Here is a 51445-nt window from a genome sequence, read left to right as displayed (position 1 = left end):
AATTACTGACAAAAATTTGCTCAAATAAACTTCGAGTAATTTCTACCATCAATCAATGAAAATAATTTCGATCGATCAATCAGTAAAAATCCACACAAGTTGTTCTTCATAATCTCTTAATGATCTTTCTAACATCTCGTCAATGCTAGAAGCTGGACTTCGATAAACTTAACAACTCAACGCTTCGCGTTTCGTTCGTTTTCGTCTATCTCGTCGGTATGGGGTGCATTCTAGAGCATTTCAGAATCATTGCAACCCCCAATTCACTATATTTTTCACGTATGTATTTTTTATAAGCGTTTTTGCTAAAAAAATTGCATTTATATCTATTTTTTTAAGCATTTTTTATAAATTTTTAGCAAATAGTCGATATTTAATTAAGTAAATTTCTTATATCTAGCAAATCTTTTTCAGCACTTTTAAGTCTAATAAAAGTAGCTTTGATTATTTATTAATCATTAGTCTACTTTTATTCTTCAAAGCACATCATTTTTTCTGTCATCACACCGATTCAAGCTTTATAGACATTTTTTAGCGTGCATTTTTATATTTCCAAGCATTTTTTTAACGTTCATATGCTAAATGTTGCATGACTTCCAAGATGACTTGTTGCTTTCCACTGAAATCCTCGGCAGAAAATAGCAGCTTTGCACGTCTAGGGAGTTGTTCTCTTACCAATGCGAATAGTTGGTACTGTGCTGCGATATCCAAATCATGTAATTGTTGCCGCGCCTCACAAAATAATGCTCGTTTATGCTGTGTGGTTTGGTAGTCAAATAAATATCTCAAGATTCGATCGATCTGTTCATCATGATTATCGGTATTGTAATACGCCATGTTGTTGCTCTTTTTTGATTTTTAACCATTGTTCCATAAGGCCTGTTTTTGCAAAAATCACTTTATTTTAATTACATGCTTAGTCATTTTTGCTGATAAAAATACTGCCTATTTTATTTGAATAATCACTATTAACGATCACAGTCATAAAAAGCCACTATTTTTGGGCTTTAGACGCATAGAGCGTAGACTGCGTTTAACGTACACTCTTTTTATTTTTTAGGTGCAGGATGCCAACACAGTTTTTCCCACGCTTACTCTTACTATTAAGCGGATTAGGACTATTGGCTTTTGGTGTCGTACTCTCTATACATTCAAATTTAGGGACATCCCCTATTTCTTCGATGCCTTACAGCTTTAGCTATATCTTTCCACTCACCGTCGGCACATTAACAGTATTAATGCACATCATCATGATACTGCTGCAAATGCTGATCTTAAAATCACACTTTCAGTGGATACAGTGGTTGCAATTACCCGTGGGAATTTTGTTTGGTGCATTTATTGACGGTTTAATGTGGCTGACCCAAGGCTGGAGCATAGAAAGTTACCCACTTCAACTCCTGGCTTGCTTGGCAAGTTGCCTGATTACCGCTTTAGGTGTGAGCTTAGTGGTCAAAGCCAGTCTAGTCCTCTTAGCCGCAGAAGGTCTCTATCAAGCCATTGCTGTTCGTTATCGCCTTGATTTTGGCAACTGTAAGACCTATGGCGACATTGTCTTGGTCAGTATTGCGGTTATCAGCAGTTGGTTGGTCTTACATCAAGTCATCGGGGTACGTGAAGGCACCATTATTACCGCACTTTTAGTCGGGACTTTAGTCAAACGGATCTTACCTAAATTAAGCTTCATTCAATGTGGCTCTAAACCCTAAAATAAAACTCAATGAACATCTGTCTAAGTAGAAACATTTTAAAGCTCGATTGAATCGGGCTTTTTTTGGCGCGGTTAAAGTCTTTAATACAGAAATAAATGTGACTTTTGAAAGGAATAGCTCAATTTTACAAATAAAAAAGGGAAAGATCTCTCCCAAAATCTTTCCCTTAGAATTGAATCTTTAGTCGATCCATCGTGTAATTATTATAGTTATCTGTTTACTTCACTAAAAAAAGAGTCCCTTGGGGAAGAGACTTATAAAAAGTGGAGTTATCATTATGTACCCTCTAGATGGTATATATCTCTAGATGAATAAATCTTATACATAAAATTCGAGAAATGCAACACATTTGGCAAAATTTAAGTGTTGTTTTTATAAGGTTTTTTTTGAATTTACTTATTTATATTATTAATATATTAATTGGTAAAAAAAAGCAGGCCGAAGCCTGCTTTTAATTCAATAACTTAACTAAAAATTCAATAATTTATTAGTCGGTAAAAGTTACTTTTGCGATCGCTTTTTTGCTCGCTTGGATGATCAAAGTTTTGTTTTCTGACACAGCATAACTTGCATCGACCACTTCCCAATCCACTTTCACTGCACCACGACCAATTGCATCTTTTGCTTGAGCTGCATTTTTAGTCAAACCCGCTTCACGCAAAATAGAAGTAATGAAAATCTCGCCACCAAATGCGCCACGAGAAATCGTTACTTCTGGTGTACCTTCTGGAAGTTCACCTTCAGTAATCAAGTTACCTGCGCCTTTGTGCGCATTTGCCGCAGCTTCTGCGCCATGGAAACGCTCAACCAATTCAAGTGCAAGAATTTTCTTCACTTCTTGTGGATTACGACCTTCAGCCACTTCTTTGAGCAACTGTTGAATCTCTTCAATCGATTTAAAGCTCAACAAGTCAAAGTAACGTTCGATCAAATCATCTGGCATTGAAAGCACTTTTTGGTACATCGCACCCGGTGCATCAAAGACTGCAATATAGTTACCCAAAGATTTAGACATTTTATTTACGCCGTCTAAACCTTCAAGAATCGGCACAGTAATGCACACTTGAGATTCTTGGTCATAACGGCTTTGTAATGTACGACCCATCAGCAAGTTAAAGGTTTGGTCTGTACCACCCAGCTCTACATCCGCTTCTAGCGCAACTGAGTCATAACCTTGCACCAATGGATATAAAAATTCGTGAATCGCAATCGGTTGATGGCTGTTATAACGTTTAGTGAAATCATCACGTTCCAACATACGTGCCACAGTTTGCTGTGAAGCCAACTGAATCAAGTCAGCAGCAGTTTTTTGACCAAACCACTCTGAGTTGAACACAACTTTAGTTTTCGCAGGGTCAAGAATCTTAAACACTTGTTCTTGATAAGTTTTCGCATTTTCTAAAACTTTTTCACGTGACAACGGTGGACGTGTAGCGCTCTTACCCGTTGGGTCACCGATCATGGCTGTATAGTCACCAATCAGGAAGTAAACTTCATGACCTAAATCTTGGAAAACTTTTAATTTATTAATCAGAACCGTATGACCTAAATGTAAATCAGGTGCAGTCGGGTCAAAACCCGCTTTAATTTTTAATGGGCGATTCTGCTTTAATTTCTTAAGAAGATCTTCTTCAGAAATAATCTCATGTGTGCCTCGTTGGATGAGGGCAAGTTGTTCTTCAGCCGGCAGGAAATTTGACATCACAAAATCCAAATAGATCAGTTATACAATTTGTGCGATATACTAACACTTTTTCAGCACATTGCAGGCTTAAGAATCATCATGACAGCGATCTACATTGGGGTAATGACCGGCACGAGCATGGATGGTGTCGATATTGTTGCTGCTTCTTTTGATCCTTTAGAGATTCATGCGACGCTCACACTTCCCTTTGACCCAGACCTTCGTGATGAACTGATGGCCCTCACCTTGCCTGATGATAACGAAATTGATCGCATGGGTAAGGCAGACGTTGCATTAGCTCAAATGATCGGTCATGGCATCAATGAATTGATCGAGAAGAATGAGCTAGATCGTAGTCAAATCAAGGCGATTGGCTCACATGGTCAAACCATCCGCCACCGTCCTGAACATGGTTTTACCCTGCAAATTGGCGACCCCAATATTATTACCGAACTCACTAAAATCCCTGTGATTTCAGACTTCCGCCGCCGTGATATGGCTGCAGGTGGTCAAGGCGCACCTTTAGTTCCTGCGTTTCATCAAGCGCTTTTCCAACATGACACCATTCACCGTGTGATTTTGAACTTGGGCGGAATTGCCAATGTCAGCATGTTACCTGCAGGCAAACCTGAAGCCGTGTATGGCTTTGATACAGGTCCAGCTAACATTTTAATGGATGCTTGGTGCGAACGTTATACTGGTCAGCCCTATGATGAAAATGGCAACTGGGCAGCTTATGGTCAACCTATTCGCAGTCTGCTCGACCGCTTACAAGCACATGAGTTTTTCTCTAAAGAACCTCCAAAAAGCACAGGTCGTGAAGACTTCAATCTAGAATGGTTAGATGAACAGATTCTCGATTGGCGTGGAGATCTCGAATATGACGAACTCGAAGATACACCAGAAAACATTCAAGCAACCTTAATGAAACTCACCACACGTGCTATTAAAAAAGCCATTTATCGTTCTGACATGGATACTGGTGAAGTCTATGTCTGTGGTGGTGGTGCATACAATTCGCACCTTTTAGAGCAACTGCGCTGGCGTCTACGTAAACATGAATGGACGGTGCAAAGTACCGCAGATTTAGGCTTAAGCCCGACATGGGTGGAAGCCACAGCCTTTGCTTGGCTGGCGATGCGCTTTGTCAATCAACTCAGTGCAAATTTACCAAGTGTGACTGGTGCTGCTGGCTATCGTATCTTAGGTACAATCACTGCGGTTTAAGAGTCAAAAACATATAAAAAAGGTCTGCAATTGCAGACCTTTTTATATTGACAAGCTCTGATATAGATTCACTACTATATAAAAGCATAGCTAAAACTTAATTCATCATTGCCTTGGCATGCTCATTACGAAATGCCCGTAAAATCTGCTGTCCCGCCCGACCTGTTGGACTTAAACCCAGTCGATTTTGCTCTTGTCGAATGGCTTGACGGGTTTTATCTCCAATTAATCCATCAACTTTACCGATGTCATAGCCGCGGTTAAGTAAAAATTGTTGAATCTCTCGTCGTTCCGCACGTGAAGTCCCAGGATCATCGGTTGGCCATGTCGTACTAAAGCCACCCTTGCCTTGCAAGCGATCGGATAAATGCGCAATCGCTAATGCATAACTCTCTGCCGCATTATAGCTGTAGATTGCATCGAAATTTTTAAACACCAAGAACACAGGCCCACTTGCCCCAGCCGGTGCCATTAAACCTGCTTGGCTCGATCCAGAAAGGTTACCTTGAATTAACGGCGTACCATCGGCACGCTCTAAACCACGATTCATCCAGCTGTCTAATGACTTTTTATTACGGCGACTTTCTCCACTGATCGACATGCCATCCGGAATTTTGACTTCAAAGCCCCACGGCTGACCAGTTTGCCAACCACGCTTTTTCAGGAAGTTGGCTGTAGATGCCAACGCATCCGTGGTGCTCGATACCAAATCACGGCGGCCATCACCATCAAAATCCACGGCCAGTTCTTCATAAGTACTCGGCATAAATTGGGTATGACCAAATGCACCTGCCCACGAACCTTTCAATTGTGATTCATTTAAATCACCACGCTGCAAAATCCGCATGGCTGCAAAAAACTCGCCACGGAAATAGCTTTGGCGGCGGCCTTCACAACTTAAAGTGCCCAATGACTGTAATAAAGGATAGCTACCCGCAATATCACCAAAATTACTCTCCACACCCCAAACCGCGACCACGGTTTCAGCAGGCACACCATAAGCCGCTGCGACACGGTTTAATACATCACGATGCTGCGCCAATTTCTGCTGACCCAGTTGTACACGCTCTTCATCTACCAGACCGGACAGATAGTCCCAAATCGGAGTTGAAAACTCAGGCTGATAGTTGAGCTTTTCAATCACAGAATAATCAGGTGTTAAATTTTGCGTATAGCGATCATAAGTGGATGCACTCACACCAGCATTCATTGCTTGCGAGCGCAAATTGGCTAAACAACCTTGAAAGTTATTTTGTGGTGAAATGCTGCTTGTTGTAGGCATGCTCGACGCATTGACAGACTGACCATTAATAATCAACTCGGCATTTGCCTGAGTTATTGCCAATAAAGCAGTCCCGAAAACAAATCCTAAGTGATGCTTCATACCCTAGATCTTTTTTGAATTTAAATTGTTGCTTTAACAATAGCAGCTCAAAGCAAAAGTTAAAGGCTCAAAACGTAAATTTAAATTCATATTTTCTACTTATTTAAATTCATTTTTAAAATTTGAATTCAAAAGCAGTTACCCACAACCCAACTTTAAATTCACTACAAACCAAACACTGGTTTAAATTTAAATTCAAAACTTTTAAATTTAAAAATAAATTAGGCGCATAAAAAATTATCCACAAATGCAAAATGGGGTAAAAATTCATTTTTATTATTAATAATCAAAATATTATAGGTTTTAAAATACACTCCCTATAGATCCAATAAGTCTGAGCAACTTTTAAATTCAAATTTTAAATTTAAACACAGAGAAATGAATTCATTTTTTCAAATTTGAATTCATAAACTTTGAATTCATTGTTTCGGTATAGGATTTTTTGAATTCAAATTCATAGTTTGAATTTAAAAACACAATTTGAATTCAAAACGCATTGGTTATTTTTGATTTTGATTCAAACAAATCGCAGACTATTGATACACAAAAAACCATACGAAGATTAGCGCAGAATATTTATAAACGAATGAACACTTTGTGATCAAAGGTTTCTTATCGTTTCACCGATAAGCGGTGTGATTTTGCAAAGAGGCGCAATGATGCCCGAACTATAGCGATAAAAAAAGCGGCCATGTGCATGACCGCTTTTTTATCATTCAAACTATGGTTTAAATGGTCATATCTTCGCTAAGTGCCAGTGGATTCGGCAAAATTTTCGCCAAAGCACGACATAAAGCTGTTAATTCTGCAGTATCGTTCGGCATTAATGTGATGTGACCGATTTTGCGACCTTCACGCTCTGTTTTGTTATACAGATGCAAATGTGCGCCATTCAGTGCCAATACATCTTCAGACTTCGGATGTTGACCAATGATGTTCACCATGACCGTTGGACGAACAACTTCAGTCGAACCTAAAGGTAGACCTGCTACAGCACGAATGTGGTTTTCAAACTGTGAACACACTGCACCTTCAATCGACCAATGCCCCGAGTTATGCACACGTGGCGCCATCTCATTGGCATATAAGCCTTTATCTGTCACAAACAGCTCTAGCGTCAAAACACCGACATAATTCAAATGATTGAGCAGGCGAGTAATGTAGTCTTGCGCAACTGGTTGTAAGTCTGCGCTGTTTGGCGCAGGCACAATCGAATGCGACAAAATGCCGTTGTGGTGGTGGTTTTCCGCCAATGGCCATGTTTTCACATCACCGTCTTGACCACGCACCGCAATGATTGAGACTTCACGTGAGAAGGTTACAAAGCTTTCCGCAATCAATTCACCAGCAGGGCCCAGTTCAGCCCATGCTTGATCCATTTGCTCAGCGCTACGTAGCACAAATTGACCTTTACCGTCATAACCGCCACGCGATGTTTTCAGTACGATGGGTAAACCCAAATCAGCAACAGCAGCTTGTAAACCCTCGAAAGATGTCACGGCCTTATAAGGTGCAACTGGGATAGCCAATTCATCAAACAAAGCCTTTTCGGACAAACGATGCTGTGCAATCGCTAAAGCTTGGCGCGGTGGGTGCAATGCTTTGTTCTTGGTCAACACATCAACATCTGCTAACGGAGTATTTTCAAACTCTAAGCTGAAAACATCTGCGCTCTGAATGAAATCTTGCAAACCATTTTCAGCTTGAGTCGAAATCACTGGACCCAGCGCTGCAGAAGGGCAGTCGGTACTCGCTTCAAAGAAGGTGCATTGAATGTTTAAAGGCAATGCCGCTTGCGCCATCATGCGACCAAGCTGGCCACCACCAAAAATACCAATGGTTTTATCCATGAGAAATGCCCCTTAATTAAGCTTGACCCGGAATATTTTTACTCGCCACTTTATCGGTTTGCGCAGCACGGAAATCTGCAACATTTTTTGCGATTTCAGGCCGTGTTAAACCTAAAATTTGTGCAGCCATGATCGCCGCATTGGTTGCACCCGCTGGGCCAATGGCCAAAGTACCGACAGCAATCCCTGCAGGCATTTGTACAATTGAAAGCAGTGAATCAACACCATTTAGAATCGATGATTTTACCGGTACGCCGAGTACAGGCAGGTCAGTCTTTGCTGCGCACATGCCTGGCAAATGTGCTGCACCGCCAGCACCGGCAATAATCACTTGAATACCACGATCACGTGCGGTTTCAGCATATTCGAATAATCGATCTGGAGTTCGGTGTGCAGATACTACTTCCGCTTCAAATGGGACGCCAAGCTGTTTGAGCATATTGGCAGTGTTTTCTAGCGTTGCCCAATCCGATTGAGAACCCATGATAATTCCAACGAGAGGAGTGTCTTGTGAAGCGGCCGCATTCATTGCAATGTTTCCAGAGATTAAAGTAAGAGAGAGTAAATCTCGACTAGAGCCAAGCTTTAATAAGAGCCCCATATTATAGACTGAAAATTCATCTCAATAAAATTTAACGGTTGCCTTTAAAGAGAAAACTCCATAATATTTTTATAAAATTATTTTTATTTTTTTCAATTTTATAAAAACTTTTATTAAATCAATATTTATAAGACACTTTAAAGATGAAACAGATCTTCATCCTGCTCACTTTAGCCTTAAGCTCTCAGAGTTTTGCCCAACTGGTTCAACTCAATACCAGCCAATTTGAAATAGAATTTAACCTCTTACAGAAACAAAAAGGCTATAACAGCCAGATTAAGAGTAATGGCTACATCCACGAAAAATTTTTAGTCACTGGCAAATCGATCATTGATGAACGTGAGTCGTTCAAGATGACAGGCTATTACAAAGCAGATGATGGCCGTGATAACATGTATTCAATTTCAGAATATCGTGTGTATTGTGATGACCAAAGCTTTGGTTTTGCACTCATGGACTTTGAAGCAGACGGTCAAAGACTGTACTAACCAATGAGAGTGATTATGCCTTTGACTATGAAGATCCCACTCCACGAGACCGTGAGTTTAGTAAAGTCCTCAAAAATGCCTGCAAACACGCCTCACTTAAATGATCAGAGCCATGCAGCATTGGATCAGTTAAGCACTGCGAAACACGAAATAGACACATCCCAAAAGGCATAAACCTGCCCACAAATAGTCCAACTTAAAGGGTTGTTTAAAAAGGAAAATCATAAATGGAACGAAGACCAATAGCGTCACGACTTCTTGTGTGATTTTCATTTGACCCAAAGACCACCCATGTTTGGCCAACAGTCGCGTTGCTGGGATCATAAAACTATATTCGAGTAATGCTATAGCCCATCCAAATAAAATCGCTTGCCAGAGCGGCGCATCATGTAGAAATTTCAGATGTCCATACCAGGCCAAAGTCATAAAACAGTTGGAGATAATCAATAAAAATAGGGCAAGTGACATAAGCAATCAAGATCGCAAAAAATTGCGCTTATTGTACGTTTTTCATCATGATTTCGCGCCTATTTTCCGTGTTTTTATCCTCAAGAAAATTGCGTACATTTGATCAGTTACGTGCTCAATCTTTTTGCACGATCTCATACAAAAAAATCTATCTTTTCGCTAAGACCCTTGCTATGGTTGCTCTCAAATGAAATTAACCTTTTCAACCAAATCTATAATGACAACACCACAATAACAAAGTGATGTGTCGATAAAAGCAGTGGAGTTAGAACGAATGCATCTGCATATCTTGGGTATTTGTGGCACCTTTATGGGTTCATTGGCGCTCTTGGCGCGTGATTTAGGACATAAGGTGACGGGTTCAGACCAAAACGTTTACCCACCAATGTCTACCCAATTGGAAAATGCAGGCATTACCTTAATGCAAGGCTATGACCGTAGCCACCTTCAACCACACCCAGATCTCGTGATTGTCGGCAATGCCATGAAACGTGGCATTGATGCAGTGGAATACATGCTGAACGAAGGCCTACCTTATATTTCTGGCCCACAGTTCCTTGCAGACCACGTCCTACAAGGCAAACATGTCTTAGGCGTTGCAGGCACGCATGGTAAAACCACAACAACGACCATGCTCGCTTGGGTGCTCGATCAAGCGGGTTTAAACCCAGGTTTCTTGATTGGCGGCGTACCCTTAGGCTTTAGTGAAAGCGCACGTTTAGGCGGTGGTGAATATTTCTGTGTAGAAGCCGATGAATACGATTCGGCATTTTTCGACAAACGTTCTAAGTTTGTGCATTACCATCCTAAAACAGCGATTTTAAATAACCTTGAATTTGATCATGCCGACATCTTCGATGACTTGGCTGCGATTCAAAAGCAATTCCATCATCTAGTGCGTACTATTCCAAGTGAAGGCCGTATCATTGCGCCCATCACTGAAACAAATATTGATGAAGTCTTGGAAATGGGCTGCTGGACACCTGTGGTGCGTACATCTTTAGATGCCAATGACAAATCTGAATTGTATGCAGAACAGTTATCTGCTGATGGCTCACATTTCAATGTTTTACAACACGGTGAAGTGAAGGGCACAGTCAAATGGAACATGACCGGCCAACACAGTGTAGCCAATGCTTTGGCAACCATTGCTGCGGCTGAACATGTCGGTGTTTCGATTGAAACGGCGTGCGAAGCACTTTCAAACTTTGGCGGTGTAAAACGTCGTATGGAGCTTTTGGGCACAATCCGTGGCATTGAAGTGTATGACGACTTTGCACATCACCCAACGGCGATTGATACCACATTAGAAGGTGCGCGTAAGCGTCTGGGTCAACGTAAGCTTTGGGCAGTAATCGAGCCACGTTCTAATACCATGCGCATGGGTAGCCATAAAGATGGGCTTGCACATTCTGCACGCTTAGCAGATGAAGTGATTTGGTATCAACCTGAAGGTTTGGATTGGGATCTACAGCCTGTGATTGAAGCTGCTGCGAATAAAGCTGTGGTGGCTCGTTCACTGGATGAGATCATTCAAACCATCGTAAGCGAGGCAGGCGAGGGCGATGCTGTGGTGATTATGTCGAATGGCGGTTTTGGTGGTTTACATCAGAAGTTGATCAGTGCATTAAAAGCCTAAACCCACTAGATAAAATAAAAAAAGCCCGCTGCGCGGGCTTTTTTTTTATTCACACTCAGCTTAAAAATAATGCTGATAGCCTCGGTTTTTATAGCCTAAATCCAGCTTAACGGGCTGTTCAACATTCTCTAATCTTAACAAGGTCGTTAAAAACGCCTGAATTTGTTCTAGATTGAGCACGTCGGGTTGAAAGCTTGAATGTCCAAAGCGCTGAAACAAACTAGCAATTTCACTATGTCGGTTGACATATTTCATCGACCATTTTGAAAAATCGATTTGATCAATAGTTTGATCAGGATAACGCACAATATCCCGATGCCGCGTATCTTGCATAATATGCTGAAAAAGCTGTTCGAGTGCCGCTTGCTCACCTTGCAGGCATTGGAAGAACCGGCCTTCGGCATAGTACAGCACGCCAAAAATATTCTTTTCAGTATTAAAGCTGCGGGCTCTCACCAAAATATCACTTAAATCTTGTATTAAATCAAATTGTTGTTCTACACGTGTACTGGCATAACAGAGTTGTATCATTGTGTTTATTCTTAAAGTATTAGTACGATTTTAACGTAGAAAGTTCTACAGGATGAGTAAATATTTGTATGTTTTTTAATCAAGTGTGCTTTTTAACTTACAACACAAAACCAAGATCACGTATACCGATATCACCTTCATTTTTTTAAACTCATACATATTCAAACAATGAAATTATTTCCATTTGAAGATGAATAAAGAGGCCTACCATGCTCAAGAATTTACTCATTTTTTTATCGATCACTTGTGTATATTTTGCTGCCTTGATCATACTGAATAATTTTGGCGTTTCAGATTTTTTTTAATGTCGTTATTTGCTCATTTATTTTAGGAATAACACTGCGTACTGCGATTCCTCACTATCTCATTTATTTACTAATGATGATGACTATTGGCAGTATTTATTTTGTACTGAATGACTTTGCATTATTAAATATCATGTGTTTAAGCTTATTTTTAGGGATATCAAGCTGCTCGATCTTATTGCAGTTTTGGCCAAATCTTTTCAAAGCACCTTCAACGCTGTTAAAATTAAAGCTCAATTAAATACAACTTAGCTTTTAAATTTTTTAAAAAATTCATAATGATAGAAAAGCCCGCATGGCGGGCTTTTTTAGGCTTGAACATCGGCAAGGGTTTTATCTCTACGAAACATCACATCAACATAAGAACAAGTAGGAATAATCTTTAAGTGTTTATCACGAGCGAATTCCACCAAATGATCCAATAACACTCGAGCCATCCCTTGCCCACGCAATGAGTCATCTACCCACGTGTGATTTGCCACAATGGTATGTTCATCACGCCATAGATAACTCATTTCTGTGAGCCGTTCACCCTCAGCATTTAACTGAAAAAATTCACCTTTTTGACCGTTATCTTGATGTTGTATAGTCACTGTTTTTTCTTCCTTTTTATGAAAAAATACACCGTGTAACAAACGAGAAAGTGATTGGTACAGAACTTAAACGACCTATATTCAACTGTAGGTGATAATAAACTTGTACACCTTTCACATTAATTAAAAAACAATTAAATCACAATTGCCGGATATTTTTATTATGGACCTTTATCTCGTCGCCATTTTTGTATTGCTGATTATTGCAACATGTTTGGTTGTATCGCTGTATAAATCACGATCTTAATTCAACTTCACAGCTAGATTTCAAATAAAAACAGCCTGATCGCTATACCATCAGGCTGTTTTTATTTATCCAAATGATTAATCTACATCACGCTATACAATTTAGCGTAGAACATCACGAATCGATTCATCTTTATCAAATACGGATTTTGCAAAAGGGCAGAGTGGAATAATTTTCACGTTCTTTTCCCGAGCAAAATTCACTGCTGCATCGAGGAGATGTCGTCCAACACCTTGGCCTCGCAAGCTATCACTGACATCGGTATGATCAATAATAAATTTATCATCGCCTGCCCATGAGTAAGTCATCTCTGCCAAACGTTCCCCATCTTGCTCAACAAAGAAAGCTCCTTTTTTTTGATCATCATCTTGTTGTACAAACATCTTAAATTTCCTCCATTTTTTTATAAATTGGCATGTAATGCAGGTCAACTCTGTTGTTTTTGTATTAATTTAAACCGCATGCACAGGGCTTAAATCGGTTCCTGCTTGTGTATAGAGCATAGTAAAATAAGCCACTTTATTTATTTGAAGACACTCATGTCTGCCTCTCCCTCCGAAACGGCTTCTTCTGGCTCTTGGACGGCTGTGATTGCTTTGGCTTTCGCAGCATTTATTTTTAATACCACTGAATTTGTACCTGTCGCGTTGCTCAGCGATATTGGCAAAACCTTTAGCTTAGCCGCGACCGATGTCGGCATCATGATTACGCTTTATGCATGGGTGGTTGCGCCGATTTCTTTGCCGATCATGTTATTGACCAAAAATATTGAACGTCGTTCACTCCTGATTTGCTTATTTATGGTGTTTATTGTCAGCCATATTCTGTCGTATTTCGCATGGAGCTTTAATACTTTATTGCTCAGTCGAATTGGCATTGCTTTCTCGCATGCACTTTTTTGGTCCATTACCGCATCACTGGCAGTTCGTGTTGCGCCGAAAAGCAAAGAATTTCAAGCCTTGGGACTTTTAGCCACAGGCACAGCTTTGGCAATGGTTCTCGGTATTCCGTTTGGGCGTATGGTCGGAGAAGCCTATGGTTGGCGAAATACCTTTGCTCTGATTGGCATTGGCGCAAGTATCGTTTGCCTAATTTTAGCCAAAACGCTGCCGATACTGCCGAGTTTGAACTCTGGCTCGCTGAGCAGCCTAAAACAGTTTATTCGCCGTCCAAGCTTAATGATGGTCTTTGCATTAACCATTATCGTCATTAGCGCGCAATTTACCGCATATAGCTATATCGAACCGTTCTCGCTCAACATTGCTGCATTCAGCTCCATGCAAACCACAGCCTTGTTATTAATCTTTGGTGCTGCAGGCTTTCTGGGATCTTATCTCTTTGGGAAATTTGGTGGGAAATATCCTAAAGTTGCGATTCCTTTGAGTACAGCCACACTGGCTTTATCCATGTTGCTGTTGCTTCCTGTTTCTTTAAGTTTTACAGGTGTAAGTGCAGTGTGCTTATTGTGGGGCATGAGTATCATTGGATTTAGTCTCGCATTACAGTCAAAGACGCTGCATCTCGCATCCGACGCCACCGATGTCGCCATGGCTATTTATTCAGGACTTTATAACGTCGGGATTGGCGGTGGTGCACTCTTGGGCGGCATGGTCAGTGTACATTTCGGTTTGAGTTATATTGGCGTGATCGGAGGAATCATCGCCGTGATCGGTACACTTTTAGCCTTAGCGTTGGTACACCGTGGTGATTTTAACCCTCCTGTGGCACATTAAATGAATTCGCAAATTGCTGATTGCACTTTGTACTAAAAACTGTCATGCTTTGCCGCATATTTGGACAGTGTCCAAAACAAAATTTGAACAAGGGGAGTAGCCTCCTCCAAACGTAAACCTTGTTTTACGTGTCAGAATATCGTCATTACACTTTGCAAAAAGTCGGTATCTGAGCATCGCTGCTGCAAATCATTACAGTACGATGTAGGCAAGACCTTGATCATGTTGTCTCAGGCGTTTTATTTCGTCTGGCAACTGGTCGAGGTTTTTTTATGGCTGGTTGTTAGATGTGGAGAATACACATGGAAACGATTGGCTCTTTATGGCTATATCTGGCATTTTTCGGTTTAGTCACCATCATGCTACTCATCGACTTTTTAGGCTTTAAAAATAACAAAGGCCAAGAAATCAAAGTCAAAACCGCTGCCTATTGGAGTATTGCATGGGTCTCTGTAGCTACCTTATTCGGTGGTGCATTGTGGCTCTACTTACAGCAAACCGCTGGTGTCGCTGTTGCAAACACCAAAGTCATGGAATATTTCGCTGGTTATCTGCTCGAAAAATCACTCGCAATTGATAACGTTTTTGTCTGGCTCATGATCTTTGCTGCCTTTGCCATTCCACCTGCTTTGCAGCGCAAACTGTTACTCTACGGTGTCCTTGGTGCAATTGTACTGCGTACCATCTTTATTTTTATTGGGGCATGGTTCGTTCAAGAATTCTCTTGGGTACTGTACATCTTCGGCGCATTCCTAGTGTATACCGGCTTTAAATTCCTTAAAGGCCAAGACGAAGAAGATAAAGATATCGAAGATATGGCGATTTTGAAGTGGCTACGTAAACACATGCGTATTACTCCTCAAATGCATGAAGATAAATTCTTCGTTCGTCAAAATGGTGTCTTATGGGCAACGCCGCTCTTTTTAGTGTTGATCTTGGTTGAAGCATCGGACGTCATTTTTGCGGTTGACTCAATCCCAGCGATCTTTGCGGTTACCTCTGACCCATTCATTGTACTGACGGCAAACTTAATGGCGATTTTAGGTCTACGTGCAATGTTCTTCCTCTTGTCAGGTGCTGCATCGAAAATGCATTACTTACCATATGGTCTAGGCATTATCCTGGTGTTTATTGGCGCTAAGATGCTATTGCTCGATGTTTTCCACATGCCAATTTGGATTTCACTCGGCTTTATTGTGGTGACCTTAACCATCACCGCGTGGTTATCGATCCGACACAGTAAGAAGTACCATCAAACCACGTTATAAAACGCTTAGATAAATAAAAGCCTTCTTTCGAGAAGGCTTTTTTTATTCTGTAACAAAGCCATCAGCTAAGCTTCAGGCGTCATCAAGAGTTTGAGTTTCGGCCAGCGTTGAAAAAATTTTTTCGCTTCTATACGTTGCAAAAAAGTCGCTCGACTAACTAAGGTTGAATTCCAACGCAGTTTTAACTCAAATAAATCATCTAAGCCCAAAGGGGCGATTAGCTGTATTTTTTGTTGATCATCCAATTTAACAGCGATAGCAGTGGCAGTTTCTGGCCACAACGATAGGGCATGCTCAATCGACTTGAGCGCCTGTATTTGCTCGCCATTTTCCAAGCGATACCACTGGTGTACTGTCGCTTGGTTGGTCACATCCCACTGTATCAATGGAAAGAAAGACTGCATTTCTTTTTGGATCTGATCACTATGAGCACCGTTATCCTCAGCATCATAAAATATGATATCCACCTCAGTATGGGACAGTGTATAGCTGTGTTGGTGTAGCACTGACCACAGCATATTTCGAATGACACCTGCGGCAATATACGCACTGGCATCCACCAAATAAAGCTGCTTTAAAATAGACATGATGCCGTCATGTTGCTGAATTAGTTGCTGCAAGCGCTCAACATAAGTGGCTTCAAGCTGTGATTGATTCACAGGATGCATTGGATGGGACATAGATACACGGTTGAATTCTATTCTTTGATTCGATTTAGCCTGACACAAGCGCATTGATTTAATCAATCGCTTTGAAAAAATGAGATGCTCTCGACATACATTAATGGCTGTTCGATGTTTTAGAACATAATCCTCTAATTACAGCAACGCCTTTTCTAGCCAAATTAAGCTACAATCAACCGAAAAAATTCTAAACTGCAGGTATGTCATGTCTTCTGTTATCGCATCTACAGCGATCCGTGGTCGCTTTCTAGATATTCAGAATACAGTTGCCCAAGCACGTGAAATTCACGACCAAGTGCGCTATTTCGAAGATGGTTTGCTAATTACGCAAGCCGGAAAAATTCAATGGTTCGGTCCATGGTCTGAGGGCCAACACCATCTCCCAGATCAGGTTGAAGTACAGCATTATCCAGATCAATTGATTGTTCCGGGTTTCATCGACACCCATATTCATTATCCACAAACGGAAATGATGGGGGCTTATGGTGAACAGCTACTGGAATGGCTTGATACTTATACCTTCCCAACCGAAATCCAATTTGAAGATCCGGCTTATGCAGAGCAAATTGCACAGTTCTTCGTAAACGAGTTACTCAAAAATGGAACCACAACAGCCTTGGTTTTTTGTACCGTTCATCCACAATCGGTCGATGCTTTATTTAAGGCTGCAGAACAGCATCAGATGCGCTTAATTGCTGGTAAAGTCATGATGGATCGACATGCCCCTGAAGCATTATGTGACACAGCTGAGAGTGGCTATAACGACTCCAAAGCTCTCATCGAAAAATGGCATGGTAATGGGCGTAACCTGTATGCCATCACGCCTCGTTTTGCCCCAACCTCAACGCCTGAACAATTGGCACGGGCAGGGGAGCTAAAAGCCGAGTATCCTGATGTTTATGTGCATACGCATTTGAGTGAAAATAAAAATGAAATTGCGTGGGTCAAATCATTATTCCCTGAGCAAAAAGGCTATTTAGACGTTTATCATCATTATGGTCTGACCGGATCACGTTCCGTGTTTGCGCACTGCGTGCATTTGGAAGATGCCGAATGGGACTGTATGCATCAGACCAACTCTACCATTGCGTTTTGTCCAACCTCGAACTTGTTCTTAGGCAGTGGTTTATTTCCATTAAAGAAAACATGGGAAAAACAGGTGAAAGTCGGCTTAGGCACAGACATTGGCGCAGGCACCTCATTTAACCAACTGCAAACCATCAATGAAGCCTACAAAGTTCAACAACTTCAAGGCGATAAACTATCCGCATTTGAAGCGCTGTACCATGCCACTTTAGGTGGAGCAAAAGCCTTAGATCTAGAGGACAAACTTGGAAACTTTGATTTGGGCAAAGAAGCAGATTTTGTGGTGCTCGATTTAAATGCCACGGCTTTACAAGCCTTACGTCAACAACGTGCCAAAAATCTGGAAGATGCTTTATTTGCTCTGATGCTGATGGGTGATGATCGTAATATCCATGCCACCTATGTGTTTGGACAATGTGCTTATGTCAAAGCATAAAACGGCTCGACCGAGACGAAAAACAGCGTTGAAAATTGGACTGATTGCCGTCGCTTGTTTGTGCTTACTCAAGCGTGACAGCACTTCCAAGAAAAACTGATTACATTTTCAACGGCAAAAAAGATGCATCTGCAAGCCAGATGTATTAAAATTGGTTCATCTTTAGAGGTGTTGCAAGTCAACACCTTTTTTATTTTTTGATTTGCTTTTTTAGGTATCTACCCATGTCTGTCCAAATGAGCGTACTGATTTCCACTGAAGAAATTCAAGCTAAAGTGAAAGAGCTTGGCGCAAAAATTGATGCACACTATGCTAACAGCGACAAAGAGTTGGTGTTAATCGGTCTTCTACGCGGTTCTGTTATTTTTATGGCTGACCTTTGCCGCGCAATTTCAAAACCGCATGAACTCGACTTCATGACCGTTTCAAGTTATGGCGCTGGGACCGTATCTACTCGTGATGTTAAAATCTTAAAAGATTTAGACGGCGACATTAAAGATAAAGATGTCTTGGTGGTTGAAGATATTATTGACTCAGGCAATACCTTAAGCAAAGTCTTAGAAATTTTACAGACGCGTAATCCAAACTCAATCGAGCTTTGTACTTTGGTTAGCAAGCCTTCACGTCGTGAGATTGAACTCGAAGTGAAATTTTTAGGTTTTGAAGTCGAAGATAAATTTATCGTGGGTTATGGTCTGGACTATGATCAAAAATATCGTCATATTCCATTTATTGGCGAAATTGGTCTCTAAGTAAGATCAGATACTTAAGAGTGGCCGAAGGCCACTTTTTTTTTATTTTTTGGTTTGTTTTGAACAAAAAAACAACAGTTTTTTGCATGTTTAGGCTATAGCTCAGCGCAGTTTTGATTAAAGATAAAGATTGAACATGTCGTAAAAAACAAATACATGATAACAAAAGGAGAGTTACTATGTGGTCACTCATTGTTGCGATTGTTGTTGGTTTTATTGCTGGTTTAATTGCACGTGCGATCCATCCTGGAGATGACAAAGCCGGTTTCATCATGACCACCATTCTCGGGATTGCAGGTTCTTTACTTGCGACCTATGGCGGACGTTTATTAGGTCTGTATGGAGAAAATTCTGCTGCAGGATTTATCGCTTCCGTCATTGGTGCAATCATCGTGTTGTTTATCTATAACCTTGTAACGAAAAAAACCCGCGTCTAATTTTTATAGCACCATTAAAATACCCGCCTATAGACGGGTATTTTTTTTATATTTTATTCATGCCGTACAGCTGAAATTATTTGATCTCTTTTAACATCGATTCTAATTCAGCAGCAGGGTAAGCACCGGTTAAGATCGAACCGTTGGCAAAAACGATTCCCGGTGTACCACCTAGTTTTAAGCTTTTAGCTAATATTAAATTTCGATCAATCGGGTTTGCACAACTTTTCGCTGACTTCGGTTGAATTCCCTTATTGATTAAATTATCCCAGGCCATAGCAGGGTTTGACTCACAAAAAATCTGCTTCGATGGCGCGAACGACTGCGGTTTTATCGCTGTGACAAAAGTATAAATGGTCACATCATTGAGTTTTGCCAGTTCTACTTCAAGCTTCTTACAATATGGGCAATTTGGGTCAGAAAAGATCGCGATTTGGCGCTTCCCATTCCCCCTGACTGTTTTAATCGCATCTTGTAATGGAAGTTTATTCCACTCAGTTTTTTGCTGACTGAGGATCAATTGTTTGGTCAGATTTTTTTGATCTTTTAAACGAATCATAGAACCTGCGATCACATAATCCGCATTTTCACTCAAATACAAAACTTGATCTTCAACAAAGCCACTATATATACCCGGCATTTCGGTACTTTGAATATTTTCAATTTTTAAACTAGGGTGCTTTTCTGCCAAGAGCTTTTGAACCTGTGCTACATCCGCCAAAGCAAAAGTCGAAAGGGTGGTACTCAACGCCAACGCACATATTTTTTTCAACATAGACCGAACAACTTCAACATTTAATTGATTCAGCATTCTAAGCCTTAACAGGTGAAAGTCTTGGGCTTTTTTCAGTTCATTACGCAATAGCTACATGCCGTTTCACGTGGAACATATTAAGCTGCATCAGGTGAATTAATTTCAACAGACACATGTACAATTTCTTCATGAATCGACAGCGCTTGACGCACTTCATCGGCGCTCAATGCCTGACTGGTTTCTAAAGCAACAATACATGAAAACTGACCTTTACCCACTTTCCACACATGTAAATCGGTCACATCGACGTCGACAGGCAATTGCATTAAAACCTCTCGAATCTCATCAACGACAGGGTGATCCATTTCCGCATCCAGTAATGTTTGTCCTGTTTCTTTCATCAAGCCAATAGCCCACTTACCGACCAGCACTGCACCAACAATCCCCAATAGCGCATCTAAAAATCCCCAGCCCATCCATTTTCCAGCAAATAAAGCCACAATGGCCAACACTGAAGTCACCGCATCAGCAACTACATGCATGAAGGCTGCTTTCTGATTGAGGTCGTGATGATGATCATGCTGCTCCTCATGGCTATGATGGTGATGGTGATGGTGATGGTGATGGTGATGGTGATGGTCATCATGCAATAACCAAGCACAGATCAAGTTCACCATTAGACCTAAAATCGCAATAGGGATTGCTTCGTTATAATGAATTTGGACCGGGTTGAATAAGCGTTCCACCGAATGAAAGGCCATAAATGCAGCAACGACCATCAATAATATCGCGCTGCTATAGCCCGCTAAAATTTCAATTTTCCAAGTCCCAAAGCTAAAACGAGCGTCTTGGGCATAGTGGCGTGCCGCACGATAGGCAAAATAGGCCAAGCCTAATGCCAACATATGTGAACTCATATGCCAACCATCAGCCAATAATGCCATCGAATTAAAAATCCATCCGCCAATGACTTCTAACAACATCATGACTGCCGTTAAAATAGTGGCAATTAAGATCCGTTTTTGTGCGAGTGGATTACCTTCATCAAATTGATGATGATGAATTCGGATGGATGGGGAAGTTTTCATTAGGTTCTATGCTTAAATATACTCCCCCATAGTATATTTATTTTCGGGAGAAAGTGTTGAGTCATTTACATCAGGACAAAAAGATTTTAAATCGGGTTAAACGCCTACAAGGTCAGGTCAATGCGGTTGAACTGGCTTTACAGCAACCCGAAGCAGGGTGTATCGAGGTTTTACAACAGGTTGCGGCCATCAAAGGTGCTGTAAATGGATTAATGAATGAATTAATCGAAGCACATTTACGCCATCATGTATTACCTCAAGATGCTGAAATCAATGAAGCAGAACTGGAAGAATTTGTAAAACTGCTTAAACGCTATGGATAAAGTTACAACTGTGATTTGACCATGGAAAAAAATCGGCATTAAACTGAGCCCATATTTCCGTCTTTCTCATACAGCACAATATTGACCCTATTGACTGTACCTCTGCGACTTTAAAATGACCACATCTCCCTCTTGGCGACCGTTTATCATGGTGAGCCTTGCACTCTGTATGGGCACTATTGGTACAGCGCTAGCTAGTCCTCTGTATCCCATTTATCAACAACTTTGGGGACTGCTGCCGAGTCATATCACCTATATCTTTGTTGCCTACATGTTTGGTTGCCTAGCGACCTTGCTGTTTTTAGGTCGTACCAGTAATAGTTTTGGTTTTTTAAGAACCCTGCAAATCGGTATGGCGTGCATCATCTTAGGTTTAAGCTTGTCGGTGTTTGCCAGTAATGCGCTGTGGTTATCTATCGGGCGCTTTATTATCGGGATTGCCTCGGGTTTAATCAGCACCTCAGCCATGCTTGGTTTGGTCTATACCATTCCTGAACCGCATAAAAATAATGCTCCACAGTTGAGTTCAATCATTACCGTGATTGGTTTTGGTCTTGGCCCATTTATTGGTGGAGTGATTGCCCAATTTTCGGAACAGCCTTTAGTCACCCCTTATATCCCTGTGATCTTTGGGGGGTTGGCGTGTTTAATAGGGTTATTATTTATTCGCACACCGAACTTTGAGCCACAGCCTTTTTCAGTGGCACCACATTTGGAATTGCCTGAAAAGCGTGATCATTCCCGATTTTATATCGCTGGACTGACTGCCTTTTGTGCCTTTGGCTCCTTCAGCTTATTTGCATCACTCGCCCCCTCTTTCGTCAAAGATGCAATCCCATGGCATGGGCCTTTGGTCAGTGGTAGTGCCATTGCAAGTATCTTGCTGGTTTCCGCTGTCGTGCAATTTATGGCGAAATCGATTCCTTCTGCAAAATGTGTCAATGCCGGCTTAATAGTGTTAATACTGAGCTATGCGCTCCTTGCGCTATGTATGACCCAACATTGGAGCGCATTGTTTTTTATTAGCGATGTTTTAGTCGGTGTAGGGCATGGTCTGGGGCTTTTAGGCGCATTTGGCTTAGTTCATCAAATGACCAACAATCAAAACCGTTCTGCGGTGATCTCGACCTATTTGTTTATCGGATATTTAGGAACCATTATTCCAATTATTGCGGCCGGTTATTTATCTGATCATTTTGGCTTGATGGTCGGTGTTTTAGGTTTTTGTATTGGCGTAGGCTTATTGTGTATCGGCTTATTGCTTTGGCACCGTAATCTGAACACCAATTAACCACTGAACTTATTCAAGAAGCATCTTGTATTGGGTGCTTCTTAAACCCAAAAAACAATTAAGAAACCCTATAAAAATCAATCAAATTAAATTAAGATCTTGTGTGATGTGATTCAAAAATTTAAAAAATGCTAAAAATTCAATGTCAAATTAACACTGCGGAAAATCAAATCATCGCCAGCAGCGAATACGGGAATATTCACTATATTTTACCGTTTGAATCCTTACCGCAATTAGAAACCTATGATTTTATCGTTTGGGGCTTTTTACCCATTGCCATGCGCCTTGGCATCCCGCTGCATATAGAAGGACCTATTTCAATACAAACCCTCCACTCCGCACGGGAGGTTTCAACTGTCTGGGCCGCTTGGTTACCTGATTTATATCAACCAGTCATGCTCAGTGCTGCATCGATTATCCAAACACCACCGGCAAACCAAACCACTGAAAATTTAAGCTTTTTTAGCGGTGGGATTGACTCCACATATAGTACATACAAAGCTTTTCTTGAAAATGGGCAAGACTCTGATTGTCTCACTGTGCATGGAATGGATTATAAATTTGATGACCATGAAAAATTTCAGGCCTTAATGGATCAGACCCATGACTTTAGAAGCCAAGTTTTTAAGCAAAGTCGTGTGGTAAAAACCGATGCTTACACGCTGTACAGTAAATATGGCTGTAACCCTAAAGGTTCGCATGTCACACATATCTTTTCGCTGTTTTCCTGCGCTTCGATTTTTGAACATTACCAGCAATATCGAATTTCAGCCGATTATCGTTTAGATCAACAATTATTCGTTCATCCCTATGGCTCAAATACGGCATCCAACCGATTGATGAAGAACCGATCTGGGGTCTTAATCACCCTCGACGATGATGTCACGCGATCACAAAAAACCGCATTTTTAAGCCAATCTGACTTAGATTTACAAACCCTGTCGATTTGTGTGGAATATAGGGCTCGACCAAAAAATTGTGGTCAATGCAGTAAATGTATGCGCACCAAAGCCATGTTTTATGCCACTAGCCCCGAAATTCCCGATATCTTTTTAGATCGTCGCTTTGAAAAACAGTGGTATCAATCCATTCCATTAAGTTCAAAAATCAATCGTGCTTTTTTAATTGATATTTTGTCAGCGGTCGAAAAATCCTCGCAACAGCAACAATTTCCAGATTATGCAACACTCAAAGTCAAAGTTGAAGCCGCATCAAAAAGAGCAGCAAACAATCCTTTTTATGGGATGAAAACGAAAGATGTGCTGAGAACAATCCTTAAAATCATTTTTGGCTCAAACCCACGCTAAACGATGTAAAAAAAGCACGATGATTTCCAACATCGTGCTTTGGGTGGATCTATCCATAGGTGAAACGAGCAGCTCAATCGTTTTATTACTTTCCGATACAGAACGATCCAAAAATCTTCCCAAGCAAATCATCCGCACTGAAATCGCCGGTAATTTCACCTAAGGCATTTTGAGCCAAACGTAGAGATTCAGCCACCAACTCACCCGCATGATAAACCACCAACTGCTCACGTGCTTCTGCAAGATAGCGCTGAGTGCGCTTCATTGCGTCTAAATGGCGTGTTCGAGCAATAAAGGTATCTTCCTCTGGTTGAAAGCCTGCATGCGCTGTAATCGCATCAATAAGCGCTTGAACGCCAGTTTCTTTTTTAGCCGAAACGCGAATATGTCGAAAACCGTTTAAATCGGTCATTTCCGCGGTAGATCCCGTCAAATCGCATTTATTACCAATCAACATCAAACGCTTCGGTTCAATATGATCGGCAAAGTACGCTTGAGCCAATTGTAGTGGATCTTCGCCCTGACTCAAGTCATAGACCAAAAGTAACAAGTCAGCTTGCTCAATTTCTTTAATTGCGCGGCGAATCCCTTCTTTTTCGACGATATCACCGGTTTCACGTAAACCTGCGGTATCGGTCAAAGTAATCGGCAAACCATTGAGGCTGATTTTTTCATGTAAAACATCACGTGTTGTACCCGCAATATCCGTCACAATCGCACGTTCAACACCAGCTAAAGCATTGAGTAGCGATGACTTACCTGCATTGGGTTTACCGGCAATCACCACTTGTAGACCTTCACGTAGTAGCTGACCTTGACGGGCAGATTGCTGCACAGCATGGACCGAGCTTGCCACTTCATCCAATAAGCCCAAAATCTTACCATCCGCCAAAAAGTCGATTTCTTCTTCAGGAAAATCAATCGCTGCTTCCACATGCAAACGCAAATGGATAAGTTTTTCTAACACCGTATTGACCTTGCTCGAAAAGGCACCTTGTAATGAACGTACCGCAGAACGCGCAGCAGCTTGTGAGGTGGCATCAATCAGGTCGGCAATCGCCTCGGCTTGCACCAAGTCCATTTTGCCATTTTCAAAGGCGCGCATTGAAAATTCGCCCGCTTTTGCAGCAATAGCACCCAATTCAAGTAAGCGTGCCAATAATGCATTTTGAATAACGGGGCCGCCATGACCTTGAAGCTCCACCACATCCTCACCCGTAAAGGAGTGCGGATTTGGAAAGCAAATCACTAAACCTTCATCCATGATTTCATTCGATGCATCAAAAAACTTACGGAAACCAGCAAAGCGTGCTTCAGGCAGGGATTGCTGCGTTAATGCTGCTGCAATGGCATAAGATTTGGGACCAGACAGGCGAATCACGCCGACACCACCACGACCCGGCGGTGTGGCAATTGCTGCGATGGTGGTTCGGTTTAACATAAAATTCACCTAAAAATTCTCAAACGACAGATAAAGAAAAATCCGCCTAAGATTACCATCTTAAGCGGATTTATTCAGCCCATCAGCAATGCTTAGTTTGCTGAGTCAGCTGCTTCACGTTTTAAACGTTCTTTTTCAACAGATTTGTTAATCAAACCTTGTTGAAGAATAGTAATACTGTTGTTACAGATCCAGTAAAGCACAAGGCCCGCAGGGAAGAACAACATAAATACCGTAAAGATCACTGGCATGATTTTGAAGACTTTCGCCTGCATTGGATCAGCCGGTTGTGGGTTCAAACTTTGCTGAATAAACATGGTTAAGCCCATTAATAGCGGCAAAATAAACCACGGATCCATCGCAGATAAATCTTGAATCCAACCTAACCACGGCGCATGACGTAGTTCAACGGACTCCATCAACACCCAGTACAAAGCAAGGAAGATCGGCATTTGGAGCAATAACGGCAAGCAACCCGACAGTGGATTCACTTGTTCACGTTTATACAATGCCATCATTTCTTGCGAGAAGCGCATACGGTCTTCACCGAACTCTTCTTTCATGCGTTGCATTTCAGGTGCAATCACACGCATTTTCGCCATAGAGCGGTAGCTCTTCGACGACAAAGGCCACAAGATCAGTTTCACCAGAATCGTCAATAGAATAATTGACCACCCCCAGTTACCCACTAAACCGTGGAAAAACTCAAGACCGACGAACAATAATTTCGCAATTGGCCATAACCAACCATAGTCTACTGTTTGGTTTAAACCAACTGCCAATTCTTTTAATTCAGATTGGATTTTTGGACCTGAATAGAACGTTGCATCTACTTCTGCCACAGTTCCTGCAGGAACATTAATTGCAGGTGAAGTGAACTGAATAATGTTCATATCATCAGTAGATTTACGTGACTCAAGTTTCGCAGCATACGGTTGACCATTGGCTTGCGTTAATTTGATCTGTCCAGGAATCCACGCGCTCACGAAGTAATGCTGAACCATTGCAACCCAACCGCCAGTTGCTTCAACATTCAATTTTTCTTCATTGAAGTTAGCAAATTTAAGCTTGTTGTAATGTTCTTCAGGCGAACCCCATGCACCACCAAGGAATGTACCTAAAGTGAAAATACCTTGATCAGATTTACCCGGATCTTCAGAGTTGTCGCGTTTAAGCTGACCAAACATCTGACCTTGCCAGTTCTGAGCACTGCGGTTCACGATTTTATGATTCACGACAACAGGGTATTCACCTTCAGTGAAGTTAAAGGTTTTAATAACCTCTACTCCATCTGCTGTTTTATAAACCATTGGTACTGACAAAACTTTTGCTGTTTGGCCATCTTTACCCTTCACAGCTTTTGCGTCATTTAACGTATATAAAGATTTTTCAATCTCATAGGTTGGACGTCCTTTCGGATTGCTGTCAGGGCCATTAAGACCAATTAAGCCAGACTGAGCAACATAAGTACGTTTTGCATCGCTTTCAAGCATTACAAATGGTTCGTCGCTGTCTTTATTTTTGTCATGATTGAGTAATTCAATACGAACAATATCGCCACCCTTTGGATTAATCCAAAGATGGTAAAGGTCAGTTTGTACTGAAATTAACTGTTGACTAACAGGTGCAGTGGCATCTGTTGTTTGTTGTGTAGCAGCATTATTTGCTTGCGGCACATCAGTAGCAGCCGTAGCTGTCTGGCCATTTGGCAAATCGGCAGATACTTCATGCGTTACCACCGCAGCATTTTGCTGAGGTTTTTGTTCCGCATGTCCATAATCTTTCTGCCAAGCCAAAATGAGCAAATATGCGACAACAAACATGGCCCCTAGAATTGCAATCCTGGCCCATTGTTGCATAGGTATTACCCCAAGTGGTTAGAGTGATTTTGGTTCAATAAACGTTCACGAAAGGGTACAGCAACGTGACGCGTTTGAGAATCTATTTGCTGAAATGAAATAAAACGAATTGCTTTTGATGGAACAGGATCATAGCCTGAACCGCCCCAAGGATGACAACGGCAAATACGCTGAACAGCTAGACACACTCCACGTACAGCACCATGTTGATGGACTGCTTCCAAAGAATATTGAGAACATGTTGGAATATAACGACAGCGTGGTCCCAATAAAGGACTAATCGCAATCTGATAGAAACGAATGAGCCAATGCAGTAAACGAACCATTGGTCATCTCTACGCTTGTGGGGAGGTAGCTATTTTTTTATGCTTATTTGCAAGGCGCTGCAATTTTTGCCAAGCAAATTGTAATTGCTGATGCAACTCTGCATTCGGTACCGCCTCTATGCCCATTTTTGGCATAACGACAATATCTAATACATTAGACTGCTGTTGATGCAGGCGAAAACTTTCGCGTGCAAGTCGTTTTACTCGATTTCTTTCATGTGCGCGGCGCACTTTTTTCTTAGCAACAACAATACCCAAACGGCTATTCGGCTGTTCGGAGATTTTTGCTAGAAATAAGAAATGGGGTTGATGCACTTTAAAAAGCGCACCATCGAACACACTTTTATAATCGGCAGCACAGTGTATTCGCACATCTGTGCTAAAGCCGTAAAGTGTTGTCATAACACCCAAGTCTTGACAGTCTTAACTGAAATTAAACAGTTAAGCTGTGACGACCTTTTGCACGACGACGCGCTAATACTTGACGGCCAGCTTTAGTAGCCATGCGAGCACGGAAACCATGAACGCGTTTACGTTTCAACTCAGAAGGTTGGAAAGTACGTTTCATATCGAAACTCCAAAAATGATCTTTCAGTAAAGGTTCGCGATTTTAGTGCTCATTGCTTGAGCTGTCAATGAAAAACACGCTTTCTTTCAAAATCTAGGCTGTGATATATCAAGATAGTATAAGGATTAGAAATCAGTCAGAAAGTTTTAAATTAAAATACCCACAAACTAAATCATTGTATATATTAATTATTTAAGTTATCTTCAAGTTTACTCACAGATTTATCCACAATCTCAAATTTGTCAATTGGTTTTTATGAATTTAAATTTGAATTTAAACTAACCATCAAGTTATCCCCAGAATGGGTCTATCCTATAAATAAATTCAAATTTTAAAATTTAAATTTATTACTATTAGTGTTGATATTTTCTGTGGAAAACGTATTTTTAGATTTAAAAAACAAATAATTATATTGTGGATAACGATGTTTTTATAATTTTGATAGTTTGTGGATAACTTTGTGCTATAATTTATCCACAGCTTGCGGATAAACTTATCCACACGTGATTTAAATTTAAATTTAAACTCAATTTGCGTTTTTTTGATCGATTTCGACTGATTTGTTCATGACAGATGTGGATAAGATGGTTAGAATGGCTGCCCGCTTAGGCGGGGTTAAATTATTTTTTTACGTACAATGGACTGAAATAGGGGTTTCACATGCTTTGGACAGACTGCTTAACTCGCTTGCGACAAGAGCTTTCAGGAAATGTCTATACAATGTGGATACGCCCACTAGTGGCAGAAGATGCAGGTGGTAGTCTAAAACTCTATGCACCGAATCCGTATTGGACACGCTATATTCAAGAGCATCATTTAGAACTGATTTCAATTTTAGCGGAACAGTTGTCTGAAGGTCGGGTACGTAAAGTCGAGATTTTGGTTGATTCACGGCCTGGTGCAATTTTATCTGCAGCTGAACAACCTGCAACAACCACCGCAGCATTAGAGTCAACGCCGCAAGTGTCTGCACCGAATCGTCCTAAAAAAGAAAAAGAAGAGACGTCTTCAAAAAATAACCGTAAGCGTCAGCTTAACCCATTATTTACCTTTTCCTTGTTTGTTGAAGGCCGTTCCAATCAGATGGCGGCAGAAACCTGTCGTAAAGTACTTACACAACCCGGTGCTTCACAACATAATCCCTTATTTTTGTATGGGCCGACAGGTTTAGGTAAAACCCACTTAATGCAAGCAGTGGGTAATGCATTATTGCAAGCGAAGCCGAATGCACGTGTGATGTACATGACGGCTGAAAGTTTTGTACAAGACTTTGTGAGCTCGTTACAGCAAGGTAAGGTCGAAGAATTTAAGAAAAACTGTCGTTCGTTAGATTTGTTATTGGTGGATGATATTCATTTGTTAGCGGGTAAAGAGGCCAGCTTGGTTGAGTTTTTCTATACCTTCAACGCGTTATTAGATGAATCTAAGCAAATCATTTTAACCTCAGATCGTTATCCAAAAGAACTGACTGAGCTAGATCCACGTTTGGTTTCACGTTTTTCGTGGGGCTTATCGGTGGGTGTTGAACCACCAGATATCGAAACTCGTATTGAAATTTTACTGAAAAAAGCGGAAAGCAATGGCGTGGAACTTCCACGTAATTGTGCGCTGTTTATTGCTCAACAAGTGGTTGCCAATGTTCGTGAACTAGAAGGTGCGCTGAATAAAGTTGTAGCCATTTCTCGTTTTAAAGGTACCCCAATCGATCTAGATGTGGTGCGTGAATCATTAAAAGATGTGTTGGCGATTCGTGCACGTACTATTAGTACTGAAAATATTCAGCGTGTGGTGAGTGAATATTTCCGTATTCCACTCAAAGAATTGGTTGGCCCAAAACGTACACGTATTTATGCACGTCCACGTCAGTTGGCTATGGGGCTAGCACGTGAGCTGACAGGGGATAGTTTCCCTGAAATTGGTATGGCTTTTGGTAACCGTGACCACAGTACTGTGATGCATGCCTGTGAAAAAGTACAAAGCTTGCGTGAAGAAGATCCAATCTTCAATGAGGACTATAAAAACTTGCAACGTCTGCTGCAAAGTTAAGTCTTTTTGTTCAAATTCTGTTCTTGCAATGCGGTATATTCTGCCGCATAGTACACTGCTAAAAAATTAATTTATTTTGTCTGTCTTCAGTTTTTAGAGGAATGTATTGTGCGTTTAAAAATCGCGAAAGAAAGCTTACTGAATGTTCTGTCACATGTCGTAGGAGCGGTTGAGCGTCGCCATACCTTAAATATTTTATCCAATGTCAAAGTACAGGTTACTGAGCAAGCATTGACCATTACAGGTTCTGACCTAGAAGTGGAATTGGTTGCGAGTACACCGCTGGCAGATGGCGCATGTTTACAAGCAGGGGTGACGACAGTTCCTGCGCGTAAACTGATGGATATCTGTAAATCATTGCCTTCAGCGGCATTGATTGATTTGCAAATTACTGAAGATCAACGTTGTATTTTAAAATCTGGCAACAGTCGTTTTGTATTGGGTACTTTGCCTGCAGAAGACTATCCATTATTAACCACTGAAAATACTCAAGGCACTCAAGTCGGTGTGACTCAACGTGAGTTAAAGCGTTTATTTGAAAAAACGTCTTTTGCTATGGCGGTTCAAGATGTGCGTTTTTATTTGACGGGTACTTTGCTTGAAATTGATGAAAATCAATTGCGTGCAGTAACGACCGATGGTCACCGTTTGGCGATGTGTGAAACAGCGGCAAGCTCGAATGCGACACAAGCAATGCAAGCGATTGTTCCACGTAAAGCCGTAGGTGAATTGCAGCGTCTATTGAGTGTTGAAGACGAGCAATTATCGTTGTTAATTGGTCGTGAATTATTAAATGTAACAATTACCATTGCCAGCCGTGATAAAGAGCAGGGTGATATTACCGTACGTTTCACCACAAAATTGATCGATGGTAAATTCCCAGACTACCGCCGTGTGATTCCACGTGGTGGCGATAAAAACGTGCGCATTGCACATGATGTTTTCAAGCAATCGCTACAACGTGTTGCAATTTTGAGTAATGAAAAATTGCGCGGCGTATTCTTGAAGTTTGATGCGGACACTTTACAACTTCGTGCCAATAACCCTGAGCAAGATGAAGCAATCGAAGATCTTGCGATTCAATATGCAGATGCACCGATGGAAATGTCGTTTAATGCACAGTACTTATTGGAAGTTCTGAATGTATTGGATGGTGATGATGTTGCAATGACCATGACAGAAGCGAACCAGTCGGTATTGGTACAAGATCCACAGCAACAAGATCAAACCTATGTTGTGATGCCAATGCGTGTTTAATTCGGACTGACGTCTCAATTATTATGCATATCACGCGTTTACATGTAGAACGTGTTCGAAATTTAAAGACGGTTGCACTCTCTGGGTTGCAGCCGTTTAATGTCTTTTATGGGCAAAATGGTTCAGGTAAAACGTCTGTATTAGAAGCAGTACATTTGCTGGCAACCGGACGTTCTTTTCGAACCCATATTCCGAAAAACTATATTCAAAATAATAGCCCTGACGCTGTTGTCTTTGCGCAGTCTGCAACAGACCGCATTGGTATGCAAAAAATGCAGTCGGGCGAGCAAGTGATTAAAGTCAATGGCGACCTAGTGGGGACACAAGGGCAGTTGGCTAAGATTTTACCGCTACAACTCATCGACCCACAAAGTACGGATATCATTGATCATGGTGCGAAGCCACGACGTCAACTTTTAGATTGGTTGATGTTCCACGTGGAACCGGAGTTTTACCATACATGGCAATATTATGCACGGGCATTAAAACAACGGAATAGTTTGCTGAAATCACGACGTCATTTGAGTTTGTCTGACTTAGAACCGTGGAACAAAATGCTCAGTGACTATGGTGAGATCTTGCATAGTCTGCGCAGTAATGTGGTGGAACAGTGGATTCGATATTTTCAACAAGATCTAGAAGCCTTATTGCCTGATTTAACAGTGACACTGGAATACAATGCAGGCTTTCATGCCGAAACAGGACTGCTGAATGATCTGACCAATCAGCATTTTAAAGACTGCGAGCGTGGCTATACCGAGTATGGTCCGCACCGTGCAGATTTAAGGTTAAAAACCGCTATGGGGGATGCAGATGTTGTACTCTCTCGTGGGCAAAAAAAGTTATTGATCATGGCGTTAAAACTGTCACAGATTGCAATGCTACATGCTTGTAATAAGGAAACTGTGGTATTATTAGATGATCTGACAGCAGAATTAGATTTAACCGCACAACAGCGTTTAATTGAGCGTTTAAGCCATCTTGGTAGTCAAGTTTTTATTACCACTTTAGACCATGATTCAGTGCAAAAACACTTACATGATTTATCTATTTCTTATCAATTATTCAAAGTTGAAAATGGTACGGTGCAGGCTGTTGTGCAATGAAATACCACCTTTGGATAGACCTATTTTTCACTAGGGAGAAACCATGAGTTCAGAAGATCAAGCTGCTTCTCAAACAGAACAAACCATAGAAAAAGCTTATGATTCCTCTAGCATCAAAGTATTACGTGGTCTAGACGCTGTACGTAAGCGTCCGGGCATGTATATTGGTGATACTGACGATGGTACTGGCCTACACCACATGGTGTTTGAAGTTGTCGATAACTCAATTGATGAAGCGTTGGCAGGTCATTGTGACGAAATTCAAGTCACCATTCATGAAGATGAATCTGTAAGCGTATCGGATAACGGCCGTGGTATTCCTACCGATATTCACCCAGAAGAAGGTGTTTCTGCAGCAGAAGTGATTTTAACGATTCTGCATGCGGGCGGTAAATTTGATGATAACAGCTATAAAGTTTCAGGCGGTCTACATGGTGTAGGTGTATCCGTGGTGAATGCGCTTTCAAGCAAGCTCGAATTAACTATTCATCGTGCGGGTCAAATCCACCAGCAAGAATATAAACACGGTGATTCCGTGTATCCATTAAAGGTGGTGGGTGAGACAGATCGTACAGGTACACGTATACGTTTCTGGCCAAGTGCTGAAACCTTCAGTCAAACGATTTTTAATGTCGATATTTTGGCGCGTCGTTTACGTGAATTATCGTTCCTGAATGCAGGTGTACGAATTGTGCTACGTGACGAACGTATCAATTTAGAGCACGTTTATGACTATGAAGGTGGTTTGTCTGAGTTTGTAAAATATATTAACCAAGGCAAAACCCATCTGAATGATATCTTCCACTTTACTACTCAAGCCGATAATGGCATTGGTGTAGAAGTTGCATTGCAGTGGAATGATTCTTATCAGGAAAATGTTCGTTGCTTTACCAATAACATTCCACAAAAAGATGGTGGTACGCATTTAGCGGGTTTCCGTGCTGCATTAACTCGTGGCTTGAACAGCTACATGGAAAGCGAAAACTTACTCAAAAAAGAGAAAGTGGCAGTTTCTGGTGATGATGCACGTGAAGGTTTAACTGCAATTGTTTCGGTGAAAGTGCCTGATCCAAAATTCTCTTCGCAAACCAAAGAAAAATTGGTGTCGAGCGAAGTGAAAACTGCGGTTGAGCAAGCAATGAATAAGTCGTTCTCTGAATATCTTTTAGAGAACCCACAAGCCGCTAAATCGATTGCAGGTAAGATTATTGATGCAGCACGTGCGCGTGATGCAGCACGCAAAGCGCGTGAAATGACTCGTCGTAAGAGTGCGCTTGATATTGCAGGCTTGCCCGGTAAATTGGCAGATTGTCAGGAAAAAGATCCTGCCTTGTCTGAACTTTACTTAGTCGAAGGTGACTCTGCGGGCGGTTCTGCAAAACAGGGCCGTAACCGTAAGATGCAAGCGATTTTGCCGTTGAAAGGTAAAATCCTCAACGTGGAACGTGCACGTTTTGACAAGATGATTTCTTCACAAGAAGTGGGAACGTTGATTACTGCTTTAGGCTGTGGTATTGGCCGTGAGGAATATAACCCAGACAAATTGCGTTATCACAAAATCATCATCATGACCGATGCCGATGTCGATGGTTCGCACATTCGTACGCTACTGTTGACTTTCTTCTTCCGTCAAATGCCAGAACTTGTGGAACGTGGATATATTTATATTGCACAGCCACCGTTGTATAAGCTGAAAAAAGGCAAGCAAGAACAGTACATCAAAGATAATGATGCGCTTGAGACTTACCTGATTTCAAATGCAATTGATGAGCTTGAATTACACATCAGTGCAGAAGCGCCAGCCATTCGTGGTGAGGCTTTAGCGGGTGTGATTGCGGATTATCAAACCTCTCAAAAGAGTTTGCATCGTCTGACTGTACGTTATCCTGCAAGTGTATTGGATGGCTTATTGGCAGTAGAAGGCTTTAAGTTAGATCAAGCAAATAACCAAGACTATGTACAGACTTGGGGTGAGCAACTACGTGCCAATATTGAGAAAACTCAACCAAGCCTACGTCCTGAATTAAGCTTAGAAATTTTTGAGCATGAAGATACTGAAGGCAATAAGTCAGCGACCTATTTCCCACGTATTACCATCTATGTTCATAATTTACCGCACCAATACTTGTTAGATTCAGGTTTATTGGGTTCAGGTGAATATGCGCGTTTACTCAAAAATTCGAAGAGTTGGTTCACCTTATTGGAAGAAGGTGCTTACCTACAAAAAGGCGAGCGCAAAATTCCAGTGAGCAGCTTCCATCAGGTTTGGCAAAACATCTTACAAGACTCACGCCGTGGCATGATGATTCAGCGCTATAAAGGTTTGGGTGAGATGAATGCTGAACAGCTTTGGGAAACTACAATGGATCCTGAGAACCGTAACATGCTGCAAGTAACGGTACAGGATGCCATTGAAGCTGATCGTATGTTCTCTTGTTTGATGGGTGATGATGTGGAACCACGTCGTGCTTTCATTGAAGAAAATGCGTTAAATGCGGATATTGATGCCTAAATTCTGATTACAGAATCATTCAAAAAAGCACTCTTCGGAGTGCTTTTTTTTGTGCTATCTTAAATAAAATTGAATATTAAATCGCCAATTTGTGTTTTATAAAATTGACTTATTCTGATGCTAAGCTCAAATCTATTTGAACTTAGCAGCTAAAAATAAGAGGTCTATATATGATGGACAATCAACTTGAACACATTCGTGACATCTGGGTAAATGCATTTTTTACTGGAAATTATACCGTTTTAGCCGAATACGAAGATGAGCACTTTAAGGTGGTTTATGAGCAAGACGGGCGTGTCGAAAGTAATTATGTCCGCTATGAACGTATTGCACATGCAGTGAAGAATGGGGTTTGGAAACCACAAAAACCAGACGTAGAATTTGAAGAATATGAGTTTAATCGTGACCAAACTGAGTGCAAAATTTTAATCGGTTTAGCCGAAACACAGCAGCAAATACAGGAAATCTGGCATTTTGATCAGACCTGGAAAATACAAGAATTACGTTTTTTAAAGGCAAAAAAAGCCCATCCTTCTGCCTTATCTTAAACAATAAAAAGTTTAAATTGATGTCGTGAATGGAGATAAAATGCATCCATCTTGCAAATGTGGATAAGTTTTGTGAATTTTCACATTTAATAGTGTTCAACATCAAAGTCATTTATAATTGTGGATAACATCATTTAAAAATATTTATCCATAAAAAAGGTGGTTCGATATTTTGAATTTAAAAAATAAAAAATGAATTTAAAACTAAGATTTGAATTTAAAAATGGCTTTTGTGGATAACTGTGGTAATGAGTTTGATGTGAAGTATATTTTTTTGAATTCATTTACAAAATTAGGGTAAAAGCGATCGCTGAATTTTTAGATTCTTTCCGAATAGAAATGCCTTAACGATGCAATAACCAGTTGGATATGAACATTCGATTTTTTAAATATTTTTTAGATTTATAGTGTGATTATTATTGTGAAGTTTAAATAAAAAATCGCCGTGGAACATTTAAATTTCACGGCGATTGATTTTTTGAGCTTAAGTTAGGTTTTCTTAATAATGCAAATCTAGGGTTTTGCTTTTTAAATTAAGCCTCAAAACTACTTTCCATTTCTTCTAATTCCATCATTAATTCAAGCATTTGCTCTTCGACAGATTCAAGTTTGGCTTTTAATTCTGTTTGCTCATTCATTAGTTTGAGTAAGTCATCTTTTCGACTGGCTTCATATAAAGCACTGTCTGCTAATAATTCCTCGATTTCGTTTAAGCGTGGCTGAATTTTGCTGATTTGCGCTTCATTTTTTTCAATATTTTTACGAATCGGGCGGGTCAATTCACGCTGACGTGCAGCTTCTTTACGCTGCGCTTCTTTATCGACTTTAGAAATCGTCGGTTTAGTTTCAACTTGAGATTTGATGGGAATAGGGGCTTGTTGGCTATTTTTCATCATGTCAATCCGTGCTTGACGCAGCCAATCGGCATAAGCCACGAGGTCGCCATCAAATTCACGACATTTTCCATGATGTACCAACAATAATTCGTCACAAACGCTGGCAATCAATTGACGTTCATGTGAAACCAAAACCACAGCACCTTCAAAATCTTGCAGCGCCATTGTTAGGGCATGACGCATATCAAGGTCTAAATGGTTGGTCGGTTCATCTAGAATTAAAACATTGGGGCGCTGCCAAACAATCAAAGCCAAAGCTAATCGTGCTCGTTCACCGCCTGAAAAGCCTTCACTTGGCGTATCCATGCGTTCGCCACTAAAACCAAAGCTACCTAAGAATGAACGTAATGCCGCTTCACTGATTTTTTTGTCAGCAATTCGAGATAATTGCAACATCGGGCTGGCATTGCCATCTAGAGCATCCATTTGATGCTGCGCAAAATAGCCAATATTCAACAGTTCAGAGGCTTTGCGTGTCCCTTGTAATAAGGGAAGGTCTCCAACCAAGGATTTAATTAAGGTTGATTTACCTGCACCATTCATTCCCAGTAAACCAATGCGACTGTTTGGGGTAATCTGTAAATTCACATTGGTGGCAATCAGTTTGTCACCATAGCCAATATCGACATGTTCCATTTGCAGCAGCGGTGAGCTCATTTTGGTTGGCTCACGGAAACTAAAGGTAAATGGTGTATCGACATGCGCGGCAGAAAGTTCCTGCATGCGTTCTAATTGTTTAATACGGCTTTGAGCCTGTTTGGCTTTGGTGGCTTTGGCTTTAAAACGGTCAATAAATTTTTGGAGATGCGCACGGGTTTCAAGCTGCTTTTCATAGGCTTGTTGTTGTTGTGCCAAGCGCTCAGAGCGGGTGCGTTCAAAGGTCGAATAGTTGCCGGTGTAAAGTGTCAGCTCTTGATTTTCGATATGTAAAATATGATCAGTCACCGCATCTAAGAAATCACGGTCATGTGAAATCAAGATTAGTGTACCTTCGTAAGCTTTTAACCAATCTTCTAACCACAAAATCGCATCTAAGTCTAAGTGGTTGGTTGGTTCATCGAGTAATAAGAGGTCGGAACGGCTCATCAGGGTACGCGCAAGGTTTAAACGCATACGCCAACCACCAGAAAAGCTTGAAACATTGAGCTGCGACTGATGTTCAAAGAAACCCAGACCAGCCATCAGTTGTGAGGCTTTGGATGGTGCTGTATAGCCATGGATTTCATCAAATCGGCCATATAAGTGTGCCAACGCTTCATTGTCTAATTGTTCTGGATGTTCAAGTTTATGTTGTATATCCCAATATTCTTCATCGCCTGATAGAACGAAATCAATCGCTTTCATATCGAGTGCTTTGATTTCTTGTGCCATATGCGCGACGGTCCATACCGCAGGACGAGTCAATGAGCCGCCATCAGATTCCATTCCACCTAAAAGCGCAGAAAAAAGAGTCGATTTACCCGCACCATTTACACCGGTTAAGCCGATTTTCCAGCCTGGATGCAATTGCATAGATGCTTTTTGAAATAAAACACGCCCACCGCGACGAATGGAAAGTTGGTCTAACTGAATCATGGAACTAACTAAACAAGAAGAATGTGGGGCTATTCTAATGGATGGCTTTGCAAAAGAAAAAACAAAGCATCGCAACCATCTGAAAAAATGTGACAGATTCCACGTATTTAGGTATATTGAACGGGCTTTAGTATTAAAAAAATATTTCAAGTTGTTGTTTTAAATGGATTAATAAAACATATTGGGAATATAAGAAATGAGAAAAGGAATTTTAATTTTATCGCTTCTTTCAGGTGTGATGTCTGCACAAAGCTATGCCAATCAGAAGGTTTGTGTGTTCGATTTACTTGGAAAAGCGGGGGAATCTTATAAGCTGATGGAAGAGTGGTCTCTGGCCAGTAAGGCATGGGGAGCACAAGTTCAACTGATTTCATATCAAGATGAATCCAAAGTCGATAAAGATTTTAAAGAAGGGAAATGTGACGCGTTTTATATGACCTCGATGCGGGCACGTGCGTATAACAAATTTGCCGGTTCGATTGATGCCATTGGCGGTGTACCGAATAATACCATCGCGCAAAAAGCCATTACCTATGTCTTAGATAAACGGAACAGTAAACGACTGATTAGCAATCTAGGTAAAGATAGTTATGAAGTGGCAGGGATCGGGCAAATTGGTTCAGCCTACATTTTTGTCCGTGATCGCAATATCAATAATTTAGAAAAAGCTGAAGGTAAGAAATTTGCCATTTTGCATTATGACTATGCGCAAAAAGTGATGGTCGACCGTGTTGGCGCTGTGCCAGTGATGTCGGAAATTTCTAATTTTATTCGCAAGTTTAATCAGGCCGAAGTTGAAATTGTGGCTGCGCCAGCTTATGCCTTTAAGCCACTCGAAATTTCAAAAGGCTTAGGCACTACCGGAGCGATGGTGAATTTTCCTGTGGTGAATGTCACGGCAGACCTGATTATTCGTAATAATAAATTCCCAGAAGGTTTTGCTGAACCTTCTCGGCAATGGTTTGTTAAGCAATTACCAAAAAGTTTTGCCATGGTGAAACGTATGGAAGCTGAAATTCCTGCCAAATATAAGATGAATCTCAGCAAAGATGATCAGTTGAAGTATCAGAAAATATTGCGTGAAGGACGGATGGATTTAACCAAACAAGGGATCTATGACTCCACTATGATGACGGTACTGAAAAAAGCCCGTTGTACGATTGAGCGAACTAATTTTGAGTGTTCAGTGGCGGGTGAATAAGCTTTTTTCTGTATTTCTTTGTAAATTTTGATGCAATCGCTGTAAATGTGAAAAGCCATTTTTGGAAAGATAAGATGATGATTATATTTATAATTTCACTTTGAATAAAAAGTGATATACATCACAGAAAAACAGAATATGCTAAAATGACATAAATAAATGGAGTAAATGCTCTATTTTTTTTAAATTAACTTGCTTAATATCGGGCTTGTGTAAGGACACCTCTGAACCATAAAAAGATTTGAAAGGAAAATAGAATGAAAAAAACGCTCCTATCATTGGCTACGTTTGCTGCAATTGGCTTTGCTGGTTCGGCTCAGGCAGCAAAAGTAGATATCTGTGTATTTGACTTACTAGGTAAGTCAGGCGAGTCATATCAAATGGCTCAGGAATGGGCGCTTGCAGCAAAAGGCTGGGGTGCTGAAATTAACTTAATTCCGCGTCAAGACGAAGCAGTAGCTGACAATGACTTTAAAGCGGGTAAATGTGACGGTGTATTTATGACGGCGATGCGTGCCCGTCAGTACAATAAATTTGCAGGCTCTATTGATGCGCTGGGTGGCGCACCGAGCAATGCGATTGCACAACGTGCGATTACCTTTGCATTAGACCAACGTAATGCTGCAAAAATGGTCAGCAATCTAGGTGGTAAGAAATACGAAGTGGCGGGTATTGCCCCACTAGGTTCAGCATTCATCTTTGTCAAAGACAAAAAAATTGACTCAATTGAAAAAGCAGCAGGTAAAAAGTTTGCAGTTTTAGGCTATGACGAAGCACAAAAAATCATGGTGCAACGTGTCGGCGCTCAAGCTGTGATTTCAGATGTATCTAACTTTGTGGCGAAGTTTAATAATGGTCAGGTGGATATGGTGGGTGCGCCTGCATATGCCTACAAACCATTAGAGATCTATAAAGGTTTAGGTACCAATGGTGCGATGTTTAACTTCCCAGTTTTACAAGTGACTGCGGACTTTATTATTCGTCCTGATCAGTTTCCTGCAGGCTTTGGTCAAAAATCTCGTGATTGGTTTGTGAAACACTTACCGAAGAGTATCGCGATGATTAACCGTCTAGAAGCGGGTATTCCTGCGAAATATAAACTGAACTTAAGTGCAGAAGATAAAACCAAATATCAAAAATTACTGCGTGAAGGTCGTATGGATATGACGAAGCGTGGCATTTATGATGCAGGCATGATGTCTGTTTTGAAAAAGGCACGTTGTTCTGTCGATAAAGCCAATTTTGAATGTTCACTTGGCGGCGAATAAGCTGATATTTAAAGAAAAAAGTCTGGATTTATCCAGACTTTTTTTTGCAAATCTACAGGTCATTCTCGCCATTGAGTGAGCAAAATATTCAGGTAATCTAAATTCAAATCGTGGGCTGTGAGTCAATTGAATCGAACTCAGCATGACCCAAAATTCAAAAAATGGTTAAAAACAAAAACAGTAAAAAACAAGGAAAGTCAGTATGAAACAATGGACAAAGGCATTGAGTGTTGCTGCTGCATTAATAGCGGTAAATGGCGTAGCTCAAGCGAAGCAAGTGGTATGCGTATTTGATTTGGTCGGTAAAAATGGTGATGTTTTTACCCTGATGAAAGATTATCAATTGGCGGCAAAAAACTGGGGCGCAGACATTGAGCTCCGCGTCGGTCAAAATGAAGCGGTGATTGCAGAAGATTTTAAAGCCGGTAAATGTGATGGGATTAGTGTTACTGGTATGCGTGGTCGCCAATTCAATAATTTTACCGGTTCTTTAGATGCCATTGGTGCGATTCCAGATTTGAAATTGGCCGTAAAAGTTATGCAAGGTCTTGCAAGTCCAATATTTGCGAAGAGCATGGTTAATAGTAAATATGAAGTGGCAGGTGTGATACCTGTTGGTGATGCCTACCTGTTGGTGAATGATCGTAGTATCAATACTGTCGCTAAAGCCGCAGGTAAAAAAATTGCGGTGCTTGACTACGATGAAGCACAGAAAATTATGGTGCAGCAGGTCGGGGCTCAAGCGGTCAGTGCCGATGTAACCAATTTTGGCGCTAAATTTAACAATGGTCAGGTGGATATTATTGGTGCTCCTGCAGCTGTGTTCAAACCATTAGAATTACATAAAGGTTTAGGCAGCAAAGGCGCAATTGTCAATTATCCAATTTTACAAGTGACGGGAAATATTATTATTCGCCCAGATAAATTCCCAGCGGGGTATGGGCAAAAATCACGTGATTGGGTCAAAACACAATTACCTCGTGCATTCACGATATTAGGCAAAATGAAGTCAGAAATTCCAGCCAAATATTGGATGGATGTTCCAACAGCAGACAAAGCTGGTTATCAAAAAATGATGCGTGAAGCGCGTATCGATTTGACTAAACGTGGTATCTACGACAAGCGAATGATGAAACTATTATGGCAATTCCGCTGTAAACAAGATCCGAAAAACTTCGAATGCGCATTACAGGAAGAAAACTATAAATAAGTTTTAAATGAATCTTGAGAAAAATACTCTGATTTAACTTTAAACTGTGAAGACTGACCATATATTGAGTATGTTATACTTGAAATATGGTCTTTTCTTTTTAAAAGACACCCAATGACTCAGAGGAATCCATCATGAATGCTCAAGCACTTGTGCTGACTGACAATGCTGCCAATAAAGTACGCCAATTGCGTGAGAGTGAAGGTAATCAAGACCTTATGTTACGTGTATATGTGACTGGTGGTGGTTGTTCAGGTTTCTCATATGGGTTTAATTTTGCTGAAAGCCAAAACGAAGATGATGCTGAATTTATCAATGGTGATGTGAAGATGTTGGTTGATTCACTGAGCTATCAATATTTAGTTGGTTCAACAGTCGACTATATTGAAGGTCTTGAAGGTTCTCGATTTGTGGTTCAAAACCCGAATGCGACAACCACGTGTGGATGTGGATCTTCATTCTCGATCTAATCGCGATGATGAATTGAGCCATAAAAAGCCCTCATTTAGAGGGCTTTTTTAATGTTTAAAATCGATATTAGGCTTCAAATTTTAGTGCTTCTAATAGATCTAAAATTACGGTAGTCACGTCTTGAGTCAATTGATAATTATTAAAAATTTCATATGCCGTAATGGTGACATCGGTATCACTCGGAAGCAGGCGTTGTTCTTCTTCGATGAGGTCACGGATCGGCAATAGGGTTTGTTTGACCTGTAAATGCAAGACATCTTTAAACTCAAGATTTTCGTCTTCGAGCTCAATTAATTGCTCATTAAAAAAGGGTAAAAGTACCGCATGGAGATAAGGTTGAATGTCTGTAATATCAAAAATCTCAATATCACGGGTTTGTTCAATCGTGCTGATGTGGTCATTCACTTCAATTAAGATATGGTAGTAACTCACATTGCTCTCCACGTAAGATGTCATTGATATAAGGGAATTATTGCAAATCAACAATAACATGAAATGCTAATTATTGTTGGTGAATCCTATAATATCCTTATAGATTGTATGGTTTTTTTTGCTCAGGGTGTTCTAACGATAATATAGTAAGCCTTGGTCTGCTGGCATCAGTTTAAAGTTTTCTAATTGTTGCGCGCCTAAGATTGGGTACATTAATGCAGCAGGGTCATTATGGTGAGATAAGCCGAGAGCATGTCCGAGTTCGTGGGCAAGGGTAAGGCGTAAATCATCTTCGGCATCAAATTGATAAATCTGAATCTGATCCCCCATAAAAACGCCTTTATGAAACTCTCGAGCAGGAAAGCGCTGACTGGCTTGTATCACGCCTGCATTATATTGATCGATTTGCTGGTTATAGCTTAAGACTTGTTGGTTAAATTGATCATTTTGCTGATTAAATCGATCTATTTCTTGGTCTAATTGCATCGCTTGTGCTTTAACTTGCTCAAGTTCTCTTTCAACGCGTTGCATATTGGGGCCTTGTGCATGCTCTATTCGGCTCCAATTCATACGTTCTTGCGACAGCTGTGCGATTTCCGCACGAATCATGGCTTGTTTTGATCGGAGCTGTTGCTCATTCATCTCCAGACCTTTTCTCGAATTTGCTAAGTTCTCGGCATATAAATCATTACGGGCTTTATCTGCGGCTAAGGTCTTTTGGACTTGCTTATAGGCATTGTATTGTTCTTGGCGATCATCATAAATTAGATGGATCGCCAGTTGTGCATTTGGGTCATAGATAAATAACGGTTTGAATGTCCCTTTATGCCATATCTCTGCGGCTTCTTGGCTAAGTTGAATGACTTGTTGCTGGCTTAATCCAAAACGCGGATCGACATCAGCAACCCGATAACGCAGTCGGGTATCGAGAGGGTGTAAAAGTCGATCTGAAATTGAATTAAATTTCAGTTGAGGATGCTGCTTGGTTTGATAGATCCACCAAGTACTCAAAACGATGACAACAATAATTAAAATCAAACGCATAGCGTCGCAAAACTTGATTATTTTGCATTAATTTAACTGAAATTTAGCGCTATGCAAATCTAAGTATAGACAGATTGGCAGTCGAGAAGAATGTGGCTGTTTGAACTTTAGCGTGTTATTTGAATATTGCCTGATGCAGATAAAATCATCCACAAAAAAAACCGCGCTTTCGCGCGGTCTTTTTGAGCTTTGAAAGACTCAGTTAAAGCGACAAATTATTTTTTGTCATCTTTCACTTCAGTGAACTCAGCATCTACAACGCCGTCATCTGCTTTTTGAGCTTGACCTTCAGCGCCTTGGAAAGCGTTAGGATCAAAACCTTCAGCACCGCCTTGACCTTGTGCAGCTTCATAAGCACGTTGAGTGATCGGCATAATGATGTTTTGAAGTGCTTCAGTTTTCGCTTTGATTGCATCTACATCGTTTTCTTTAGTCGCTGCTTCGAGCTCAGCTACAGCAGCATCGATTGCAGATTTCTCATCAGCAGTTACCTGTTCACCAAGATCTTTTACTGCTTTTTGAGCAGAAGAAACAAGTGCATCAGCTTCGTTACGTGCTTTCGCTAATTCTTCAAATTTACGATCTTCTTCAGCATTCGCTTCAGCATCTTTGATCATCGCTTCAATTTCAGCATCGCTCAAACCAGAGTTAGCTTTAATTTGAATTGATTGCTCTTTACCTGTGCTCTTATCTTTTGCAGATACTTTCAAGATACCATCAGCGTTGATGTCAAATGATACTTCAATTTGTGGTACACCACGTGGAGCAGGTGGAATATCGCCCAATTGGAAGTTACCCAACAATTTGTTTTGTTGAGCCATTTTACGTTCACCTTGGTAAACTGAAATGTCTACAGCTGGTTGGTTGTCTGCAGCAGTTGAGAACACTTGAGATTTCTTCGCAGGAATCGTCGTGTTTTTCTCAATGATCGCTGTTAACACGCCACCCATTGTTTCAATACCAAGTGTAAGCGGAGTTACGTCAAGAAGAAGTACGTCAGTTTTATCACCTGAAAGTACTGCACCTTGAATCGCAGCACCCATCGCTACAGCTTCATCTGGGTTCACGTCTTTACGTGGCTCACGGCCGAAGAACTCTTGTACTTTTTGTTGTACAAGTGGCATACGAGACTGACCACCCACCAAGATTACGTCAGAGATGTCAGAGGTTGAAAGACCTGCATCTTTAAGTGCAATCTTACATGGTTCAATTGTACGAGCAACCAATTCAGCAACTAAACCTTCAAGTTTAGAGCGAGTCACGTTGATCACTAAGTGTTTAGGACCAGTCGCATCTGCTGTGATGTATGGAAGGTTGATTTCTGTTGCATTCGAAGAAGAAAGCTCGATTTTTGCTTTTTCAGCAGCTTCTTTTAAACGTTGAAGTGCAAGCGGATCTTGTTTCAAGTTTACGCTTTGTTCTTTCTTGAACTCTTCAACCAAGTATTCAATTAATGCATTATCGAAGTCTTCACCACCAAGGAATGTATCACCGTTTGTAGACAACACTTCGATTTGTTGGTCGCCATCAAGGTCAGCGATTTCAATGATTGATACGTCGAAAGTACCACCACCTAAGTCGTAAACCGCAACTTTACGGTCGCCTTCTTTTTTGTCCATACCGAACGCAAGTGCAGCAGCTGTTGGTTCGTTGATGATACGTTTAACATCTAAACCAGCAATTTTACCTGCATCTTTAGTCGCTTGACGTTGAGCATCGTTAAAGTACGCAGGAACAGTAATTACCGCTTCAGTTACTGTTTCACCAAGGTAGTCTTCAGCTGTTTTTTTCATCTTTTTCAAGATTTCAGCAGAGATTTGTTGTGGTGCAAGTTTCTTGTCGTTTACATCAACCCAAGCATCGCCATTGTCAGCTTTGATGATTTTGTAAGGTACAAGGCCGATATCTTTTTGCACAGCTTGGTCTTGGTACTTACGACCGATCAAACGTTTGATTGCAAATAATGTGTTTTTAGGGTTAGTCACTGCTTGACGCTTAGCAGATTGACCGACAAGGATCTCGCCGTCTTTATACGCAATAATAGATGGGGTTGTACGAGCGCCTTCAGCGTTGTCGATTACTTTTACTTTGTCGCCTTCAAGTACTGCTACGCAAGAGTTTGTAGTACCTAAGTCAATACCAATGATTTTCGCCATTTGGATGTTTCCTCTAAAATTCTTTTACGATGTTTTCGCTTGTTATCCGATATGAGAGCCAATCAAAAATTTTCAAGTAATATTGGTTAAAATTTTTAATTCGTCTCATAAAATTTGTCTTTATGCACCAACCATAACCATAGCAGGGCGTAATAGGCGACCGTTTAAACTATAGCCTTTTTGCAATACTGTCCCAATTTCATTCGATTTGGCATTTGGATCGATGCCCACAGCCTGATGAAGATCTGCATTGAAACCATTTGCAGTATCCACAGCAACCACACCAAATTTTTCTAAAGTGCTGAGCAATGATTTCAGTGTAAGTTCTACACCTTCAGATAAACCTGATTTTTCATCACCTGCCGCAGCAATCGCGCGTTCAAGGTTATCAACTGACTCAAGTAATTGTTTTGCAAATTTTTCCAGCACAGTATCTTTATGCTTTTCAGATTCGCGTTGAATGCGCTCTACACTTTTTTGCGCTTCATATACGGCATTTGCAGTACGTGCTTTTTCAAGTTTTAAGCTTTCTTCTAAATTGGTGATTTGTGCTTGTAAATCTTCAACTGAAACTTCAGCTTGCTCGTTTTCAGCTTGAGTTTGCTGTTCTGCTTGCTCTTGTTGAAGATCTTGAGCGTCTTGGTTTTGCTCAGTCGCCATTGATTTACTCCGTTTAAATGGGTTCTTAAACATGTTCAGTCCTTATAGCTGTGCGTTCAAACGACATCGATGCGTAACTGCCATGCGTTTTGAATTCATGATTAATAAAAGAAATCGGGGCAGGGTATAAAAATTCAAGCGAAGTCAGCGATTAAATGCAATTTTTTATTCAAATAAATGGTTTTTCAGCCAAATATCGACTGCAAAATTAAATTCTATGAAAATATAAATTATTGATTTGAATGTATAATCATATTTTGATCGGATTTATAGATTTTCATCATAAATTTTAACGGTTTCTCTTTGTGCCTGAAAATTTGCATAATTTATCTATCGGAAGTGACCATATCCACTGGAGAGAGGGATATGGTGACTACCTCTAGATTTTAGAAACACTTTTCCATGCTGATTTCCCAAGAATCAGCATTTTTTTTGCCTCAAAAAATAGTGGTTAATATTTATACATAAAAACTCTTAGTATCAGTTTTATTAAATATTTCACAAAAAATGATCAGCACAGTATTCTTTGTTTCAGATTCTATCGCTGTAGTTTCTTAATTTATTTCAAATGTGTTTTTCATGGCCTGCTTCTCTCATAAGCAGGCTTTTTTTTGCATGAAATTTATAAAAACAGCCACTTAAGTAACTGAGTTGCAAGTTTTGTTGGACTTTGTTGTATTCAAAAGCTGAGATCACGCTTGATTTAAAACCATGTATATTTATTTTATTAATAAAAAACAAAGCACTTGAGTTAAATAAATGATGTAAAGCCTCAATATAAAAGAAAACTGCTTGATTAATAAAACATTTCATAAGCTGTACCGTGTCTCGTACAAAGTACAACTTAGAAGGTGGGAACTTCACAGAATTATTTTCCATTATGACTCGGGCAAAGTTGAGCTTTGCTTTTAATGATTCAATGAAGGAAATAATGAAGATGAAAAAAATTGGTTTATTCGCTGTCGCAGTTTTAGGTTTCGGTTTAGCTGCGGTAGGTTGTACTTCTCAAGAAACTGTAGAATCTCCAGAAACCGCACAAGTAACGTCTGCAACTGAAGCATCTGTAACGACAGAGCAATCGGGTGCTGTGGTTCAAGCAGATCCATCAGCTCAAGGTGCTGAAGTTCAATCTGCGCCTGCACCGCAACCTACAGTTCAGCAATAAGATTGTTTAATGCTCTCTGACCTGTAACAACAGGCAGTCAAGAATAGACAGAAGATAGGATGCCTCTTCTGTCTATTTTTTTTCTATTGCTTTTTTTACCTTTTCTATTTTTAGTGAATGAAAAAAAAGCCCATCATGTAGATGAGCTTTTTACTTTTAACCGATCTGCAAAAACAACAATTAACGGCGATTTTCCCACGCGCGACGACGTTCTTCAGCCGCTTTACGTTGTTGATCTGATGCCTTTCTTAAATCTTGAATATTTTTTTTGCGCTCTTGCTCAATTTGTTTTCTACGATCTTGACTGGCTTTACGGCGCTGTTCTTCTAAGCGCTGACGCTCTTTGCTGACTTTTTGACGATCTTGTTCAGCACGTTTACGACGTTCAGCTTCAGAGTATTTACGCTGTTGTTCTAGACGTTGACGTTCGAGTTCGTTTTTACGACGATCCCACTCTTGTTGATTTTTACGATTTTGTTCCCAGTTACGCTGGTCAAGTTGCTGCTTTCTACGTTCGAGCTCTAAACGATTACGTTGTTGTTGCTGACGTTCCCATGTACGGCGGTCTTGTTCATAACGACTGTCATAACGGCGATCATAACGATTGTCATAGCGTCGATCATTATTATCATAACGGCGGTCATAACGTTGATCATAACGTCCATCGTAGTAACCATCTTCAGGGAATGCTACGCAGCCTACAGCCAAAAAAGCAGTCGCAAAAGACAGAAGGATGATCTTTTTAGCCATGGTGAGTATCCTTTATCGAGAATGGGTTAGCATAATCAACCCATAAAACTTGGGTAAATTGTCAATGACAACTCTATAAAAGAAGATTAGCTTAACTAGGTCTGTACTATGTATGTCGATGTTGAGACTTATATGTGAATATGGTCACATTTGACCTAGATCATGTAGAAAGTATGAAGAGCATAATTCGAAGGATAGAGCATGTTTGCATTGAATGAATCACTTAAAAATATGAAAGATAAAGGCCAAGGTACGGCTGCTCGGTTACTTGATCGTCTTCCTAACTTTGCCAAAGAAAGCCTCTCAAAACGTCTCGATTATCCGTTTATTTTTCCAGAATTAGATCCGCTGGTGAAATGCATGATGGCGGCTCAACTCAAGCAAGGTAAGTCAGGCTTTGTGACCGAAGACTATGTGAAGTCTCGTAAATTATTTGATTTACAGATGGAGTCGATCAAGACCAAGCCGACCTTTGTGAAACAAGTGCAAGATATACGTCTACCTTTACAAAGTGCTACGCTGTTTGCGCGTCATTATCATCCTGCTCCAAATAAAAAATTACCGATGATCGTGTTCTATCATGGTGGTGGTTTTGTGGTGGGTGGTTTAGACACGCATGATGAAGTTTGTCGTTTATTGGCCGTGCATGCCAAAGCACAAGTCTTAAGTATTGATTATCCACTCACGCCAGAGGCCAGCCCAGCTCAATTAATGCAAAGTTGTGAAGATGCCTTGGCTTGGACTTATCAAAATAGTCGTCAGTTTAAAATTCTAAAAAATCGAATTGCGGTGGCAGGGGATAGTGCAGGCGGCAATATTGCTACTGCGGTTGCGCAGCGCAGTGCTCAGAAAGTTTTTGCCCCGCAAGCTCAGCTATTAATTTATCCTGTGGTGGATTTCAAAAGTCGCCACCCATCTTTCTATGCTTATAAAGATGGTTTGGTTCTGACTGAAAAAGATATTGATGTCGTAACGGCTTTATATGCAGAACAACATGCAGTGGCCTTAGATGATCCATTAATTTCACCAACCTATGGAAAATTGGCAGGTATCGCACCCGCGTATATCGTGACAGCAGGGCATGACGTTTTACATGACGAAGGTGAAATTTATTCGCATAAACTCCGTCAGCAAGGGGTGAAAGTGTTTTATCAAGAATATACCGATCAAACCCATGGTTTTATCAATTTAACCCCGGTTTCGCACCGAGCTAAAAAATACGTGATCGAGATCAGTACGAAGTTCCGTAAATTTTGGGATAAACGTAGCTAATCATTCCTTTATATAAAGTAAACCCAGTGTTTCACGTGAAACACTGGGTTTTTATTTATTGGGTTATTTATCTTGGATTTTTGCAGCAGGAAAAACGAGGCTAAATTCTGGGACATAAAAGCTTTGCAATAATCGTGCTTCAGAAAAATTTGGAAAAATGTCCTGTGTGTTGTGCCATTCTACCTGTTTCAGTTTAGATAGCCGTCCGCGAAACTTCGGTGAAAATTGATAGCGCTTACCTTCCCACGCTTGTCTGATTTGCAACATCGCTGCAGGGATATGATGACTATTAATATAGAAAGAACGCTGTGAACGTGATTTTTTTAAACGGATCTGCATCTTTTGTTGTTCAACTTCTATAGTACAGACCACTTCATTGTCATGTTGTTGCCATTCAAACTTTGCCAACTCTTTAGGAATACCCCAGAGTTTTTGGCCATGAATGACAGAGATATCTGTCGAAACATAAATCTTAGGTATCGAACTTAACCTTTTCTTACTCCATAAAGGGTGATCTAAAATCAGCAATTCGTCATAAGGACCCACAGGCGAATCATGGTATCGGACCAATAACACCTGAACCACACGACCCAAAGCTGATGTCGCTAAACGGAACATTTGCGCTTGTTGGATAAAACTCGGAGAGAGCCAATAATTTAAAATAAAAGCATCGCCACGCAGTTGCCAAGGTGGTAAATGTGTTAATGGAGTGTCCGACGGTATTATTTGCGTCATCATTGTTCTCGTTTTAATAATGGCAGAATAATTACTTTTTAATCATCAAAGACTAATATACAGTCAATAACAAGTACGAGATCAATCAGAAGAGTTAGCAAATGTTAAAACAGATTTTATTTACTGTAGCACTTGGCTGTGTGAGCTTAAGCAGTTTTGCTGCCAATACTATTGTCGAAATGAAAACCTCTCAAGGCAATATTGAAATTGAACTATTCAATGACAAGGCACCTATCTCAGCAAAAAACTTTGAAAGCTATGCAAAAGAAAAATTTTATAACGGTACAATCTTTCATCGCGTGATTCCTGGATTTATGGTTCAGGGTGGGGGCATGGATGTCAAAATGCAGGAGAAACCAACAAAAGCGGCGATTAAGAATGAATCAAGTAATGGCTTGAATAATAAGCGCGGCACATTGGCAATGGCACGGATGAATCATCCTGATTCAGCAAGTAGTCAGTTCTTTATTAATGTTGCAGACAATGACTTTCTCAATAAAAGTGCAATGAATGCGGGATATGCTGTTTTTGGTAAGGTCACTAAAGGTATGGATATCGTCGATAAAATCGTAAAAGTTCCAACTGCGAACTATGGAATGCACCAGAATGTCCCTGTAAACCCAGTAGTTATACAGAGTGTGGTGATTAAAGCAGCACCTGTAAAAAACTAAGCGCACAAAATAGGAAAAATATTTTACATGATATTTGTAATAAATATCATGTATTTATGTAAGTAAAGTGTGTTTTTTGAACCATAATGGTGCATAAAAATAAAACACTCGTGTTCTTTGTGAGTGAAAAGCACTTGCACGTGTAAGAAATTGCCCTATAATGAGCACCATACCGACGAGATAGACGGAAACGAACGAAACGCAAAGCGTTAAGTTGTTAAGTTTATCGAAGTCCAGCTTCTAGCATTGACGAGATGTTAGAAAGATCATTAAGAGATTATGAAGAACAACTTGTGTGGATTTTTACTGATTGATTGATCGAAATTATTTTCATTGATTGATGGTAGAAATTACTCGAAGTTTATTTGAGCAAATTTTTGTCAGTAATT

General features: G+C 40.6%; 49 protein-coding genes. 24 read left to right on the top strand and 25 right to left on the bottom strand.

Annotation, left to right across the window (positions count from 1 at the left end):
* Positions 1-564: 564 nt before the first annotated feature.
* On the bottom strand, positions 565-837 hold the full coding sequence (locus FTU62_RS15680) for a hypothetical protein (protein WP_180103158.1): 273 nt from the start codon (positions 835-837) through the stop codon (positions 565-567).
* A 230-nt stretch (positions 838-1067) separates the two neighbouring features.
* On the opposite strand from FTU62_RS15680, the gene FTU62_RS15675 reads away from it, so the two are divergent.
* On the top strand, positions 1068-1709 hold the full coding sequence (locus tag FTU62_RS15675) for a YitT family protein (RefSeq protein WP_180103157.1): 642 nt from the start codon (positions 1068-1070) through the stop codon (positions 1707-1709).
* 490 nt (positions 1710-2199) lie between these two features.
* On the opposite strand, the gene tyrS is transcribed toward FTU62_RS15675, so the two are convergent.
* On the bottom strand, positions 2200-3432 hold the full coding sequence (tyrS, locus tag FTU62_RS15670) for a tyrosine--tRNA ligase (RefSeq protein ID WP_171263825.1): 1233 nt from the start codon (positions 3430-3432) through the stop codon (positions 2200-2202).
* A 63-nt stretch (positions 3433-3495) separates the two neighbouring features.
* Between tyrS and FTU62_RS15665 the strand changes: the two genes are divergently transcribed.
* A complete protein-coding gene (locus tag FTU62_RS15665) occupies positions 3496-4623 on the top strand; it encodes an anhydro-N-acetylmuramic acid kinase (RefSeq protein WP_180103156.1) in 1128 nt (375 codons plus the stop codon).
* 97 nt (positions 4624-4720) lie between these two features.
* Here FTU62_RS15665 and FTU62_RS15660 read toward each other — a convergent pair whose 3' ends face one another.
* The 3 genes from FTU62_RS15660 to purE all read right to left on the bottom strand — a co-directional run bounded on the left by FTU62_RS15660 (position 4721) and on the right by purE (position 8386).
* Entirely contained in the window at positions 4721-6007 is a 1287-nt protein-coding gene (locus FTU62_RS15660) for a lytic murein transglycosylase (protein WP_180103155.1), read from the bottom strand.
* Between the two features lie 728 nt (positions 6008-6735).
* Positions 6736-7857 (bottom strand): 5-(carboxyamino)imidazole ribonucleotide synthase, encoded by a 1122-nt coding sequence (locus tag FTU62_RS15655; RefSeq protein ID WP_180103154.1) that lies wholly within the window; start codon positions 7855-7857, stop codon positions 6736-6738.
* A 16-nt stretch (positions 7858-7873) separates the two neighbouring features.
* The gene (purE, locus tag FTU62_RS15650) at positions 7874-8386 is read right to left on the bottom strand and encodes a 5-(carboxyamino)imidazole ribonucleotide mutase (protein WP_078189531.1); all 513 of its coding nucleotides are present in this window, start codon (positions 8384-8386) and stop codon (positions 7874-7876) included.
* 215 nt (positions 8387-8601) lie between these two features.
* Between purE and FTU62_RS15645 the strand changes: the two genes are divergently transcribed.
* Positions 8602-8946, top strand: a complete 345-nt coding sequence (locus FTU62_RS15645; RefSeq protein WP_228157220.1) for a hypothetical protein — start codon at positions 8602-8604, stop codon at positions 8944-8946.
* A gap of 129 nt (positions 8947-9075) precedes the next feature.
* Here the strand turns inward: FTU62_RS15645 and FTU62_RS15640 are convergent, their stop codons facing one another.
* Positions 9076-9414: a DMT family protein gene (locus FTU62_RS15640; protein WP_180079208.1), complete on the bottom strand. Its 339-nt coding sequence runs from the start codon at positions 9412-9414 to the stop codon at positions 9076-9078.
* A gap of 274 nt (positions 9415-9688) precedes the next feature.
* On the opposite strand from FTU62_RS15640, the gene mpl reads away from it, so the two are divergent.
* A complete protein-coding gene (gene mpl, locus FTU62_RS15635; RefSeq protein WP_180103153.1) occupies positions 9689-11053 on the top strand; it encodes a UDP-N-acetylmuramate:L-alanyl-gamma-D-glutamyl-meso-diaminopimelate ligase in 1365 nt (454 codons plus the stop codon).
* 60 nt (positions 11054-11113) lie between these two features.
* Here mpl and FTU62_RS15630 read toward each other — a convergent pair whose 3' ends face one another.
* The 3 genes from FTU62_RS15630 to FTU62_RS15620 all read right to left on the bottom strand — a co-directional run bounded on the left by FTU62_RS15630 (position 11114) and on the right by FTU62_RS15620 (position 13136).
* The gene (locus tag FTU62_RS15630; RefSeq protein WP_180103152.1) at positions 11114-11584 is read right to left on the bottom strand and encodes a BLUF domain-containing protein; all 471 of its coding nucleotides are present in this window, start codon (positions 11582-11584) and stop codon (positions 11114-11116) included.
* A gap of 613 nt (positions 11585-12197) precedes the next feature.
* Positions 12198-12524: a GNAT family N-acetyltransferase gene (locus FTU62_RS15625; RefSeq protein ID WP_180103151.1), complete on the bottom strand. Its 327-nt coding sequence runs from the start codon at positions 12522-12524 to the stop codon at positions 12198-12200.
* 306 nt (positions 12525-12830) lie between these two features.
* Positions 12831-13136 (bottom strand): GNAT family N-acetyltransferase, encoded by a 306-nt coding sequence (locus FTU62_RS15620; protein ID WP_347269446.1) that lies wholly within the window; start codon positions 13134-13136, stop codon positions 12831-12833.
* 132 nt (positions 13137-13268) lie between these two features.
* On the opposite strand from FTU62_RS15620, the gene FTU62_RS15615 reads away from it, so the two are divergent.
* Positions 13269-14462 carry a sugar transporter gene (locus tag FTU62_RS15615; protein ID WP_180103150.1) on the top strand — a complete coding sequence of 398 codons (1194 nt, stop codon included), beginning with the start codon at positions 13269-13271 and terminating at the stop codon, positions 14460-14462.
* Between the two features lie 302 nt (positions 14463-14764).
* Complete coding sequence (locus tag FTU62_RS15610) at positions 14765-15730, top strand: TerC family protein (RefSeq protein WP_078194460.1); 966 nt, start codon at positions 14765-14767, stop codon at positions 15728-15730.
* Between the two features lie 65 nt (positions 15731-15795).
* On the opposite strand, the gene FTU62_RS15605 is transcribed toward FTU62_RS15610, so the two are convergent.
* Positions 15796-16464 (bottom strand): nucleotidyltransferase family protein, encoded by a 669-nt coding sequence (locus FTU62_RS15605; RefSeq protein WP_257223243.1) that lies wholly within the window; start codon positions 16462-16464, stop codon positions 15796-15798.
* A gap of 154 nt (positions 16465-16618) precedes the next feature.
* Here FTU62_RS15605 and guaD point away from each other — a divergent pair, with 154 nt between their 5' ends.
* From guaD to FTU62_RS15590, 3 genes are all read left to right on the top strand, one after another.
* Positions 16619-17935: a guanine deaminase gene (gene guaD / locus FTU62_RS15600; RefSeq protein WP_180103149.1), complete on the top strand. Its 1317-nt coding sequence runs from the start codon at positions 16619-16621 to the stop codon at positions 17933-17935.
* A gap of 224 nt (positions 17936-18159) precedes the next feature.
* A complete protein-coding gene (gene hpt / locus FTU62_RS15595; protein ID WP_180103148.1) occupies positions 18160-18687 on the top strand; it encodes a hypoxanthine phosphoribosyltransferase in 528 nt (175 codons plus the stop codon).
* 179 nt (positions 18688-18866) lie between these two features.
* Positions 18867-19124: a GlsB/YeaQ/YmgE family stress response membrane protein gene (locus FTU62_RS15590; RefSeq protein ID WP_078189516.1), complete on the top strand. Its 258-nt coding sequence runs from the start codon at positions 18867-18869 to the stop codon at positions 19122-19124.
* A 76-nt stretch (positions 19125-19200) separates the two neighbouring features.
* Here the strand turns inward: FTU62_RS15590 and FTU62_RS15585 are convergent, their stop codons facing one another.
* Complete coding sequence (locus tag FTU62_RS15585; protein ID WP_180103160.1) at positions 19201-19899, bottom strand: DsbC family protein; 699 nt, start codon at positions 19897-19899, stop codon at positions 19201-19203.
* 116 nt (positions 19900-20015) lie between these two features.
* Positions 20016-20966: a CDF family Co(II)/Ni(II) efflux transporter DmeF gene (dmeF, locus tag FTU62_RS15580; protein ID WP_180103147.1), complete on the bottom strand. Its 951-nt coding sequence runs from the start codon at positions 20964-20966 to the stop codon at positions 20016-20018.
* 56 nt (positions 20967-21022) lie between these two features.
* Between dmeF and FTU62_RS15575 the strand changes: the two genes are divergently transcribed.
* From FTU62_RS15575 to FTU62_RS15565, 3 genes are all read left to right on the top strand, one after another.
* Positions 21023-21289, top strand: coding sequence for a metal/formaldehyde-sensitive transcriptional repressor (locus FTU62_RS15575; RefSeq protein ID WP_078194474.1), 267 nt, complete (start codon positions 21023-21025; stop codon positions 21287-21289).
* A 115-nt stretch (positions 21290-21404) separates the two neighbouring features.
* Positions 21405-22580, top strand: a complete 1176-nt coding sequence (locus FTU62_RS15570; protein ID WP_257223242.1) for an MFS transporter — start codon at positions 21405-21407, stop codon at positions 22578-22580.
* Positions 22581-22708: 128 nt separating this feature from the next.
* Positions 22709-23887, top strand: a complete 1179-nt coding sequence (locus FTU62_RS15565; protein ID WP_180103146.1) for a hypothetical protein — start codon at positions 22709-22711, stop codon at positions 23885-23887.
* A gap of 85 nt (positions 23888-23972) precedes the next feature.
* Here the strand turns inward: FTU62_RS15565 and mnmE are convergent, their stop codons facing one another.
* The 5 genes from mnmE to rpmH all read right to left on the bottom strand — a co-directional run bounded on the left by mnmE (position 23973) and on the right by rpmH (position 28081).
* A complete protein-coding gene (gene mnmE / locus FTU62_RS15560; RefSeq protein WP_180103145.1) occupies positions 23973-25328 on the bottom strand; it encodes a tRNA uridine-5-carboxymethylaminomethyl(34) synthesis GTPase MnmE in 1356 nt (451 codons plus the stop codon).
* A gap of 92 nt (positions 25329-25420) precedes the next feature.
* Entirely contained in the window at positions 25421-27187 is a 1767-nt protein-coding gene (gene yidC / locus FTU62_RS15555) for a membrane protein insertase YidC (RefSeq protein WP_180103144.1), read from the bottom strand.
* 5 nt (positions 27188-27192) lie between these two features.
* The gene (yidD, locus tag FTU62_RS15550) at positions 27193-27513 is read right to left on the bottom strand and encodes a membrane protein insertion efficiency factor YidD (RefSeq protein ID WP_111885710.1); all 321 of its coding nucleotides are present in this window, start codon (positions 27511-27513) and stop codon (positions 27193-27195) included.
* A 9-nt stretch (positions 27514-27522) separates the two neighbouring features.
* On the bottom strand, positions 27523-27915 hold the full coding sequence (rnpA, locus tag FTU62_RS15545; RefSeq protein WP_078189509.1) for a ribonuclease P protein component: 393 nt from the start codon (positions 27913-27915) through the stop codon (positions 27523-27525).
* A 31-nt stretch (positions 27916-27946) separates the two neighbouring features.
* Positions 27947-28081 carry a 50S ribosomal protein L34 gene (gene rpmH / locus FTU62_RS15540; protein ID WP_000831329.1) on the bottom strand — a complete coding sequence of 45 codons (135 nt, stop codon included), beginning with the start codon at positions 28079-28081 and terminating at the stop codon, positions 27947-27949.
* A 660-nt stretch (positions 28082-28741) separates the two neighbouring features.
* On the opposite strand from rpmH, the gene dnaA reads away from it, so the two are divergent.
* From dnaA to FTU62_RS15515, 5 genes are all read left to right on the top strand, one after another.
* Complete coding sequence (dnaA, locus tag FTU62_RS15535; RefSeq protein WP_180103143.1) at positions 28742-30127, top strand: chromosomal replication initiator protein DnaA; 1386 nt, start codon at positions 28742-28744, stop codon at positions 30125-30127.
* A gap of 108 nt (positions 30128-30235) precedes the next feature.
* Positions 30236-31384 (top strand): DNA polymerase III subunit beta, encoded by a 1149-nt coding sequence (dnaN, locus tag FTU62_RS15530; protein WP_078194448.1) that lies wholly within the window; start codon positions 30236-30238, stop codon positions 31382-31384.
* A 23-nt stretch (positions 31385-31407) separates the two neighbouring features.
* Entirely contained in the window at positions 31408-32490 is a 1083-nt protein-coding gene (gene recF, locus FTU62_RS15525; protein WP_078194447.1) for a DNA replication/repair protein RecF, read from the top strand.
* Between the two features lie 43 nt (positions 32491-32533).
* Positions 32534-35002, top strand: coding sequence for a DNA topoisomerase (ATP-hydrolyzing) subunit B (gyrB, locus tag FTU62_RS15520; RefSeq protein ID WP_180103142.1), 2469 nt, complete (start codon positions 32534-32536; stop codon positions 35000-35002).
* A 170-nt stretch (positions 35003-35172) separates the two neighbouring features.
* On the top strand, positions 35173-35550 hold the full coding sequence (locus FTU62_RS15515) for a hypothetical protein (protein WP_078189504.1): 378 nt from the start codon (positions 35173-35175) through the stop codon (positions 35548-35550).
* Between the two features lie 533 nt (positions 35551-36083).
* Here the strand turns inward: FTU62_RS15515 and FTU62_RS15510 are convergent.
* Positions 36084-38021, bottom strand: coding sequence for an ATP-binding cassette domain-containing protein (locus FTU62_RS15510; RefSeq protein WP_180086020.1), 1938 nt, complete (start codon positions 38019-38021; stop codon positions 36084-36086).
* 196 nt (positions 38022-38217) lie between these two features.
* On the opposite strand from FTU62_RS15510, the gene FTU62_RS15505 reads away from it, so the two are divergent.
* From FTU62_RS15505 to erpA, 4 genes are all read left to right on the top strand, one after another.
* A complete protein-coding gene (locus FTU62_RS15505) occupies positions 38218-39222 on the top strand; it encodes a putative solute-binding protein (RefSeq protein WP_078194443.1) in 1005 nt (334 codons plus the stop codon).
* Positions 39223-39479: 257 nt separating this feature from the next.
* A complete protein-coding gene (locus FTU62_RS15500) occupies positions 39480-40490 on the top strand; it encodes a putative solute-binding protein (protein ID WP_078194442.1) in 1011 nt (336 codons plus the stop codon).
* A 202-nt stretch (positions 40491-40692) separates the two neighbouring features.
* Complete coding sequence (locus tag FTU62_RS15495; RefSeq protein ID WP_180103141.1) at positions 40693-41700, top strand: putative solute-binding protein; 1008 nt, start codon at positions 40693-40695, stop codon at positions 41698-41700.
* Between the two features lie 134 nt (positions 41701-41834).
* Positions 41835-42170: an iron-sulfur cluster insertion protein ErpA gene (gene erpA / locus FTU62_RS15490; RefSeq protein WP_078194440.1), complete on the top strand. Its 336-nt coding sequence runs from the start codon at positions 41835-41837 to the stop codon at positions 42168-42170.
* Positions 42171-42237: 67 nt separating this feature from the next.
* On the opposite strand, the gene FTU62_RS15485 is transcribed toward erpA, so the two are convergent.
* From FTU62_RS15485 to FTU62_RS15465, 5 genes are all read right to left on the bottom strand, one after another.
* On the bottom strand, positions 42238-42615 hold the full coding sequence (locus FTU62_RS15485; RefSeq protein WP_171263823.1) for a hypothetical protein: 378 nt from the start codon (positions 42613-42615) through the stop codon (positions 42238-42240).
* 120 nt (positions 42616-42735) lie between these two features.
* Positions 42736-43647 (bottom strand): matrixin family metalloprotease, encoded by a 912-nt coding sequence (locus FTU62_RS15480; RefSeq protein WP_180103140.1) that lies wholly within the window; start codon positions 43645-43647, stop codon positions 42736-42738.
* A 215-nt stretch (positions 43648-43862) separates the two neighbouring features.
* Positions 43863-45803 (bottom strand): molecular chaperone DnaK, encoded by a 1941-nt coding sequence (gene dnaK, locus FTU62_RS15475; RefSeq protein WP_078194438.1) that lies wholly within the window; start codon positions 45801-45803, stop codon positions 43863-43865.
* A gap of 120 nt (positions 45804-45923) precedes the next feature.
* Complete coding sequence (gene grpE / locus FTU62_RS15470) at positions 45924-46463, bottom strand: nucleotide exchange factor GrpE (protein ID WP_111885723.1); 540 nt, start codon at positions 46461-46463, stop codon at positions 45924-45926.
* 564 nt (positions 46464-47027) lie between these two features.
* Positions 47028-47342: a hypothetical protein gene (locus FTU62_RS15465; RefSeq protein WP_180103139.1), complete on the bottom strand. Its 315-nt coding sequence runs from the start codon at positions 47340-47342 to the stop codon at positions 47028-47030.
* A gap of 58 nt (positions 47343-47400) precedes the next feature.
* Here FTU62_RS15465 and FTU62_RS15460 point away from each other — a divergent pair, with 58 nt between their 5' ends.
* Positions 47401-47628 carry a hypothetical protein gene (locus FTU62_RS15460; RefSeq protein WP_228144800.1) on the top strand — a complete coding sequence of 76 codons (228 nt, stop codon included), beginning with the start codon at positions 47401-47403 and terminating at the stop codon, positions 47626-47628.
* Positions 47629-47808: 180 nt separating this feature from the next.
* Here FTU62_RS15460 and FTU62_RS15455 read toward each other — a convergent pair whose 3' ends face one another.
* Positions 47809-48378, bottom strand: a complete 570-nt coding sequence (locus FTU62_RS15455) for a hypothetical protein (protein WP_168379529.1) — start codon at positions 48376-48378, stop codon at positions 47809-47811.
* 201 nt (positions 48379-48579) lie between these two features.
* Between FTU62_RS15455 and FTU62_RS15450 the strand changes: the two genes are divergently transcribed.
* Positions 48580-49650, top strand: coding sequence for an alpha/beta hydrolase (locus tag FTU62_RS15450; RefSeq protein ID WP_180095110.1), 1071 nt, complete (start codon positions 48580-48582; stop codon positions 49648-49650).
* Positions 49651-49713: 63 nt separating this feature from the next.
* Here the strand turns inward: FTU62_RS15450 and FTU62_RS15445 are convergent, their stop codons facing one another.
* Complete coding sequence (locus FTU62_RS15445) at positions 49714-50385, bottom strand: acetoacetate decarboxylase family protein (protein ID WP_078194435.1); 672 nt, start codon at positions 50383-50385, stop codon at positions 49714-49716.
* A 101-nt stretch (positions 50386-50486) separates the two neighbouring features.
* Between FTU62_RS15445 and FTU62_RS15440 the strand changes: the two genes are divergently transcribed.
* Complete coding sequence (locus FTU62_RS15440) at positions 50487-51056, top strand: peptidylprolyl isomerase (protein WP_180103138.1); 570 nt, start codon at positions 50487-50489, stop codon at positions 51054-51056.
* The last annotated feature ends 389 nt before the right edge of the window (positions 51057-51445 follow it).

This window comes from Acinetobacter sp. YH12126 (assembly GCF_013418745.1).
Classification (GTDB): Bacteria; Pseudomonadota; Gammaproteobacteria; order Pseudomonadales; family Moraxellaceae; genus Acinetobacter; species Acinetobacter amyesii.
This window is presented reverse-complemented; position numbering and strand designations above follow the sequence as displayed.

What these genes read in the sequence shown, in the direction of transcription:
- yidC (WP_180103144.1), bottom strand. Translation starts at nt 27,187, where the DNA reads ATGCAACAATGGGCCAGGATTGCAATTCTAGGGGCCATGTTTGTTGTC.
- FTU62_RS15450 (WP_180095110.1), top strand. Translation starts at nt 48,580, where the DNA reads ATGTTTGCATTGAATGAATCACTTAAAAATATGAAAGATAAAGGCCAA.
- dmeF (WP_180103147.1), bottom strand. Translation starts at nt 20,966, where the DNA reads ATGAAAACTTCCCCATCCATCCGAATTCATCATCATCAATTTGATGAA.
- FTU62_RS15615 (WP_180103150.1), top strand. Translation starts at nt 13,269, where the DNA reads ATGTCTGCCTCTCCCTCCGAAACGGCTTCTTCTGGCTCTTGGACGGCT.
- FTU62_RS15630 (WP_180103152.1), bottom strand. Translation starts at nt 11,584, where the DNA reads ATGATACAACTCTGTTATGCCAGTACACGTGTAGAACAACAATTTGAT.
- FTU62_RS15665 (WP_180103156.1), top strand. Translation starts at nt 3,496, where the DNA reads ATGACAGCGATCTACATTGGGGTAATGACCGGCACGAGCATGGATGGT.
- yidD (WP_111885710.1), bottom strand. Translation starts at nt 27,513, where the DNA reads ATGGTTCGTTTACTGCATTGGCTCATTCGTTTCTATCAGATTGCGATT.
- FTU62_RS15440 (WP_180103138.1), top strand. Translation starts at nt 50,487, where the DNA reads ATGTTAAAACAGATTTTATTTACTGTAGCACTTGGCTGTGTGAGCTTA.
- FTU62_RS15610 (WP_078194460.1), top strand. Translation starts at nt 14,765, where the DNA reads ATGGAAACGATTGGCTCTTTATGGCTATATCTGGCATTTTTCGGTTTA.
- purE (WP_078189531.1), bottom strand. Translation starts at nt 8,386, where the DNA reads ATGAATGCGGCCGCTTCACAAGACACTCCTCTCGTTGGAATTATCATG.
- mpl (WP_180103153.1), top strand. Translation starts at nt 9,689, where the DNA reads ATGCATCTGCATATCTTGGGTATTTGTGGCACCTTTATGGGTTCATTG.
- FTU62_RS15605 (WP_257223243.1), bottom strand. Translation starts at nt 16,464, where the DNA reads ATGCGCTTGTGTCAGGCTAAATCGAATCAAAGAATAGAATTCAACCGT.
- FTU62_RS15590 (WP_078189516.1), top strand. Translation starts at nt 18,867, where the DNA reads ATGTGGTCACTCATTGTTGCGATTGTTGTTGGTTTTATTGCTGGTTTA.
- FTU62_RS15645 (WP_228157220.1), top strand. Translation starts at nt 8,602, where the DNA reads ATGAAACAGATCTTCATCCTGCTCACTTTAGCCTTAAGCTCTCAGAGT.
- FTU62_RS15460 (WP_228144800.1), top strand. Translation starts at nt 47,401, where the DNA reads ATGAAAAAAATTGGTTTATTCGCTGTCGCAGTTTTAGGTTTCGGTTTA.
- mnmE (WP_180103145.1), bottom strand. Translation starts at nt 25,328, where the DNA reads ATGTTAAACCGAACCACCATCGCAGCAATTGCCACACCGCCGGGTCGT.
- FTU62_RS15570 (WP_257223242.1), top strand. Translation starts at nt 21,405, where the DNA reads ATGACCACATCTCCCTCTTGGCGACCGTTTATCATGGTGAGCCTTGCA.
- hpt (WP_180103148.1), top strand. Translation starts at nt 18,160, where the DNA reads ATGTCTGTCCAAATGAGCGTACTGATTTCCACTGAAGAAATTCAAGCT.
- FTU62_RS15445 (WP_078194435.1), bottom strand. Translation starts at nt 50,385, where the DNA reads ATGACGCAAATAATACCGTCGGACACTCCATTAACACATTTACCACCT.
- rpmH (WP_000831329.1), bottom strand. Translation starts at nt 28,081, where the DNA reads ATGAAACGTACTTTCCAACCTTCTGAGTTGAAACGTAAACGCGTTCAT.
- FTU62_RS15495 (WP_180103141.1), top strand. Translation starts at nt 40,693, where the DNA reads ATGAAACAATGGACAAAGGCATTGAGTGTTGCTGCTGCATTAATAGCG.
- FTU62_RS15455 (WP_168379529.1), bottom strand. Translation starts at nt 48,378, where the DNA reads ATGGCTAAAAAGATCATCCTTCTGTCTTTTGCGACTGCTTTTTTGGCT.
- erpA (WP_078194440.1), top strand. Translation starts at nt 41,835, where the DNA reads ATGAATGCTCAAGCACTTGTGCTGACTGACAATGCTGCCAATAAAGTA.
- rnpA (WP_078189509.1), bottom strand. Translation starts at nt 27,915, where the DNA reads ATGACAACACTTTACGGCTTTAGCACAGATGTGCGAATACACTGTGCT.
- FTU62_RS15480 (WP_180103140.1), bottom strand. Translation starts at nt 43,647, where the DNA reads ATGCGTTTGATTTTAATTATTGTTGTCATCGTTTTGAGTACTTGGTGG.
- FTU62_RS15680 (WP_180103158.1), bottom strand. Translation starts at nt 837, where the DNA reads ATGGCGTATTACAATACCGATAATCATGATGAACAGATCGATCGAATC.
- FTU62_RS15565 (WP_180103146.1), top strand. Translation starts at nt 22,709, where the DNA reads ATGCTAAAAATTCAATGTCAAATTAACACTGCGGAAAATCAAATCATC.
- gyrB (WP_180103142.1), top strand. Translation starts at nt 32,534, where the DNA reads ATGAGTTCAGAAGATCAAGCTGCTTCTCAAACAGAACAAACCATAGAA.
- dnaK (WP_078194438.1), bottom strand. Translation starts at nt 45,803, where the DNA reads ATGGCGAAAATCATTGGTATTGACTTAGGTACTACAAACTCTTGCGTA.
- FTU62_RS15500 (WP_078194442.1), top strand. Translation starts at nt 39,480, where the DNA reads ATGAAAAAAACGCTCCTATCATTGGCTACGTTTGCTGCAATTGGCTTT.
- FTU62_RS15640 (WP_180079208.1), bottom strand. Translation starts at nt 9,414, where the DNA reads ATGTCACTTGCCCTATTTTTATTGATTATCTCCAACTGTTTTATGACT.
- FTU62_RS15660 (WP_180103155.1), bottom strand. Translation starts at nt 6,007, where the DNA reads ATGAAGCATCACTTAGGATTTGTTTTCGGGACTGCTTTATTGGCAATA.
- FTU62_RS15505 (WP_078194443.1), top strand. Translation starts at nt 38,218, where the DNA reads ATGAGAAAAGGAATTTTAATTTTATCGCTTCTTTCAGGTGTGATGTCT.
- FTU62_RS15675 (WP_180103157.1), top strand. Translation starts at nt 1,068, where the DNA reads ATGCCAACACAGTTTTTCCCACGCTTACTCTTACTATTAAGCGGATTA.
- recF (WP_078194447.1), top strand. Translation starts at nt 31,408, where the DNA reads ATGCATATCACGCGTTTACATGTAGAACGTGTTCGAAATTTAAAGACG.
- dnaA (WP_180103143.1), top strand. Translation starts at nt 28,742, where the DNA reads ATGCTTTGGACAGACTGCTTAACTCGCTTGCGACAAGAGCTTTCAGGA.
- guaD (WP_180103149.1), top strand. Translation starts at nt 16,619, where the DNA reads ATGTCTTCTGTTATCGCATCTACAGCGATCCGTGGTCGCTTTCTAGAT.
- FTU62_RS15655 (WP_180103154.1), bottom strand. Translation starts at nt 7,857, where the DNA reads ATGGATAAAACCATTGGTATTTTTGGTGGTGGCCAGCTTGGTCGCATG.
- FTU62_RS15510 (WP_180086020.1), bottom strand. Translation starts at nt 38,021, where the DNA reads ATGATTCAGTTAGACCAACTTTCCATTCGTCGCGGTGGGCGTGTTTTA.
- FTU62_RS15585 (WP_180103160.1), bottom strand. Translation starts at nt 19,899, where the DNA reads ATGTTGAAAAAAATATGTGCGTTGGCGTTGAGTACCACCCTTTCGACT.
- FTU62_RS15515 (WP_078189504.1), top strand. Translation starts at nt 35,173, where the DNA reads ATGATGGACAATCAACTTGAACACATTCGTGACATCTGGGTAAATGCA.
- FTU62_RS15465 (WP_180103139.1), bottom strand. Translation starts at nt 47,342, where the DNA reads ATGGAAAATAATTCTGTGAAGTTCCCACCTTCTAAGTTGTACTTTGTA.
- grpE (WP_111885723.1), bottom strand. Translation starts at nt 46,463, where the DNA reads ATGGCGACTGAGCAAAACCAAGACGCTCAAGATCTTCAACAAGAGCAA.